This window comes from Paenibacillus glycinis (assembly GCF_009909185.1).
Lineage (GTDB): Bacteria > Bacillota > Bacilli > Paenibacillales > Paenibacillaceae > Paenibacillus_Z > Paenibacillus_Z glycinis.
The window spans coordinates 115,343-170,016 of record NZ_JAAAMV010000027.1; the positions used below are offsets into that span (position 1 = coordinate 115,343).

Genomic DNA, 54,674 nt, shown 5'->3' on the forward strand with positions numbered 1-54,674 from the left:
ACTCCGGCAGAGGGGGAGGAAAGCGCGACTCCCGCGGAGAACGAAAAACCGGTCGCGGACGACGGCCTGTATTCCATCGACGATTTTAGCAACGTGAAGAAAAACGAAGGCGAACCGATCAAAGGCGGCTCGATCACCTTCGGTCTCGTATCCGATACGCCGTTCGAAGGCACGCTGAACTGGAATTTCTATTCCGGCGACCCGGACGCGCAGGTACTCAGCTGGTTCGACGAGGGGCTGCTCACGTGGGATAAAAGCTACGTGTATACGAATGACGGCGCGGCTACGTACGAAGTGTCGGAGGACGGACGCACGTTCACGTTCACGATCAAAGACAACGTCAATTGGCAGGACGGCAAGCCGGTGACCGCCGAGGACTGGCTGTTCGCGCACGAGGTTATCGGCAATCCCAAATACGACGGACCGCGATACGACTCCAACTTCATCAATATCGTCGGGATGAAGGAATACCATGAAGGCAAAGCGAAAACGATCTCCGGCATCGAAGTGCTGGGCGAGAAGAAGCTGAAGATCACGTACGTGCAATCCACGCCTTCGTTATTGACCGGCGGCATCTGGACGTATCCGCTCGCGAAGCATATCTTCGGCAATATGCCGGTCGAGAAAATCTCCTCGTCGCCCGAAGTGCGCGAGAAGCCGATCGGCTTCGGACCGTACAAGGTCGAGAGCATCGTGCCGGGCGAGTCGGTCGTGTACGTCAAAAACCCGGATTACTGGCGCGGCGAGCCCAGCCTGGACAAAGTCGTCCTCAAGGTCATTAATCCGACCACGGTCATTCAGCAGCTGGAAAGCGGCGGCGTGGATCTCGTCGATTCTTTCCCGGTCAACCAGTATCCGGACAATGCGGATATGTCGAACGTCGAGTACTTGGGTACCATCGACCGGGCTTATACGTACATCGGCTTTAAGCTCGGGACATGGGATGCGAAGGCCGGAAAGGTCGTGCCGAACGCAAAAGCCAAAATGGCCGACGTGAACTTGCGGAAAGCGATGTGGCAGGCCGTGGACAACGACCAAGTCGGCAAGCAGTTCTATCACGGCTTGCGCTGGAACGCCACGACGCTGATTCCGCCATCTCATCCGGAATATCACGATTCCGCGAATCCGGGCGTCAAATTCGATCCGGAAGCGGCTAAAAAATTGTTGGACGACGCCGGGTACAAGCTAAACGGCGAATACCGCACCAAGCCGGACGGCAGCGAGCTGGTCATTAACTTCATCTCGATGACCGGCGACGATATCGCCGAACCGCTGGCGCAATATTACGTGCAGTCGTGGAAAGCGATCGGATTGAACGTTCAGCTGGAAATGGTCGAATTCAACACCTTCTACGACCGCGTAGGCGCGAACGGCGAAGACGATCCGAAGGTCGACGTGTACCAGGGCGCATGGGGCGTCGGCATCGATGTCGATCCCGCGGGCTTGTACGGACCCGAAGCCATCTACAACTTCCCGCGATATCAAAGCCCCGAACAGGATAAATTGCTTGCCGCGGGCATCTCGAAGGAAGCGTTCGACGTGAAGGTTCGGCAGGGGATTTACAAGGAGTGGCAGCAGTTGATGGTGGATGAGATTCCGGTGTTCCCGACGCTCTATCGCGCCGTGCTCGTGCCGGTGAACAAGCGGATTCTCAATTACGCGATCGGGGACGGCACCGGCATCTATCTCTACCAGCTGGCGGTCTCGCAGGATAAACCGGTCGTAGCGGATAAATAAAGGAGCGGAAAATCAAACAGCCTTAGGTCGGCACTTCGCCGAACTAAGGCTGTTTTCGTTTTTTCTTAATCCACGATATTGCGGGTATAATATTCGATGATGTCCTTGCGGCGAATGATGCCGAGGAAGACGCGGTCGGCGTCCACGACGGGAACGAAGTTCTGATCGGCCGCCAGCGCCAGCATATCGTCGAGATCGGCGCCGATCTCGACGCACTCGACCTTCAATCGTTTCTTAATGGAAGAGACCGGAATTTCATGTATCGTATCAAAGCCGAGCCCGGGGGTCGATTTCAGCTTCCACAGCAAATCTCCTTCGGATAGCGTCCCGAAGTACAAGCCGTTTTCGTCCAGGATCGGAATGGCGGTATAATGGCTCGCCTCCAACTTATCCATGGCTTCTTTCATATTGGAGGTCGTTACGAGGTAAGAGACCTGGTTCTTGGGATAGAGAAAAGATTGGATGTCCATTGAATCACGCTCCTTATGTATATTAAAACATATTTCGCCGCGGAGCGCATGCGAAAGCGGCAAGGACATGACTGGTAACGACGATATGATCAAGCATGCAACTTTTCTCGCGAGCCCGTCGTTTAATGGTCGTGCACGCAATCGAAACAGACGGGCTGACCGCCCCACACGAGAGAGGTTGTTGATCATCATGAAAAAAACGAATAAATCCGGGAAGCTGCTAGCGCTAAGCCTTGCGGCAGCCATCCTGTCGTCGCCCATGGCGTTGTCTCACGCCAATCCTGCTTCAGCCGCAGCCTCCGCTTCCAAATTCGCGATTATCGCGCAGCCGTTCAGCATAGAAGGCAAGCAGCAAAGCATCGGCACGATCAATAAAGACGGCTCGACCTACATTGCTTTGCGGAACTTGAACACGGCCTTGGGCCTGGTCACGAACTTCGATAAAGCTTCCCAAAAGATCGAGATTTCAGGGCATAATCGGCTGATGGAGATCAATCTGGCCAACGACGCCATGACCGTGAACGGCCAACCGGTCGCCGGTCCCCAACTGATCGTGCAAGAGAATACGACATATCTGCCGCTTCGCTTCCTGCTCGAGCGCATGGGGTATGACGTTGCCTACGAGAACGGCTCCAAATTGATCGGCCTTCACGCCATTCAAGAGAACGGGCTGCACGTGCAATCCGGCGTCATCGGCGCGGATGGGGACGGCAAGTCGTTGTCGGTATACTACCCCGTGATCTCGGGTTACGCGAATAAGGAGATCGAGCAGAAGATCAATGCGTTCTTGAAACAGGAGGCGGACAAGCATGCGGCGGCAGGATCGAAGGAAATGGACCCGGTCGTGCAAGGCAACAAACAGCTGCTGGCCGACAACCCCAAGGCGGAGGTTCGGCAGCCGAGCTTCGACGGCCGCTATACGGTAACGTATAACGAGAAGGGGAAATTGAGCCTTTACGCGGATTACGAGATATATACCGGGGGAGCGCACGGCATCACGGCGCGCGTTCCGTATACGTTCGATTTGACGACGGGCGATCTTCTCCCGCTCAAGGACGCCGTCGCAGGCAATCCGAACTATGTAGCGGTCATTAACGGCGAGATCCAGAAGCAGATCAAAAGCCGGCATCTGACGCTGAATGCGCCGTTCAAGACGATCGAGGCGGACCGCGATTATTTCCTTAACCGGAACGGGCTCGTGATTTACTTCTCGCAATACGAATACACCGCGTTCGCGGACGGCATGCCGGAGTTCGTCATTCCCTATGCCGCGTTTAAATGAATGGCACTGCATCCTAACTGATACAAAACGAGGCTGCCGGAATCCGAATCCGGCGGCCTTTTTCCTTTCATGGCGCCGGACGGCAGGCTTGCTGGAAAGCCGCCGGCGCGGAACGGAGCAGGCACGCGCGCGCATGACAACGCAAAAGGCCCATGGCGTGGGCCTTTTGCGGAAGGTCTATTGGAATGACATGCGCACGGCATGAGCTTCAAAAGATCGATTAATATCCTTTACCGTAGCCGCCGACGCCTACGCCGCCTACGCCAGGACCGTAGCCGCCAACGCCCACGCCGCCTACGCCAGGACCGTAGCCGCCGTATCCGCCGCCGTATCCGCCACCCCAGCTACCGCAGATGATGATCGCGAGCAGAATGAAGAGCACCAAGATGATTCCGATATGGTTGTGTCCTCCAACAAATCCAGACATTCTATCCAGCACCTCCTTCGTTGTGAGTACTCTGTAGGTTATGTAACGGGCGAATAAAGTGCTTGGGCCTCTGCCTGGGGGGACGATCATCATTGCCGCCCGTTTGCCGGGGTCGGGCATTCGCCTCGTTTTTCGCCGGCGGCCGCCGCTATTGTTCATGTTCCGTTCATAGAAGTGCTTTACCATCCTAGGTATCAGAGAACTAGGAGGCATCGCAATGGAACGGGAATACAAACAAGGAACTAAGCCGGGCAGCGGCGAATGGGCCGTCGAAGCGCGGGGACTCGTCAAAGCGTTCGGCGCCAACCGCGCCGTTGACGGCGTGGACCTGAACGTGCGCGCGGGCACGATCTACGGCGTGCTCGGTCCGAACGGGGCCGGCAAGACCACCACGATCCGCATGCTGGCGACGCTGCTTCGGCCGGATGCCGGCTCGGCGCGAATCTTCGGGCATGATGTCGCGAAGGAATCGCAGATCGTGCGCCAATTGATCGGCGTCACCGGTCAGTACGCATCGGTCGACGAGTCGCTGAGCGCGACCGAGAATTTGATCATCTTCTCGCGGCTGCTCGGGCTCGGACGGGCGGAAGCGCGGCGCAAGTCCGCGGAGCTGCTGGAGGAATTCGGGCTGACGGAAGCGGCCAAGCGTCCGCTCAAGAACTTCTCCGGCGGCATGCGGCGCCGGCTGGATCTGGCGGCGAGCCTGATCGCGCAGCCGCCGCTCATCTTCCTCGACGAGCCGACGACGGGGCTGGATCCGCGCACGCGCTCCCAGATGTGGGATACGATCCGCCGATTGGTGAATACGGGATCGACCGTCGTGCTCACGACGCAGTATCTCGAGGAGGCGGACCAGCTGGCCGATCGGATCGCGGTCATCGACCGCGGGCATGTCGTCGCCGAGGGCACGGTGGATGAACTGAAAGCATCAATCGGCACCTCCTCGCTGCATCTGACGGTGCAGCAGGAAGCGGATATCGAGCTTGCCCGGCAAACGATCGAAACGGTGCTGAAGGTCCAGTCCAACGTATCGCCCGAGATCGGGAAGATCACCGCGCCGATGGCGGATGCCGATCTGGTCACCGACCTGTTGATCGCATTGCGCGAAGGCGGCATTCGCCTGGCCGAGGTCAGCGTGCAGAAGCCGACCCTCGACGAGGTGTTCCTGACGATTACCGGCCATGGCGTGGACGAGGACGCGAAATCGGACGCCGTCGAAGCTGCAAGAGGAAAGGGGGAACGGGCATGAACGGCACTTCCATCAAACCCGCCGCCGATCGCGCGCTGCGCAATCGCACGAGCCTCGGCCTGACGGTGCGCAACTCGCTCACGATGGCTTACCGCGGCCTGCTGAAGATTCGGCGGACGCCCGAGCAATTGTTCGACGTGACGCTCCAGCCGATTATTTTTACCCTGATGTTCACGTACATCTTCGGCGGGGCGATCTCCGGCGACGTCCAGAGCTACCTGCCGGTCATCATCCCGGGCATACTCGTGCAGACCGTCATCACGACTTCGATCGTCACGGGCGTCCAACTGCGCGAGGACATGGACAAAGGCGTGTTCGACCGGTTCAAATCGCTGCCGATCGCGCGGATCGCGCCGCTCGCGGGAGCGCTGTTGGCTGACACCGTCCGGTATACCATCGCGACCGTGCTCACGTTCACGATGGGCTTTATCATGGGTTACCGCCCGGAGGGCGGACTCGGGCATGTCGCGCTTGCCGCGGTGCTCGTGATTGCCTGCTCGTGGGCGATCAGCTGGATCTTCGCGTTCTTCGGCGTCATCGCCCGCACGGCTTCGAGCGTGCAGGGGATCTCGATGCTCGTCTTGTTCCCGCTTACGTTCCTGTCCAACGCGTTCGTGCCGGTCGATACCATGCCCGATTGGCTGCAGTGGTTCGTGAAGATCAATCCGGTCTCGCATCTCGTCACGGCCGTCCGGGATATGACCAACGCGGGAACGGTGGGCTGGGATCTCGGCATCTCGCTCATCGGCGCCGCCGTCATCGTGGCGATCTTCGCGCCGATCACGGTTCGGGCCTACATGCGCCGGACCTAACCTCCTCGTCGCCCGAAGCCCGTTTAAGCGAAATTTGACATGCTGCAGTGATGGAACGGCTTTCCGATCATATAGTGGTAATAGCGCGCTATAGGAAGGGGAGGTCGTTTTTTCCTGAAACGGAATACTTTGAAGATCATCGTGCTTGCGCTTGTTATCGCGTTGCCGTGGGTGATGTTTTCCCCCGCGCCGACGCATGCGCAGGCCAGCAAGAACGAACTGATCATCGTCAATAAGCAAACGAACGAATTGGCGTTTTTCGCGGACGGGGAGCTGATCAAGACGTTCTCCGTCGCGACCGGCAGGACGAGCGATCTAACGCCGGAGGGCAGCTTCAAGATCGTCAATAAGATCAAGAACCGCCCGTATTACAAGGAACATATTCCCGGCGGCGATCCCAAAAACCCCCTGGGAGACCGGTGGCTGGGATTGGAAGTGAACGGCACGGAAGGCACGACGTACGCGATTCACGGCAACAACAACAGCCGCTCCATCGGCAAGTACGTGAGCGCGGGCTGCATTCGCATGAAGAACGACGAGATTCACTGGCTGTTCCCGCAGATCGAGCTCGGGACGACCGTCATCATTACGACGTCGTCGCTCGCGTTTGCCGACATCGCGGAACAGCATGCGTACCCGGTCTTGAAGACGTACGAAGGCAAGCTGCTGCTGAACGGCGAATCGATGAAGCTGGATCGCGAACTGATCGTCGCCGGCTCCAGCGTGTTTATTCCGATGCGCGACGTGTTCGAGATGTTGGGAGCAGAGGTGAAGTGGGATCAGGCCGCGCAGACGGTCACGGCGGTCATCGGGGACAGGACGATCAAGCATCGCCCGCTGACGGATACGGTGGAGGTCAACGGCGTGTCCGTGGACATCGCGGCCTCCAAAATCGTCGACAATACCGTCCTGCTGCCGCTGCGGAATATCTCGGAGCTGATCGGCTACCGCGTGGAATGGAACGGCAAGGCCCGGGAAATCCGAATCACGGCGTGAACGGAAAATGGCTCCAGTACAGGTTAGTTTTTTATACCTGCGGCGGGTGCTCTACCGCTGGCATCTTCACCGCGGCTGTGTTACAGTTTAGGTATCAGGAAAGGAGGTGCGTCAACATTAGTATTCACATGTTGAACGCGTCCCTTACCCGGTCTGCCGTCATCTAATCGATCGTTGCGGCAGAGGCGCGGGATGCGGATCAATGCAACAATTTAGCGCCACGGGTACCCACGTCTTCGGACGGCATAGAAGATCGCCTCGTTCGGCCTTAGGCCGGACGGTCGGCGATCTTCTTGTCGTTCGGGGGGAAGACTACCGAGGTTGACCGCCGAGATGCGACCGGCCACTGCGTGCCGCGATGGCACCGCACGCCGGGAAGCAACGCGGTGCGGAATACTCGCCATTCCGGCCGGTGTTACCAACCTGCCCCGACATACCCGCAGCGCAAAACGACGCCCCCGAGCTTTCCTGGCTCAGGGGCGTCGCGCTGGATGGGTTTCATTATAGGGTCAAGCGAACGCTATTCGCGCTCCGTTACGTGATGGAGGCTGCGTAGATGTCCTGAATGGACTTGCCCAGCATCGCGTTGAAGGCTTCGTCCGATTGCCCGGCCGTCAGTCCTTGCGATAAGGCGCGGGAGAAGCTGGCGATCAAGCCGCGGTTATGCGTCAGCTTGTCGTTGGCTTCGGCTTGCGAATAGCCGCCCGACAACGCGACGACCCGCACGACATGCGGATCTTCCAGCAGCTCGCGATAGAAATCGTTTTCCGTCGGGATGGACAGCTTCAGCATGATCTTGACGTCCTTGTCCAGAGCGGACAGATGGGCGAGAATTTCGTCTTTCAACAGCTTCTCGGAGGCTTCTTTATCGGCGCTATGGATATCGACTTCCGGTTCGATGATCGGCACCAGGCCTCTGGCGGCGATTTGCTTGCCGAGGGCGAACTGCTGCTCGACGACCTTCTTGATCCCGGCCGGATTGGCTTCTTTGATGACCGAGCGCATCTTCGTCCCGAAGATATGCCGGTCGACGGCCCGCGTCAGAAGCTCGTCCAACCCGGGAATGGGCTTCATGAGCTGAACGCCGTTCTCCGCGTCGGCAAGGCCTTGATCGACCTTCAGAAAAGGCACGATGCCTTTCTTGTCCCACAGATAGTCGGCGGTGTATTGGCCGTCAATGGAACGATCCATCGTATTCTCGAATAAGATCGCTCCCAGGATGTGCCGGGAATCGAACGCGGGACTCTTGATGATGCGCGTTCTCATCTCGTGCACCAAGGCGTACATTTCTTCTTCGTTCGAGTAGCTGTTTTCTTGAATGCCGTACTGCAGCAGCGCTTTCGGCGTGCTTCCGCCGCTTTGGTCCAAGGCTGCTATGAAGCCTTTTCCCGTTTGGACGCGTTCCAATTGCTTCGTATTCATGGGTGTTTCTCCTTCCGATCGGTGGGTTGAATGACATCATGAATCCTTTTCATTATAGCACTTTCGTTCCGCCCGGCGCCAAGCGAACGGATATGCTATACTGCACACGTGGGCACGGCAAGAAGAGTCAAGGATGAAATTTAAGAAGGGGTGGAGCCTGTGATAAGCGGCGCCGCGCACACGAGGGCGATCCGAGCTCCGCGGGAGCTCGCGGAATCCCCGAACCAAAGCGAGCTGAAGCTGAAGGGCTTGTCCGTGATCGAGACGTGCACGCATACCGAAGGAAAACAGGGCTCGATGTTTCTCGAGGACCATCTGATCCTGTGCGTGCTTCGCGGCAGCTACGCGGTCCGGCACGGCAATCGGTCGTATACGGTGCGACGCAACGAGATGGTGCTGCTCAAGAAAGCCATCGTGATCGAATACGAGAAGACGGGCGAACCGGACGACGGGCATATGCTCGAATATATGATGTTTTTCTTGAAGGACGAGCTGTTGAACGATTTCGTGAAAATGGCGAAGATCGCATCCGCGCAGCCGGCCGAACCCGAGCCGGTCTCGATTTTGCCGATGAACCGGCGCCTGCTGGCTTACGTGGAGTCGCTCCGGCCGTATTTTCACGATCGGGACGGCATCGAGGACGGTCTGGTCAGGCTGAAGCTGCTCGAATTGTTGTTCGATCTGGCGCACGCCGACGAAAGCGCGATGAAGCAGCTGCTGCAGATGAAACAGCAGGCGCGCTCCACGATCGCCGCCGTCGTCGAAGAGAACGTGATGAATCCCGTCTCGTTGAACGACCTGGCCTATCTGTCCGGCCGCAGCCTGTCGAGCTTCAAACGGGAATTCCAAACGATCTACAACCTCCCGCCTTCGCAGTGGATCCGCGGCAAACGGCTGGATAAGGCGAGAGAGCTGCTGCTGTTCTCCTCGTTATCGGTGACCGATGTCTGTTATGCCACGGGCTTCGAGAACGTGGCGCATTTCTCGCGCGTATTCAAGGAACGTTTCGGCGAATCCCCTTCGTCGTACAGGAAGCAATCAAGCTGATTCCATCCAAAGTCTTCGTTCGGCCGGCGGCCGGGCGAAGGCTTTTTTACTTTGAGCCAAATGATCAAATCCGGTGAACCGGGCAGCAAAGAACAGCTTCGCGGACGATGGTATTCTTAATCCCGTAAGCCGCGTCGCACCTCATACGGAGAAAGGGAGATCAGATAATGAGCAATCCGAAAACATGGTTCATCACCGGCGTATCCAGAGGGATCGGACTTGAAATCACGAAAGCCGCCTTGGCGGCAGGCGATAAAGTCGTCGGCACGGTCCGGAGCAACCCGGAACGGCTGGCGGCGCAATTAAACCATCCGCATGCCTCCATCGTCGTGCTCGACGTCACGGACGAGCGCCAAGCCCAAGAAGCCGCCCGGCAGGCGATCGAGCGCTTCGGGAGCATCGACGTGCTCGTCAACAATGCGGGCTACGGCTTGCTCGGCGCGGTGGAGGAAGCCACGAACGAAGAAGTGAAACGCAATTTCGACGCGAACGTGTTCGGATTGCTGAACGTTACCCGCGCGGTGCTGCCTTATATGCGGGAACGCCGTTCCGGCCGCGTCATCAACCTCTCGTCGGTCGGCGGATTGTCCGGGCTGGCGGGTTGGGGCGTGTACGGCGCCACCAAATTCGCGGTGGAGGGCTTGACCGAAGCGATGGCGACGGAGCTCGCGCCGCTCGGCGTCTTCGCGACGGCGGTCGAGCCGGGATTTTTCCGGACGGAATTTCTGGATACGTCGTCGCTCGTGCGGACCGGCAACGTCATCGCGGACTACGCGGAGACGGTCGGCGAGATGAGAGGCTACGCCACGCTGGTCAACAAGAAGCAGCCCGGCGATCCGGCGAAGCTCGCGCAGGCCGTCATCCGGTTGGCGCATGCCGAGAAGCCGCCGGTTCATCTGCCGCTGGGCAACGACACGCTGGCCATGTACGGAGACAAGACGACCAAGTTCCAGCAGGAGATCGCGCAATGGCATGACGTCATCACCGGCACCGACCATGACGACGTGAAGCATTGACCGCGGCGCGGCCTGACGAACCTGCCGCGGCAAGCCGCCGGACGAACCGCGATTCGCGGCAGGGAACGAGCGGCTTCGGCGCGGCAGGGCGATCTGCCGTCATCGGTATGGCGAAGCGCCGGTCCGTGCCGGGTTACTTTCGCCATACCGGGATACATGAAGGTGCCTTCTTCCCGACCGGCGAGCATGGGGACATAATGGACGTACGCTGCAGCGAAAGCAAAGCACGTCATTACTATTCTCGGGGGCTGGATGGCGCATTCCCGCTTCTCGGCACGAGACAACGTTTATCGGATAGCTGCCTGATGCAAAACAGGCTACATTATATAGAAGGAAGGCATAAATAATGGAAAATATTACACAAAACGAAAATCGCGCCGGGGTGCCGAATTTCGAATTTGGCCTCTATACGTTCGGGGATTTGATTCCGGATCCGGCGAACGGCGCGCGGATCGGCGCGCGGCAGCGTCTTCGCGAGATCGTGGACGCCGCCGTGCTGGCGGACGAGGCGGGGTTTGACCTGTTCGGCGTCGGCGAGCATCATACGCTGGATTTCGCGGCGATCTCGACGCCAGTCGTGCTCGCCGCGATCGCCCAGGCGACGAGGCGAATCCGCTTGACCAGCGCGACGACGATCATGAGCACCGTCGACCCCGTGCGCTTGTTCGAGGATTTCGCGACGGTGGACCTGCTGTCGGACGGACGCGCGGAAATCATCGCCGGCCGCGGCGCGTTCGTCGATTCGTATCCGCTGTTCGGGTACGATCTCGCCGATTACGGTCAACTGTTCGCGGAGAAGCTCGGGCTGTTCCTGAAACTCGGCGAACGGGAGCGAGTCAGCTGGAGCGGCCGCTTCCGCAGCGCGATTCACGATTTGGAGATTGCCCCGCGGCCGGTACAGGAGCGGCTGCCGGTATGGATCGGGGTAGGAGGAACGCCCGAGAGCGCCAAGAATGCCGGCCGGCTAGGGCTTGGCATGGCGCTGGCCTTGCTTGGCGGAATGCCCGAGCGGGCCAAGCCGCTCGTCGATCTGTACCGGCAAGCAGGCATCGAAGCAGGCCATGATCCGGCCGGGCTCAAGGTCGCCGTTTCCAGTCACGGGTACGTGGCGGAGACGAGCCGCCAGGCGATCGAGGAATTTTATCCGTATTACGGCAGCTACATGAACAAGTTTCTGGGTCAGCGGACGGGAAGAAGCGGCATATCGCGCCATGAATTCGAGCTTGCGGTCGGTCCCGAAACCGCGCTAGCGGTCGGCAGTCCCCAGCAGGTGATCGAGAAAATACTCCATCAGCATGAATTGTTCGGCAATACGAGGTATATCGCCCAGCTGGACGTCGGCGGCATGCCTTACGCCAAGGTCGCGAAAGCGATCGAGATGCTGGCCGTTCATGTTGCGCCGGTCGTGCGGCGCGAGCTGGCGCGTTCATAAGGTTTCAACCGCAATGCGATCGATCAAGCCAAGCAGGGAAGGCTGCTTGGTTTAATCGACAAATTAATTTGTGCAAGTCGGAGCTTTAGGTATTCGCAACCGTACAGATCAACAACATGGGTCCTGCCGTTCTATGGGCGCTTAACGGGCGCTGCCCGTGACAAACGCTGGGAATCCCCCGAGCTTCGGCTTGAATTCAGCACGGTAGGCTCCTTCGTGCTTGTTGCGGGAACCGACGAAGCGTTGGCGTCCGTAACGGATATTCACAGCATTCTGTTCGTGGATTCCCTCCGGGAATTCATGGATTTCTTCGCCGCGAGCGGCGTGCCGATCCTTCGCGGCCCGCTTACCAACCCGATCGGCACGCTGATCATCGTCAAGCATCCGGACGGGCAAGCGGTCGAATATTTGCAGCCGCATGACTGAGCGGAGGACCGGAAAAGATTGTCGAATGACGACAGAATCGAGAATAACCGACGAGCACTAATTGTCGGTCGACGGCGATCGCCGCAGCAAAAAACGGTTTTCTCCTCCAGGAGACAACCGTTTTTTGTGTTCTGCCGTGCGCTTACGCCAGCTGGAACTGTTTGGCGTACAGCCGGGCATACGAGCCGTCGCGCGCGAGCAGCTCCTCGTGCGCCCCTTGCTCGGCGATGCCGTCCTTCGTCAACACGATGATCCGTCCGGCGTTTCGGATCGTGGACAGGCGATGGGCCACCACGATGGTCGTGCGCCCTTGCGCCAACGCGTCCAGCGATGCCTTGACGATGCTTTCGCTTTCGTTGTCCAGGGCGCTCGTCGCTTCGTCGAAGATCAGCACGGGCGGGTTCTTCAGGAAGACGCGCGCGATGCTCAGCCGCTGCTTCTGGCCGCCCGACAGCTTAACGCCGCGCTGGCCGATTTCCGAGAGGTAGCCCTGCGGCAGGCTCGTGATGAATTCATGGGCATGGGCGCGCTTCGCCGCAGCGACGACCGCTTCGTCGCTGGCCGAAGGGTCTCCGTAACGGATATTATCCATCACCGTGCCCGCGAACAGATACACGTCCTGCTGCACCACCCCGACGCTGCCGCGGAGCGACTGCAGCTCGAGATGCCGGACGTTGACGCCATCGAGCAGCACTTCGCCCGAAGAGGCTTCATAGAAGCGGGGAATCAGCGAGCACAGCGTCGTTTTCCCGACGCCGGAGGGACCGACGAGCGCCACGTACTCGCCGGGCAGGACCCGCAGCGACAGATCGCGGAAGACGGGGCTTAGAGGCTCCTCGTACCGGAAAGTGACGCGCCGGAACTCGATCTCGCCGCGTATATCTGTCAGAATCCGGGCATCCGGCACGTTCGCGATAGCCGGCCGAATGGACATGAGCTCATGAAAACGCTGAAAACCGGTGATGCCTTCCTGCAGCTGCGTGCTCATGTGCGTCAGGCGTTGAACGGGCTCGATCATATAGCCGACGTACAGCAAGAACGTGATTAGATCCGCCAGATCCAACGTTTGGCGTACGATGCCGGCGCTGCCGAACACGATCACCGTGACGGAGATGAGCTGAATAATCGTTTCGAAGCTGTTGTAAAATAACGCTTCGGCCTTGTACGTGTTCCTGCGGCTGTCGAGAAACCGGTCGTTTTCCCGATTGAACTTCTCGATCTCGACGCGTTCGCCCGCGAACGATTGCACGGCCCGGATGCCCGCGAGGCTGTCCTCGACCTGCGCGTTCACGTCGGCGATCCGTTCTTTGTTCGTTCGCATCGCCCGATTCAACCGCTTATTGAAATACAACGATAACGCGCCCATCACGGGCAGGAAGCAGAACACCGCGATCGTCAGCGGCGCGTTGATCATGAACAAGACCGCGAACGCGCCGGCGAACCGGACGAAATACTTGACGTAATCCTCCGGTCCGTGATGGTACAGCTCGGAGACCAGCAGCAGATCGTTCGTGATGCGGGACATGAGCTGGCCGGTCTTCTCTTTGTCGTAGAAGCCGAAGCCCAGCTGCTGCATATGCGCGAACAGCTCGCCGCGCAGGTCGCGCTCCATGCGGGCGCCGACCAGATGCCCCTTGTAATCCACGAAGTAATTGCCGGCATTCTGAACCGCGATCAGGACGAGCATCAGCCCGCCGATCCAATAGACGCCGCGCAGCGCGACGGACAAGTCGCCGGTCAGGACGTCCTTCGTGATATGCCGCACGAGCAGCGGGAATACCAGCGCGGCGGCGGATACGACGAAGGCGCAGGCCAAGATCGCCAGGAACAGGGTCAGGTAAGGCTTGTAGTAAGACAGAAACTTTCTCATCGGAAAACGCATGCGCATGTGTAGCCCCTTTTCGTGTTTTTTGGACACCTGCAAGGGGGTGCGGCGTTGGATTGCTACGTTCGCGGTCCGCCCTCGTATGGCTGAATGGCTGGAATCGTCGCGTTTCTCATGTTATGGCCTCCTTGTTCGTAATGACTTGTATTATAAGGGAAATCAGGCGCGGATGCGCGAAAATGGCGTCGTTTTTTCGAGGGAATGTTAAAGTTTTTCTTAAATCTGAGAAAATGTTAATCCAACGCTTGCATTTTGCCGTGTTATAATTTTGCCCAGAACGATCGTTGGAAGCACCATCCAACCAACTTGCTCTGCTGGGAGGTACGCATGACTAGAGACGGTAAGCCAGTGAGAAGATTGATGATGGCCTTGATATTGGGAGTGGCGCTGCTGTGCCTTGCCCCGTTGTCCAGCGTCTCCGCGCAGGACGCTGCGGCGGCTAACGGCATCGCGATCAAAGTGAACGGGACGACGGCGAAGAAGATCGGACTCTTATTCGTATCCGAGGGCAGGCTGTACGCGCCCGTGGCCCGCATCGCCGAATTATTGGGCGCGGCGTCGAAATGGGATAACGTCAACGAGGAATTGACCATACATACGGCGGTAAACGATACGATCGTGCTCGGAAACGGCGTTCCGGTCGTCTATTTCAACGAAGGACGTTACCGGATGGACGCGTATCCGTTCCTGAAATCCGGACGGCTGTATATGCCGCTGCGCCAATTGGCGGAATTGCTGCATGCCGACATGAAGGCGAACGCCGGCCAAGACGCGATCGAGCTGACGACGGTGAAGCCGGCGGTCGTCACGGAAGACGCCGGCTTGGATGAGATAAGCAAGACCGCGGGCGGCAGCAAGACCGCTTTGCTGAAGCGCAACGATCTGGACGCCAAGTCCCAGGTCAAGCCGGGAACGAAGCTCAAGGTGATCATGCCGTCGTTTCTGGAGAAACCCGCGAAGCCGTTCACGGAATCGGACCTGATGCTGCTCGCGAAGATTACGATGGTGGAGGCCGGCTACGAACCGTTCGAGGGCCAGCTTGCGTTGGCGAACGTGATCTTGAACCGGGTCAAGGATCCGAAATTCCCGGATACGATACATGACGTGATCTATTCCGGCAGGCAGTTTCCGCCGGCACATAACGGGCTGCTCGACAAGAGCAAGCCGAACGCGTCCTCGCTGCGCGCCGCCAAGGATGCGCTGAACGGACGCAACAACATCAAAGACGCGGTCTATTTCTTTAATCCCGAGGTTTCCCGGGGTCCGTACTGGTCCAGCCTGGACGAGATCGCGACGATCGGGCATCATCGTTTCGCAAGATAAGGAAAGACAAGGCCGGCAGGCAATAAAGCAGGGTCAAGCGCCATAAGAGCGCTTGGCTTTTTTTTTATGTCTCATTAGAGAACGATCGGTATTATAAAAAACGGCATGTACAGGCGTCGATTCGATCGCTAAACGGGATACTTCAATAGTCGTGCGGAGAGATCCGCCAACTACCCAAATATTATAGTTGACTGGACGTTCTTAAATAGCGTATAGTGTGATACAGGATACGAAGCATGCGCGAATACATCGCCTGCTAGTTTAAGAACGGTTATTCTTAAACGAATAACATCGTTGCGGCATGAGAAACTAAATAAACGAATCGGGGGAGTTGAAATGACGGGCATTGCGGCAAAAGTCGCCTTGAACAGGATGGCCGAAGAGCGCTTTCTGTTATAGCGACCGAATTCTTCCTTGGTAAACGCAGGCTTCGAATACCTGATATCATTCTTCTATAAAGGTGGGGAAACCAATGATAAAAAGCAAGCAAGCATCGATCGATGCCGGTCAAGGAACCATGAAGGAAGGTCCGGTTACCCTTCTGCTGGGGTTCACGATCGTGCTCGTCATCATGAATACGATGATGTTCAATTTGGCCTTGCCGGACGTCGCCAAGGATTATCAGCTGTCCGGCGCGTCGACGTCCTGGATCGTCACGGGCTATTCGATCGTCTTCGCGATGGCCTCCATTACGTACAGCCGGTTATCCGACTTTATTCCGATCCGCAAGCTGTTCATCATCGGCATCCTGTCGCTGAGCCTGGCGGCGATCGCAGGCCTGTTCACCAACAGCTTCGTCATGCTGATTATCGTCCGCATTCTTCAAGCATCCGGAGCAGGCTCTATCGCGGCATTGTCGTTGAACCTGATTTCCCGTTACATTCCGATCGAGCGGCGCGGCAAAGCGATGGCCCTCACGATGTCTTCCATCTCGCTCGGCCTCGGTCTCGGACCGGTCGTCGGCGGCGCGATCGTCGAATATATGGGCTGGCATTATCTATTCGGGGTTACGGGATTGACCCTGCTGCTTATACCGCTGTACGTCGTGCTTATTCCGAAGGAAAAGCCGCGCAGCGGCAACTTCGACGCCTTGGGCGCGTTGTTCATCGGCGCGGGAACGACCGGATTGCTGCTCTTCCTGACGAATCATTCCTGGATCTCGTTGATTGGCGGTCTGCTGGGGCTCGTGCTGTTCAGCTTCCGCATCCGTTCGGCCAAGGATCCCTTCGTGCTTCCGGTGCTGTTCCGCAATCGTTCGTTTCTCATCCTGAGCGCGGTCGGCATCGCCGGTTATCTCAGCAGCTTTGCGACGCTGTTCCTGATGCCGCAGATTCTCGTCAAACAATACGGGCTCAGCGCGATCGAAGCGGGCTTCGTGATCTTTCCGGGCTCTTTCTTGGCCATATTCGTATCCAGACGCGCGGGTAAAATCATCGACTTGCGCGGAAACAGCACCATCATCCGTTTTGTCCCGATAGCGCTGCTCTTGTCGGTCTTGTTGTTCGCCTTATTCCAAGGAAGCTCGTACATCGCGATCTTGCTGATCTATATTCTGATGAGCATCAGCTTCACGATCATATCGAGCAGCGTGTCGAATGAAATCTCGCGGATCCTGATCCCCGCGCAGATCGGCTCCGGTCTCGGCCTGTTCCAGCTCCTGCAATTTTTCAGCGGGGCGTTCGCCGTGGCCATGTCCGCAAGCGCGTTGACCTGGCAGAAGAATCTGCCGATCAAGGAAGCCTACAGCAACATCTACTGGGGATTGGCGGTTATAGTTATTTTGGCCATCGGATGCGCGTTTATGTATCTCCGCTCCCATGTCAGAAGGCAAAAGGCGCTGGCATCCTCATAACGGAACGGAAAGATAAATAAAACCTTCCGTTTCGGATCGCATGAATAGGGAACATACTTGCAAGAACGCGAACGAACGCCCGGGTTTCCGGGCGTTCGTTCGCGTTCGCGGGGATGCTTCGGCGCGGTCGGCGTTTAGGTGCTTGACATGCAATCATACGGTTACCTATAATTCGACCATGGACAATGTATTCAAGGCGCTGGCCGATACCAGCCGCAGACTATTGCTCGATCAGCTCCATCTGAAGAACGGGCAAACGTTAAACGAGCTATGCGGGCATCTCAGCATGTCGCGGCAAGCGGTGACCAAGCATCTGACGATCTTGGAGGAAGCGGATCTGGTCGTCGTCTCCTGGCGCGGGCGCGAGAAGCTGCACTATCTGAATCCCGTGCCCATCGACGAGATCTCCCGCCGGTGGATCCGCAAGTACGAGCAGCATCGGCTGGATGCGATCCACGAGCTCCGAAGAAAGCTGGAGGATGAACCCGGCAGCTGATTCCGTACCTCGTCACCGGCCCAGCCGCAGCCTTCCAATCGCGAACCCGAACCGGCTCGCGCGCACCCGTGTTCGGTAGGAACCGAACGATCGCAACGACAAAACACGCCGAACCGGCGTGTTTTTTGCGTTTGCCCGCTTTAAGCGGCGACGTCGCGCTTCGTGAACAGCAGCCAAGCCACGAATTGAAAGACAACGTAATACGCGGCGAGCATCAGGATGGAGAACGACAGCGTCATGTCCGGCCGAAGCGGCGAAGCCCCCGCCAAGTACTGCGTCAGATCGATATTGGAGAAGAGCAGGTATTTCACCCAACCGTAGCCGCTCAGCAGGGCGGAGAGCGAATTGCCGATCAGCATGAACAGCAGCGAGAAGGCGATCGCCATCGAGGAGCTGCGGAACGCGGCCGAGATCATGAAGGCCATCGTGACGTACATCAGCAGCGAGATCACGGCGAAGCCGTATTTCTGCAGCGCGTCGGCGATCATCGAGCTCTCGCGGATGGCGCCGTTCGCGGCGATCGTCAGCTCGGGACGGGACAAGCCGCCGAAGCCCTCGAGAATGCCGCCCGCGCCGAAGGCGGCCGCGAAGGACAGCAGCAGCAGCAGGAGCGCGAAGCCCATCGTGGCGATATATTTGCTCAGCATGATTTTCGATCGCGAAGCGGGCCCGACGAGCAGCAGCTTGATCGTGCCCCAGGAGAATTCCGCGGCGATCATGTCCGCGGCGATGATGACCGTCAGGATGGTGACGAGAATGGTCAAGGACGCCGAGGTATTCACGTAATTCCACAGCGACAGCTCGTTCGGATCGATGTCATGGTCCAAGTAATACGCGTTGAGCTTGATGCGGTTGCCGATATCCGTTTTCTCGTCCGCGTCGAGCTTTTCGTTGTCTTGGAGTTCTTGCTGCAGCTGGGCGTTCTGCTGCGAGAGGCGTTGCTGCCAATCGGCATGGTCGTCGCTGCCCGCATCCCATTTCATCAAGCCGCTCATCAGGCCGATCGCCAGGACGAGGAAGGCGATCATGAGCCAGGTGCGGGGACGCCGGTAGATTTTCATGTTTTCGTTGCGGATCAATTTTCCGAGACTAGACAACCATCTCACCTCCCGTGATTTCGAGGAATTGCTCTTCCAGCGATTTCTGCACCGCGTGAATGCCGAGCACGTCGATCTCGGCGCTGACGAGCAGCCGCGCGATATGGGGAACGGCGGATTTGTCCGCCGCCAGCTCGAGCTGGCCGATGCCGGAGATGGTCAGCAAGGACGGATCGAACGCGGATGCGAGCAGGCGCTGGGCAGCTGGCAGGTCGCCGGTTTCGATCACGATTTTGGACTGCGCCGAGTCCCGCGTTTCCTGCAAGGAACGGATATCCACGAGCTTGCCGGCTTGGATGATGGCGACGCGGTCGCACATCAGCTCCATCTCGGACAGCAGATGCGAAGAGACGATGACGGAGATGCCCTCCTCCTTCGTCAGCTTGCGCAGATAGTCGCGCAGCTCGCGGATACCCGCGGGATCGAGGCCGTTGGTCGGTTCGTCGAGGATAAGCAGAGACGGGCGATGCAGGATCGCCTGGGCGACGCCGAGCCGTTGGCGCATGCCGAGCGAATAGCGTTTGACTTTCTCGTGGATCCGGTTCTGCAGCCCCAGCAGCGCGACGACCTCGTCGATCCGCGTTTTCGTGACGCCTTCGTGCCGGCGCGCGAAGTGGACCAGGTTCTGGTAGCCGGTGAGGAATTTGTACATTTCCGGATTCTCGACGATCGCCCCGACATGGGTCATCGCGAGCTCGAAGTGATGGCGGACGGAGACGCCCTTGATGAGCGCTTCGCCTCTCGACATCGAGATCAACCCGACGATCATTCGGATCGTCGTCGTTTTGCCCGCGCCGTTCGGTCCGAGGAAGCCGAACACTTCCCCTGCGGGAATATCGAAGGTCAGGTCATCGACGATGTTGCGCCTGCCGACGGTTTTGGTTAAGTTGCGTAGCTGAAGGACCGGGTCTGACATGACGGATAAAACCTCCTGATTTCGTTCTCTCGTTGAACTATACCGGAAGTGCTCCCATGGAAAAACCGTCCTGCGTTGTGGTTCCTTCCCCGGCTTTGGTCGGGGGTCGCGCCGCCGGCGAACCCCGGCGCACGCCAAAAAGTCCGCGAATCGGCTCGCGGACTTTTCGGTATGAATGTTTCTCCCGACGCGCGGCGCGTCATGGCGCTACGCGCCGCGCGTGGCTACTTGATCAGCTCGATGAACTTGGTCGCCGCGCTCGACAGCGGCATGTTGCGCATGATCATGAAGCCCACCTGGGACGGCGGCATGTTGACGTCCAGCTGGATTTCGAAGAGGGAGCCCTCCTCGAGCTCCTTGGAGACGAATTCCCGGGTGACGTACGAGATGCCGAGCCCTTTCCGCGCGAATTCGATCAGCAGGTCGACGCTGCCGACCTCGATTTCCGGCTTGATCTCGTAGCCGTAGCTTTGGAACAATTCCGTGATCGCCATCCGGACCCGGCTGTTGCGCGAGAACAGGATGATGGGGTATTCGAGCAGCAGCTCCATCGACATCACCACGCCCTTCAGCTCGGCATACCGGCTTCCGGCCACGAAGCAATCCTGCAGCTGAATGCCCTTCATCACTTCGAGCTGGTCGTCGACGATCGGCATGCGCACGACGCCGATGTCGATGCGGCCTTCCTTGAGGAACGAGATGGTTTCCGGCGTCGTGCCGTGGTTCAAATGCAGCTTGATGCCGGGATGCTTCGCGTGATAATCCTCCAGAAACGGCAGCAGGTAATGCTTGAACAGCGAGTCGCTGCCGCCGATGCGCAGCTCGCCGCTGGAGAGGTTTTTGAGCGCGGCCATTTTCTCTTCCGCGATCGAGATCAAGATTTGGGACTTTTCGATGTAGGAATAGAGGATCGCGCCTTCCTGGGTCAGCGACACGCCTTTGGAATTCCGGTAAAACAACGTCAGCCCGAAGCTGTCCTCCAGCTGCTTGATCGCATGGCTGACGCTCGGCTGGGTCAAGTACAGCGCCTTGGCGGCCTGCGTCAAGCTCCCGGTCTTCCCGGCCCAATAAAAAACCTTGTACAACTCGAAATTGTTGGTCATAGACGTGGTCTATAGCTCCTGTGAAATATATGTATTACTTGTATAGGTCATATTCGTATTATAGTTGAACCAAGAAAGAGAAGCCAGAGCTGAACAGCCCTGTCGGAAGGAGAAACGAAAATGGAAGCAACCACGTTTATCTTGTTCGGAGCCACGGGAGATTTGGCGAAACGCAAAATCTACCCTGCCTTGTATAATTTGTACCTCGACGGAAAGCTGCCGAAAGCCTTCTCCGTGTTCGGTCTCGGAAGAAGAGAACTGACGGGCGACGCGTTCCGCGCGAACGTAGAGCAATCTCTCCGTAACTTCTCCAGACGCGAAGCGAACGATACCGCGTCCGTTCGGCAATTCTTGGACGCGTTCCGCTACAGCGTGCTGGACATCGGCCGCACCGAAGATTACCTCAAGCTGCTGCGGCTGGTCGAACAACGGGAGCAGGAACTCGGCGCCGCGCCTAACCGGATGTTCTACTTGTCCGTCGGACCGGAATTCTTCGAGACGATCGCGGACAACATCAAGGCCAGCGGGCTCGGTTCCGCGGACGGCTGGAAACGCCTGATGATCGAGAAGCCGTTCGGCCACGATTTGCAATCCGCCCGGGACTTGAACCGGAACTTGAGCAGAGCGTTCGAGGAGGACGAAGTGTTCCGCATCGACCATTACCTCGGCAAGCCGATGGTGCAGAAGCTCGAGATCCTGCAATCGTCCAATCCGGTCCTTCAAACGCTGTGGACCAACCGTCATATCGCCAACGTGCAAATTACGGCGAACGAAACGGTCGGCGTCGAAGAACGGGCGGGTTACTACGATCACGTAGGCGCCGTCAGGGACATGTTCCAGAACCATATGCTGCAGCTGCTCATGATGCTGGCGATCCACCTGCCGAACAATCACAGCACGTCCGACGAGGTTCGCACGAAGAAGAAGAAGGTCATGGAAGCCCTCATGCCGGTGCTGAAAGAGGACGTTGCGCGCAGCATCATCCGCGGTCAGTACGCGGAAGGCGAGATCAACGGCAAACCGGTCGTCGGCTACACGTCGGAGCCGGGCATCGCCGAGAACTCGGCGAACGATACGTTCATCGCGGCCAAGCTGGAGATCGACGACTATTTCTGGCGCGGCGTGCCGTTCTACATTCGGACCGGCAAACGGATGAAGGAAAAATCGACGCGCATCGTCATCGAGTTCAAGGAACCGCTGAATCAGCACGCGTTGACGGAGGAAGAGAGCCGGGTGCCGAACCTGCTGGTGTTCGAGATCAGTCCGAACGAAGGCATCACGCTGCAGCTGAACACGCGGGACCCGCTGCATAAAGGCGAGTTCAAACCGATGCACATCGATTTCCACACGAGTCAGGAAGACGTGCCGGAAGCGTACGAGAATTTGATCCACGATGCCTTGAACGGCGATCCGACGTTCTTCGCGCATTGGGACGAAGTCGAGCTCGCCTGGAAATGGGTGCAGCCGGTCCTGGACGCGTTCCAGGAAAATCTCGTGCCGCTTCGCACGTATGCAGCCGGCTCTTACGGCCCCGTCGAATCCGACGAACTGCTGGAGAGAGACGGTTTCCGTTGGCGCTTCGATTCCAAGCACGAACAACAAGAAAAGAAAGAAGGAACCCATTATGCCTATCACGTCAACCATTGATCAACTCGCGATCGATACGATCCGCACCTTGTCCATCGATGCCATCAACAGCGCCAATTCGGGCCACCCGGGCCTGCCGATGGGAGCCGCGCCGATGGCGTACGCGCTCTGGTCCGGCCAGCTGAACCACAATCCCGGCCACGCCAAATGGTTCAACCGCGACCGCTTCGTCCTCTCCGCGGGCCACGGTTCGGCGCTCTTGTACAGCCTGCTTCACCTCTCGGGCTACCAAGTATCGCTTGACGATCTCAAGCAATTCCGCAAGCTGAACAGCAAGACGCCGGGCCATCCGGAATACGGGCACACGGACGGCGTCGACGCGACGACCGGACCGCTCGGCCAAGGCATCGCGATGGCGGTCGGCATGGCGATGGCGGAAGCGCATCTGGCTTCCAAGTACAATCAAGAAGGGTTCCCGGTCGTCGATCACTTTACTTACGCGCTCGTCGGCGACGGCTGCTTGATGGAAGGGATCTCGTACGAGGCGATGTCGATGGCGGGCCATATGAAGCTCGGCAAACTGGTCGTCCTGTACGATTCCAACGATATCTCCTTGGATGGCGAGCTGAACCTCAGCTTCGGGGAAAATATTCAGAAACGCGCGGAATCGGCGCACTGGCAGTATCTGCGGGTCGAGGACGGCAACGACATCGCCCAGATCGGCCAAGCGATCGCGGCAGCGAAGCAAAACGCCGACCAGCCGACGTTGATCGAGGTTCGGACGATCATCGGCTACGGCAGCAAAGTCGCCGGCTCGAACAAAGCGCACGGCGCTCCGCTCGGCAAAGAAGAAGCGAAGGCGACCAAAGCCGTATACGGCTGGCCGTATGAAGAAGAGTTCACCGTGCCGGCGGAAGTCAGAGCGCATTTCGAGCAATTGAAGCAACGCGGCGCAGCCAAAGAAGAAGAATGGAACGACCTCTTGGTGGCCTATTATGCGAAGCATCCCGCGCTCGGCAAGGAATTGGCGCAGGTCATCGACGGCAAGGTCACCATCGAAGCCAAGGACGTTCTGACCTTCGACCCGGCCAAGACCGTATCGACGCGCATCGCGAGCGGCAACGCCATCAACCATTACGTGAAGCTCGTGCCTTCGATCTTCGGGGGCAGCGCGGATCTGTCGCATTCGACGATGACGGAGATCAACGGCGAGCAGACGTTTGCCGTCGAATCCTACGCGGGCCGCAACGTCTACTTCGGCGTCCGCGAGCATGCGATGGGCGCGGCCGGCAACGGCATGGCCCTGCACGGCGGCGTGAAGCCGTTCGTCAGCACCTTCTTCGTATTCAGCGATTACCTGCGCCCGTCGATTCGTCTCGCCGCGCTGCAGAAGCTGCCGGTCACCTACGTGTTCACCCATGACTCCATCGCGGTCGGCGAAGATGGACCGACGCATGAGCCGGTCGAGCACCTGACGGCGCTGCGCACGATTCCGGGTCTGACGGTCATCCGTCCGACGGACGCCAACGAGACGGCAAGCGCATGGGCATACGCCCTGCAGCAAAACGACGGTCCGGTCGCCCTGGTGCTGAGCCGCCAGAACCTGCCGGTCTACGAAACGACCGCGGGCAACGTCGCCGACGTCGCGAAAGGCGCGTACGTGCTGGCGGAAACGAACGACAAGCCTGATGTCATCCTGATCGCGACGGGCTCCGAAGTGTCGCTCGCAACGGGCGCCAAAGCGGAACTGGAGAAGGAGAACCTGTCCGTGCGCGTGGTTGCCATGCCGAGCAGAGAGCTGTTCAACCGTCAATCCGCGGCTTATCGGGAATCGGTGCTTCCGGCTTCCGTGACGAAGCGTCTCGCGATCGAAGCCGGCATCTCGCTCGGTTGGGAGCGATTCACGGGACCGAGCGGCAACGTCTTGTCGATCGATACGTTCGGCGCTTCGGGACCCGGCGGCGAGGTGCTCGAGCACTTCGGCTTCTCGGTCGACAACGTGGTTCGTTTGGCGAAGGAATTGCTGAACTAAACCGCCTTTCAAGATCGTACAGGCACGGCGGCGCAGGCGGGATGTACCATCGAGGGATGATCGGACTTGCGTTTGCCGGCGGGGGGCCGGGAGCGCGGCGTTCCTCCTGCCTGCCGGGTCTCGTGCGAATCTGAAGCGCGTTTCATATAGCAAGTTGAAAAATAGCAAGTTAAAATTCTACCCAAAAAACGGAGGTAATAAACATGAAATTTTTCATCGATACGGCAAACCTGGCAGACATTAAAAAAGCGTATAAAGTCGGCATCCTGTCCGGCGTCACGACGAACCCGTCCCTGGTGGCCAAAGAAGGCGTGAAATTCGAAGACCGCATCGCCGAAATCCTTCGCGAAGTGCCTGAAGTGGAATCCGTGTCGGCCGAAGTCACGCCGGAAGCGGTAACGGCCGAAGAAATGATCGCGCAAGCGAACGAGCTGATCAAAATCAACGATAACGATAAAAATATCACGATCAAGCTCCCGATGACGCTTGCCGGTCTCGAGGCTTGCCGCTACCTGACCAAGAAAGGCGTCAAAACGAACGTGACCTTGATCTTCACCGTGAACCAAGCGCTCTTGGCCGCTCGTGCCGGCGCAACGTACGTGTCTCCGTTCCTCGGCCGCTTGGACGACATCTCGGAAGACGGCGTTCAATTAGTCACGAAAATCGCCGAATTGTTCCGCACGCATAACCTGGATGCCCAAATCATCGCGGCATCGGTTCGCCACCCCGACCACGTCACGCGCGTGGCGATGGCCGGCGCGCATATCGCCACGATTCCGTTCTCGGTCATCGAGCAAATCTCCAAGCATCCGCTCACGGATCAAGGCATGGAGAAATTCGCCGCCGACTGGAAGAAAACCGCGCTTTAATACCGAGTTAGGCTTTTAGACAGAGAGACAAACGGATAGAAGGAGAGATTCCATATGGCAATCAAATTCGATTATTCCAACGCGTTGTCGTTCCTCGGGCAGCATGAGGTGGATAACCTCGGCGAGTTCGTGGGCGTCGCCCACCGCATGCTTCACGAGAAGCAGGGCCCGGGATCCGATTATCTGGGCTGGGTGAACCTGCCCCTGGCGTACGATCGCGAAGAATTCGCGCGAATCAAGCAGGCGGCGGAGCGCATCCGCTCCAATTCCGAAGCGCTGGTCGTCATCGGCATCGGCGGATCGTACCTGGGCGCCAGATCGGCGATCGAAGCGTTGTCCCATACGTTCCATAACCAAATGAAGGGCAATACCCAAGTGTATTTTGCCGGACAGAACATCAGCTCGACCTATATCTCGCACCTGCTGGAGCTGCTCGAGGGCAAGGACATTTCACTGAACGTCATTTCCAAATCCGGCACGACGACGGAGCCGGCGATCGCCTTCCGCATCCTGCGCGACTACATGGAGAAGAAATACGGCAAGGAAGAAGCGCGCAAACGCATCTTCGCGACGACCGATGCGTCGAAGGGCGCCCTGAAGAAGCTCGCCGACGAAGAAGGCTACGAGACGTTCGTCATTCCGGACGACGTCGGCGGACGTTATTCCGTGCTGACGGCCGTGGGACTTCTGCCGATCGCCGCAGCCGGCCTCGACATCGATCGCATGATGGAAGGCGCGGCAGCCGCCGCGCGCAAATACGACAATCCCGATCTCGCGACCAACGAGAGCTATCAATACGCGGCCGTTCGGAACGCCTTGTACCGCAAAGGCAAATCGATCGAGCTGCTGGCGAACTTCGAGCCGGCGCTGCATTACGTGTCCGAGTGGTGGAAGCAGCTGTTCGGCGAAAGCGAAGGGAAGGACCAGAAGGGGCTGTACCCGGCATCGGTCGATTTCACGACGGACCTGCATTCCATGGGCCAATACGTCCAGGAAGGCCGGCGCGACCTGATCGAGACCGTGCTTGCGGTGAAGAAGGCGCGGGTCGAATGGACGATCGAAGCGGACGCGGGCAATCTCGACGGCTTGAATTTCCTCGCCGGCATGACGATGGACGAAGTGAACAAACAAGCGGCGATCGGCACGCGGCTGGCGCATGTCGACGGCAACGTACCGAACCTGATCGTCGAGCTCGACGAGCTGAACGAATACACGTACGGCGAGATGGTGTACTTCTTCGAGAAAGCCTGCGGCATCAGCGGCCTGCTGCTCGGCGTGAACCCGTTCGACCAACCGGGCGTGGAAGCGTACAAGGTCAACATGTTCGCCCTGCTGGGCAAACCCGGCTTCGAAGCGCAAAAAGCCGAGCTCGAAAAACGTTTATCCGCAACAGGACAGGAATGACAAGGGGGCACTTACGATGAAAAAACAACAAATCGGCGTGGTCGGGTTGGCCGTCATGGGCAAAAACCTGGCTCTGAATATTGAAAGCAAAGGCTTCTCGGTATCGGTGTACAACCGTTCGGCCGAGAAAACGAACGAGCTGCTCGAGGAAGCGAAAGGCAAGGATTTCGTAGGCACGTACAGCGTGGAGGAATTCGTGCATTCGCTCGAGACGCCGCGCAAGATCCTGATCATGGTCAAAGCCGGACAACCGACCGACGATACCATCAACCAGCTCGTGCCTTACTTAAGCCAAGGCGACATCCTGATCGACGGGGGCAACGCCTACTTCCCGGATACGCAGCGCCGCAACAAAGACCTGCAGGCGCAAGGCTTCCGCTTCATCGGAGCGGGCGTCTCCGGCGGCGAAGAGGGCGCGCTCAACGGCCCGTCCATCATGCCTGGCGGCCAGCGCAGCGCGTACGAGCTCGTGGAGCCGATCCTGACGGCCATCGCGGCCAAAGTCAACGGCGAACCGTGCACGACCTACATCGGCGAAGACGGCGCGGGCCACTACGTCAAAATGGTCCACAACGGCATCGAATACGGCGACATGCAGCTGATCGGCGAAGCGTACCATCTCCTGAAGGACGTGCTCGGCCTCAGCACGAGCGAGCTGCACGACATCTTCACGGAATGGAACAACGGCGAGCTGGACAGCTACCTGATCGAGATCACGGCCGATATCTTCGGCAAGACCGATCCGGAGACGGGTAAACCGATGGTCGACGTCATCCTCGACTCGGCCGGACAGAAGGGCACGGGCAAATGGACGAGCCAAAGCGCGCTCGACCTCGGCGTACCGCTGTCGATCATCACGGAATCCGTATTCGCGCGGTTCATCTCCGCGATGAAGGAAGAGCGCGTGGCCGCCAGCAAGCTGCTGCACGGACCGGCGGGATCGAGCTACACAGGCGACCGCGGCGCTTTCATCGAAGCCGTTCGCAAAGCGCTGTTCGCGAGCAAGATCGCGTCGTACGCCCAAGGCTTCGCCCAAATGCGGGCAGCCTCCGAGGCGTATAACTGGAACCTGAACTACGGCGCCATCGCGATGATCTTCCGCGGCGGCTGCATCATCCGCGCGGGCTTCCTGCAAAATATCAAGGACGCGTACGACCGCGATCCGTCGCTGAAGAACCTGTTCCTGGACGACTACTTCAAGAACGTCGTCGAGAGCTACCAAGGCGCATGGCGCGAAGTGATCTCCGTCGCCGTGACCAGCGGGATTCCGGTTCCGGCGTTCTCCTCCGCGCTGGCGTACTACGACAGCTACCGCTCGGAGCGCCTGCCGGCGAACCTGCTGCAAGCGCAGCGCGATTACTTCGGCGCGCACACGTTCCAACGCGTCGACCGCGAAGGCACGTTCCATCACCAATGGATGGAGCAATAATTCAAAAGCATGCTCGACCGTTACGCAGCCGTCTGCTATCGGTTGCATGACGTCATCGAAGCCCGCGGCCACCGGTCGCGGGCTTTTTGATTCCTTCGCCCGTCTACAAGATCGTCGGCGAACATCCGCAGGAACAACGGATGAATTCAGGACGAGGCAGCCGCGCTTTCGGCTTGCCCCGCGGCTTTCTTAAGGCGACGGGGGCGAGAGCGGATTGCCAACGGGCCTTCCGCTGTGGTATGGTGAAGGTATCGAACGAAAGGAGGTGAGGTAGGTGAATCACGATTTGGTCAATTCCCGCATTAGCCAGCTGCCGATTGCCATGGCTGGCATTGTGCATGCATTTTCCGCGAACGGGATCCGTCTGTCCATTTACGACGATACGATTGACCATTCGCGAGAAGACGCCTGCCTCCACCACAACGGATGGCAGATGAACGGGTGATTGCTTTCGCTTCCGGCCGACGCCGGGAGCCGATCATCCGGCATCTGTCCAGAGGGCCGCGGCTTGTTGCCGCGGCTCTTTTTGTGCTTTCGAGCGCGGGTCTTCCGACATTAGAGGAGGATCTTGACCATGATAATCGTGAACATGCAGGATTTGAAAAAATACCACGCGGCCCAGCTCGTGCTGGACGGCGCGACGCTGCAGCTGCTGGAGGGCGAGAAGGTCGGCTTGATCGGCCGCAACGGCAGCGGAAAATCGACGCTGCTTCGGTTGATCGCCGGATATGAACAGCCCGACGAAGGGCTGCTCGCGATCCGAAAGGAGCTGAAGATCGGTTATTTGCCGCAGATACCGGCGGAGTTCGAGGCGCTCGCCGTCTACGACGTGCTGGCTTACGGGTTCCGGGAGTTAATGGCGGTCCGGGCGGAGATGTCGGCGCTCGAGGAACGGATGTCCGGCGCGGAAGCGGTCGGCGACGCCGCCGTTATGGAGCGGCTGCTGGGGAGCTATGCGCTGGCGCAGGAACGGTTCGAGCAGGGCGGCGGCTACGAGCTGGACACGGCCATCGATCAGGTGGCGAGCGGGCTGCAGATCGACCGTTCCTGGGACCGGCGAGCCTTCGCCAGCCTGTCCGGCGGCGAAAAGACGCGCGTCGTGCTGGCATCGCAGCTGGTCGTTCGCCCGGAGCTGCTGCTGCTGGACGAACCGACGAACCATCTCGACCTGCGCGGCATCGAGTGGCTCGAGACGTTCCTGAGGCGGTACGAGGGCGCTTGCGTGATCGTGTCGCATGACCGGTATTTCCTCGATGCCGTCGCCACGAAGATGGTCGAGCTCGAGGACGGCGAAGCGTCCGTCTATCTAGCCGATTACAGTGGCTATACGAAGGAGAAGGAAGAGCGGCTGCTGCAGCAGTTCGCGCAATACCAGGAGCAGCAGAAGGCGATCAAGAAAATGAAGGAAACGATCCGGCAGCTCGAGGAATGGGGACGCATCGGCGGGAACGAGAAGTTCTTCAAGCGGGCGGCCTCGATTCGCAAGGCGCTGGAGCGGATGGAGATCGTCAAGCGTCCGGTCATGGAGCAGCGAACCGCGGAGTTCGCATTATCCCAGCAGGAGCGATCCGGCCGCAGGGTCGTCGCCTTCGAAGGCGTGACGAAGCGGTTCGGGGAACGCGCGATTCTTAACGGAGCCGAGGGCAGCTTGCTATATGGCGAGAAGGTCGTGCTGCTCGGAGACAACGGCTCGGGGAAAACGACGCTGTTCAAGCTGCTGCTCGGCGCGAGCGGGCCGGATGCCGGGACCATCGAGCAAGGCGCGCGCGTGGAGGTCGGTTACTTGGCGCAGCAGGAACCGGCAAGCGATAACAAGCGGACGGTGCTGGACTATTTCCGCACTGAAGGCGGTTTGGAAGAGGGCGAGGCGCGCGGCATTTTGGCGCGATATTTGTTCTACGGCAACGAGGTCTTCAAGCCGCTGTCGACGCTCTCCGGCGGGGAATGGTCGCGGCTGCGGCTGGCGGTGCTCGTCAGGCGCAAGCCCAACCTGCTGCTGCTGGACGAACCGACGAACCATCTCGATATCGCTTCCCGCGAAGCGCTGGAAGAGGCGCTGGAGGAATTCCCGGGAACGGTGCTGGCGATTTCCCACGACCGCTACTTCATCAATCGCCTGGCGAAGCGCGTATGGGAGCTGAGTCACGGACGAATCGCGGCGTACCTGGGCAACTACGACGATTACAAGGAGCAGCGGGACGAACGCTCGGCAAAGCAAGAGGCGTCGCCGAGCGGCGATTCGCCGCGTATCGTCAAGCCGAAGCCGCTCGAGCGGCCGCAGACGGTTCGCGGATCGGCCGCGAGCAGCGGCCATGCGCGTACGAACGAGAAGCGCGCGGAGCGGCTTGAACGCGAGATCGCTGGCCTGGAAGCGGAGCTGGCCCGGACGGACGAACAGCTGCTCCGGCTCGATCCGTCAGCCGATGCGGAGCGGCTTGCGACGGGCTGGAATGAGCGGGAAGCGCAGCAGGCGAAGCTCGACCTGCTGCTGGAGGAATGGATGAGTATCGGGGAATGAGGAGCCTTCCTGGATGAATGTTAAGGTATTTTTAGGAAAAATTAGGATCTATTAGCCAATCCCTTATGCTATAATAGGTTGAATTTGGAAGAAATACCTATTTAGAATGGGAGTGGGGAAGTTGAAAGGGTTGCGTTACAACCATCTGGCGCAGATCGCCGTCTTCGGTACGGCACTGATCATGTCCGGATGCAGCTTGACCGGCGGAGGCGCCGATGCAAGCGACGAGAAGTCGGCGCTGAAGATCTTGTACTATGACGAACGGTCCTTTTATGACCAGTACGGTACGTTGTATTCCGCGCTTCATCCCAATGTCGAGCTTACCGTCGTCTCCAACCAGAACTATACGAACGAACCGGTGAAGGATCCCGACGCGGAGCTGCAGAAATTCATCGACAAGGAAAATCCCGACGTGCTCATCCTGGGCAACGATCAGTTGACGAAGTTCGCCAAGGACGGCAAGCTTCTGGAGCTGGATGCGCTGATCGCGGAGAAGGACTACCATCAGGAGACGCTCATTCCGGGACTCATCGATTACATGAAGCAGCTCGGCGACGGCAAGGTATACGGGTTGTCCCCGAGCTTCTATAGCCAGGCGATATTCTACAACAAGGATTTATTCGCGAAATACGGCATTCCGCTGCCGCAGGACAAGATGAGCTGGGAGCAGCTGCTCCAGCTGGCGAAGCGTTTTCCGACGGACGGCGCCAAGGACAAGCGCGTCTACGGGCTGAACTTGGGCTATAACACCGACGCGTATCAGCTGGGCTCCACGATCGGGGCTTCCCAGAACCTGGCAATGTTCAACGCGGCCAGCGGGCAGGTCACGGTCAATACCCCGTCGTGGAAGAAGGTTTTCCAGACGGCGGTAGACGCGTTGAAATCCGGTTCCTTATACGTCGAGGATCCCAATGGCAACAGCGGATCCTCCACTTACGAAGATTACATGCTTCGCGATCCGTTCCTCGCGGGCAGGCTGGCCATGAAGTTCGAAAGCACGTACATGCTGGAACAGATCAAGGAAGCGCAGAGCAGGCTCAAGGATAAGGTCGTGCAAAACTGGGACCTTGTCACCGTTCCCGTCGACCCGCAGAACCCGGACGGCAGCACGAACATGAACTTCGGGCAAATCTTCGCCATCAATGCGAAGTCGGCGAACGCCGACGCCGCCAAGGAATTCATCCGTTACATCACGGGCGAGGAATTCGCGAGGGTGACGTCCAAGGTCAACTCGGGCGGCTTCTCCGTGCGGACGACGTACTTGAAGGACGACGCCAACCACAACATGCAGGCATTCTATATGCTGAAGCCGGTACAGTCCAACCTGTACAAGGACTACGACAAACTGCCGCCGAACTTCTATATGACATTCACGAACCTGATCCAGCAAGAAATGAAGAGCGCCGCCGACGGGAAAAAGTCGGTCGACGCCGCGCTCGACAAGGCGCAAGCCGAAGGGCAGCTGGCGATGACGCAAGAGTTGGCGAAGGCGAAGAACCAGCCGGACGCGGGAGCATCGCCCTCGGCCGGAGGCGATGCGTCTGCCGACGGCGATGCATCGGCCGCGGGAACCGCGGCAACGAACGCTTCGAAATAGCGACGCCAAATAAGCCAAGTCATTCGTCACGGCGGGCTGCTTTCCGAATCGGAAAGCAGCCGTTTTTTTATCCAGCCAGGATGGGCTATGCGGCTAAGGCCTACCAGGCTAAAACTTGACCGAAGCCGACGGAAAATTTGCCCGCTGTGCGATTGAACTATTTACAAACCGTTAGTCGGTATGTAAAATAAGGTCATACAATAATTTACAGTGAGAAGGAGAGATGATTCATTCATGAATACGCTGCTGCTTCTGCATCTGATAGGCGTCGTGGTTTTCGTCGGCAATATCGTTACGGCGGCTTTCTGGAAGGTCCGCGCGGACATCGGGAAGAATCCGGTCGCGATTCACGCCGCGGTAAAGTCCGTCATGCTTGCCGATTACGCGTTCACGCTTCCCGGCCTCATCCTCATCGTCGTATCCGGAATGTTGATGGCAAAGCAGGCGCAATGGCCGATGCACGGGATGAACTGGCTGACGGTGTCGCTCCTGTTGTTCGCCGTCACGGGACTGATCTGGCTTGCGGTGCTCGTCCCCCTCCAGCGCGCGATGATCCGGCACAGCGCGGCCTCCGTGGAGAGCGGGCGCGTCACCGAGGCCTACAAACGGGCTTCGCTGCAATGGGCGGTATTCGGCATCGCCGCGACGCTGCTGCCGATCGTCATCATGTACCTGATGGTGTCGAAAAGCTTCTGATCCTTTTGCGGATTGCCTCCGGATCGACTATGATAGGCTTGAGATAAAGAGCCCATATCGCAAAGGAGACTATCATGATGAGATCGATCGTCCTGCAAGCGCCCGGCGAGCCCCAGAGCTTATCCCTCGTGGAGCTCCCGTTACCCGAACCCGGGCCGGGAGAAATCAGGGTCCGCATCAAGGCGGCCAGCCTGAATCCGGCGGATTACAAAATGGCCAAGAACGGGCATCCGGATTGGAGCTACCCGTTCATCCCCGGCTTGGACGGAGCCGGCGTCGTGGACAAGGTCGGCGAAGGGGTCGCGCAGTGGAACGAAGGCGACCGCGTCGTCTACCACGGCAGCTTCATTAAGCCGGGCAGCTTCGCGGAGTACGGCGTAGCGAAAGCGAACGCGGCAGCCCGCATCGCGGACGGCCTCTCGTTCGAGGAGGCGGCAGCGTTCCCATGCGCCGGGCTGACGGCATACCAAGCGCTGAACCGAAAGATGAAGCTTGGAGCGGGCAGCTCCATCCTGATCCATGCGGGCGCCGGCGGCGTGGGCGGATATGCCATCCAGCTGGCGAAAGCGTTCGGAGCCGCGCAGGTCATCACCACGGCTTCGCCGGCTAATTTCGAGTATGTGCGGTCGCTCGGCGCCGATGCCGTCATCGATTACGGCACGGAGAACGTCCATGATCGCGTGATGGCCCTGACGGAGGGACGCGGCGTCGATTACGCGCTGAATTCCATCAACCGCCAGTCGGCGCAGGCCGATCTGGCGATGCTGGCTTTCGGCGGGCAGCTGGCTTGCATCGCGGGCGCGCCGGAGACGGTGGCGGATTTCCAGCCTTCGCACAAATCGTTCACCGTGCACAAGCTCATGCTCTCCGGAGCGTATTTGGCTGGCGACGAACGCGCGGAGCGCGATTTGAGCGCGATGGCGGAGGCATTCATGACGCTCATGACGGCGGGGAAGATCCTCCCGACGATCGGCAAACGCATCGCGCTCGAGGACGTGCCGCAGGAGCTGACGCGGCTTTCGCAGCGACATGTTCAAGGGAAAATCGTCGTCGTGTTGTAGAGGCGCCGTCGAACGGAACGGATAAATCGGCCGGAACGGTAATTATCGTCGGGACTTTATCCGATACATAAGGAGAAGGGCCGAATACCGCAACCGGAAGGAGGTAACCAAGCATGGATATTGCCGCGATGTCGATATCGATGGCTCAGGGAAGCTTGGCGCAGGCCGTCGGAATCCGCGTGCTCAAGATGGCAACCGATCAATCCACGGCGCAATCCCAACAATTGATTCAAATGATGCAGCAAAGCGTGCAGCCGAATTTGGGCGGCAATCTCGATCTTCGCGTTTAACCCGGACTGTGCTAGAATGGGAGCAAGGTACGGGAATCAAGGAGGAATCGAACATACTCGCCGCCATATTCGTAGGATTAGTCGCTTTGGAGCATGTTTATATTTTGGTGCTGGAAATGTTTATGTGGACGACCCCGCGCGCCAGGAAAGCCTTCGGCACGACGAGGGAAGAGGCGGAGGCGACCAAGTCGCTCGCCGCGAACCAGGGATTGTACAACGGCTTTCTCGCGGCCGGACTCGTTTGGGGACTGTTTCATCCCAATGACCAGACCGGACAGTCGATCGAATTGTTCTTCCTGATCTGCGTGCTCGTCGCGGCGTTGTTCGGCGGAGCGACGGCGAAGCGTTCGATCTGGCTCGTGCAGGGCCTGCCGGCATTGATCGCGCTCATTTTCGTACTGGTTCAGTAGCGGGCAGCGGATAAAGGCCCGCAGCGAGACCGACGAAGCGCATAAGAAACCCACGATGAAGATCGTGGGTTTTTCGCTTGCGGAGGATCCGCCGGATAATCGCGTACGACTTCCATTCCGGAAGATGCTATCATAGGAAAGCAGGGAATTGTCGAACCCGCTCGAATGGCGGTTCGCGCATGCATGCACACGGGAGGGCAGCAGCCAATGGACGCAAGGCAATGGATGTCGATCCTGCTTTTTCTCGCGGCGGCGCTGATGGCGTTCATCGCGTATCTCGCATACCTGAAGCGCCACTTGCCGGCGGCCAAGACGCTGATTCTGATCATGCTGGCCGCTTCGTTCTATGCGACGGGCTATGCATTCGAGGTCTTGAGCAACAGCCTGGGCGAAGTGAAGCTGTCGCTTCAAATCGAATATGCGGGCATTCCGTTCGTATCGGCGCTTTGGCTGTACCAAATCATTCAATTCACGGGGACGGCGGCCGCTTACCGCAAGCGTCTCGCGCTGGCGCTGTTCGTCGTTCCCGCGTCGGTCTTCCTCGTCCAATTGACCAACGATTGGCATCATCTCATGTACGAACGGTTTATGCCGACGACGGACGATTCGATCGTGAAGTACGTGACGGTCAAGGGACTCTGGTACAAGGTGCATACGGTATACAGCTATATCGTCATGACCGCCGGTCTGTCGCTGTGCGTCCGGATGTATTGGCGGGCGCTGCCGATCGTGCGGAAACAAATCGCCGTTCTGTTGCTCGGCGCGATCGCGCCGATGCTGTTCAATCTATGCCTGTGGTTCGGAATCGACGTCGACTTGACGCCCTTCGGCTTCGCCGTGTCGGGCATCGCGTACATATGGGGAATATTCAAATTCAATCTGCTGCGCCTGATGCCGCTGGCGCAAGCGCAGGTGTTCGACACGATCGGCGACGGCGTCGTCCTGCTCGATTACGAGGATCAGATCGTCAGCTACAACCGCGCGGCGGAGGAGGTGCTGCCCGCGCTGTCGCTGACGAAGCGCTATCCCGCATCCGTCGGCCTGGTGCTGTCCGGCAGTCCGGAGCTGCTCGAGCGGATCGGAAGCGCGGCCGCCGAGGACGAACGCTTTCCGTATCAGGCGCTCCTGGGCGGCCGGAACAGGCATTATGCCTGCCGGCTCTCGTATATTTACGACGCCAGCAAGCTTCCGATCGGCAAAATGCTGATGTTCAACGATATTACGGAATTGAAGGAGAACGAGGACCGCCTTCGCGAGAACGCGCGGCAATTGTCGGAACTGAACGCGTTCAAGGACAAGCTGTTCACCGTCATGGCGCATGACATTCGCGATCCGATCGCGCTGCTGGTCAGCTTGACGGAGCTGCTCGGCGACGAGCTGGCGGACGGGGACGCCGAACATGCCAAATTGTTCCGGGAGCTCAGGGGCCAGGTGCAGAGCACGTTCCTGCTCGTCGATAATTTGCTGGATTGGTACCGGAGTCAGAAAGGCAAGATCGCCTTCCGCCCGGCGGGCTGGAATGTGCAGCAGGTCGTCCGGCAGGCGCTGACGCTGGCGGGATCGAAGGCGGACATGAAGCAGATCCGGATGACGGAACGGGTCGACAGGGAGCTGACGATCAGTGCCGATAAGGAAATGCTGGACCTGATCCTGCGCAACCTGCTCTCGAACGCGATCAAGTATACCGGGGTCGGCGGATCGATCGAGGTCAGTGCCGCGCTGGACGGCGATTGGGTCGTCGTGCGCGTCACCGACGACGGCGCGGGCATCGACGAAGCGACGGCGGAGCTGCTGCGGCGCGAGGAGCCGTTCTTCAAACTGCCGGCTCTGGGCGGCGACGACGCTGGCGATGCCCGCTTCGGTCTGGTGCTGACCCGCGAATTCGTCCGCATCCATGGGGGCAAGCTTTGGTTCGAGAGCGCGACGGGCGAAGGGACGAGCTTTTTCTTCACGCTGCCCGGCTCGGCCAGCGGACGGCGCGCATGCGAGGACGAAGGGGAGGCGGCCGGCGCGCCGCAGCGGCAACGAACGTCGGAGTCGGCATGAAGCGCCGGACGTGGAAACCAACGCCAGGACGGATACGATAACCAAATCGAAAACGAAAAAGGAACTTCCGTGGCCGACGAACGCCGCGCGGCGATGAGGCTGCGCGGCGTCTTGCTGCCTGCTCCGTCACCAACTCGCGGATCAGCCGGCCTAGTCCTTAGCGGAGACAAAAAGGCCGCCGAGATGATCTCGGCGGCCTTTGGTTCGCGGTTAACGCTTATTTTTGCGTGAATTTATCAAGCGCCGTGACGGCGTTGCTCACTTGATCCGATGCCGCGGCTTGGGTCAGCTCGGTTTTCGGATCGAATTTGCCGTCGGCGTTCAGCTTGACGATGCCGAGGTTCAGCGCGGTCTGAACGGAACCGGAGTACAGCACGTTCAGCTGGTCCTCGTCCTTGATCTCGACCGGAGCGACCTTGATCATCGGCAGCTTGCCGCTCGATTGCAGGCTTTTCACGAGCACATGCGTGAATTCTTCGCGGGTAACCTTGTGGTCCGGCGCGATATCGAAGCTTTTCAGGTCGACCGTGATGCCGAATTGCTTGGCGATCAGCGCGGCGGCTTGTTCGCCGGTGACGATCGCGTTCTCGTCGACCGGTGCGGCGTGATCCTTCAGGTAAGCCGCAGCTTTATCGATGGCGGCTGAGGCTTCCGCGCGGGTGATGTCCGCGGTCGGATTGAAGCTGCCGTCTTCGTTCAATTGCGCGATGCCGTATTTCAGGGCGCGCTGGATCGAACCGGAGTAGACGACGTTGATTTGGTCTTGGTCCTTGATCTCGACGACCACCGGGTTGATCAGCGGCAGCTTGCCGGCCGTCTCGGTCGCGTGAACGAGCAGGTCGGTGAACGCTTCGCGCGTCAGCGGCGCGTCCGGAGCGATCGCGGCATCCAGTTCGGGCGTGACGCCGAGCGCGGCAGCGATCAGATCGACGCCTTGCTTGGCCGGCAAGACGCCGGTTGCTGCCTCGGACGGATGAGCTTTCAAGTATTCCAAGGCATTATAGATTTCTTCCGCCGCGCTCGAACGGGTGATGGCGGTTTTCGGGCTCAAGGTGCCGTCGGCGTTCAGCTTGATGACGCCGTAGTTGATCGCGCGTTGGATGGCGCCGGAATAGTCCACGGTGATTTGGTCTTCGTCCTTGATGTCGACGACGACCGGTTTGATCATCGGCAGCTTGCCGGTGACTTCGATCGCGTGAATGAGCTGGTACGTGAATTCCTCGCGGGTCAATTGCTTGTTCGGATCCAGGTCGGCCGGCAGGTCGAGCCCGTTGACGGACGCGATGATGAGCGCCTCGGAATACCAAGCGTCGTCTTTCGCGTTTTTGAAATAATCGCTGGCTTTCGGTTCCTTGAAGAAGCGGACCAGATCCAGGTTCAGGTCAAGCGCCTTTACGATCAATTGCACGCCTTGGGCGGCCGTCATCGTGGCGTTGGGGGCGAACAGCTCGGACGTCATGCCTTTTACCAGGCCTCTTTCCTGCAGGGAGATGATTTTATCTTTTGCCGTATCGTTACCGAGATCCGAGAAGCCGGATGCCGCGAAGGCTTGGCCGACAAACGTTAGCGACAGAGCGGCAGTGGCGGTAAGAGTAAGCATTTTGAATGATTTTTTCAATTTCGTTCACCTCGAGGATGTATTTTGGTCTTTTCAAATATGGAAGACGAGCCTATCCGTGGAAAGGTTGCAGCCCATTTCGAAAAATGTCGAATAAGTTTTCAGAGCGGTACTGGCTGGCAGGTTCGGCGCCTGCATGACGAACATGCGGCAAGGCTGCCGTATTCATGGCATACTGGATGTATCGCAAACCAGCAGCGTCGTCGCAAGAAAGGAGACTGCCGCCATGATCGTTTCCGTTTTGCTTCGGTATTTGGCTGGCGTATCGGGCGCCAATGCCATCCCTCATTCCGTGCAGGGCATCACGAGGAAGCCGATGGGACAGGTTCATGCTTCGCTCGGCGCGTTCGGGAGGAGCACATAGATGAAGCTTCAGTACCATCCTTTGCAGCCGCCCGTCCTGCTGACGAATCGTTCGGACGCCGATTACCGCTACCGGGAATTCGAGCCGGGAGAGCCGCTGCGGCCGTACGTGGCTTGCTATTGGACCGTCGAGACGCGCACGTCCTCTCCGCCGGGTAAGCATCGCGTGATTCCGGACGGCTGCGTCGACATTATTATCGACCTGAACGCATCGTCCGCAAACGCGTTCGCGGTAGGAATCATGACCGGCTGCGAAACCCCTTCGCTTGCGGAGGACCGTTCCTTGCTCGGCATCCGGTTCTTTGCGGAGGGCGCGCGGCGCTTTATCCGTTGCCCGGTATCCGAACTGGGCGGGCGGCATGTCCCGCTTGAAGCGCTGTGGGGAAGCGAGGCCGCCTCTTTCCTGGACGAGGCGAGAGAACCAGGAGCGACGGCATGCATGCGAGTCAAGGCAGGCTGTCCGTCCGGGAGCTGGCGGAGGAGCTCGGCTACAGCGAGCGCAACGTCAGAAGGCTCTTCATGAAGGAGCTTGGCGTCGGACCGAAGAAGCTGCTGGACATCGTGCGGTTCCAGTACGTGCTGCAGCGGCTGCATCAAGGGCCGGCCATCCCCTTAACGGATCTTGCCCTGGCGTACGGCTATAGCGACCAGCCGCATTTCTCGGCGGATTTCAAACGCTTCTATGGACTGTCGCCGAAGCAGGCGTTTCAACCCGATTGATTGGCCGTTAATTACAAGCCGAAAGGATCGCGATCTGCGATGATGGTCTTGTACGGACATAACGAAGCTAGGGAGGCTGGTATTATGATGAAACCTCGCATAACCGTGCTTACGCTCGGGGTGGACGATTTGGACAAGTCGCTGGCGTTCTATCGCGACGGGCTTGGACTGCCGACGGAAGGGATTATCGGCACCGAATTCGAGCACGGGGCCGTCGCGTTCTTCGACCTGCAGGCGGGAATGAAGCTGGCGATCTGGAAACGCGCCGATCTCTCCCACGAGGCGAAGGTCCCTCTGTCGCCGCGAAGCTCGACCGAGATGACGATCGGCCATAACGTGGGCAGCAAAGCGGAGGTGGACCGGATCATGGCGCTGGCCGAGAAAGCCGGGGCGGTGATCGCGGATCGCGCGCACGACGCGTTCTGGGGCGGGTATTCCGGCCACTTCATGGACCCAGACGGCCATCTGTGGGAGATCGTCTGGAACCCGGCGTGGGAGCTGGACGAAGAACAGGAGTAGCGGAGTCGAAGTTAACCCGCAGCGAATGCGAGAAGGCCGCCCGGCGTTGGACAACGCTCGGGCGGCCTTCTTTACGGTCCTTTTGGCGATCATTCTTGGCATCCTTCTTGCGATCAGCCATCCGGCGATCCCCCGTTTGGAGGACGGCGGTTCGTTCTCGCGATAGGGGCGTAAGACGGCGCAATGCCTCGTTTACGCGGTGATTTCCGCGAAGCGAACGCAAACCGGCTTCGACGCGGAGAACTCGCTTCCCGTCGGCAGCAGCTTCCCGGTAACGGCATCGCGGCTGAAGGTGACGACATTGTTGCCGTCGCGGTTGGCCACGAGCACGAACCGGCCGTCCGGCGACACCGCGAAGTTGCGCGGATGGCCGCCGAGCGTAGGCGCGTATTCCACCGGCTCGACCAGGCCGCTTTCCGGGTCGACGGCATAGACCGCGAGGCTGTCATGCCCGCGGTTGGAGCCGTACAGGAATTTGCCGTCCGGCGACAGGTGAATGTCCGCGGTGGCATTGTCGCCTTCGAACGAGTCCGGCAGCGTGGAGATCGTCTGCGCGACGCTCAGGCGCCCTTGTTCCGCGTCGTACGCGTATACGGTAATCGTGCTGTTCAACTCGTTGATGCCGTAGCCCACGGACAGCTTCGGATGGAACGCGAAGTGGCGCGGTCCCGAGCCCGGGGCGATGCTCGTCTCGCTTTGAAGCGTCAATTTGGCGTTCGCCGGATCCAGCTTGTACACGAACACCTTGTCGAGGCCGAGGTCGGACACGACGGCATAGCGGTTGTCGCGGTCGACGATCGCCGAATGGGCGCGCGCTTGCGTTTGGGCCGGATGCACGCTCGATCCCTCGTGCCGGTGAATGTCGGCGGCCGGTCCGATGCGTCCGTCTTCCAGGATCGGGGAGAGGCCGACCATGCCGCCATGGTAGCTCGCGGTCAGCGCGAACCTGCGGGTATGGTCGAGCGAGATGTGGCAGGTCGTCGCCGGCAGCGTGATTTCCTCGTTCAGCCGCTCCAGTTTCCCGGAAGCGGGGGCGAACCGGTACGCGGCAGCGCCGCCGCAGCGCCGGCCTTCGGCATCCTTGCTTTCCATGATGGCATAGAGCGTGCGCGCCGTCTCGTCCGGGACGAGAAACGTCGGGTTCTGCAAGCCGTCCGCTTGGTCCAGCAGCTTCAAGACGCCCGTCCGTTCGTCGAACGCGCAGGCATATAATCCAGGTCCGTCCGCATCCGCGTAAGAACCGATAAAAGCAAAGGTTTGCGTTGTCGCCATTGTCATCGTACCTCCAATTCGCATTGTCTTCCTAAGGTTGCATTTTACCATTAATCGGCCGAAAAGGCATCTTGGACGCAAAAAAGTCCGCGCCATTCGCAAGGAATGAAAGAGGCGCCGCGTCATCGCCGTATGCGGTTATTCGGACCTCGGTTTACATCGCCAAGGGCCAGGAGTTCGCGCAGATCGCTCAGATCGCTCAGGTACGGGCTGTTCGTTCGTCATCGGCGAACCGGCCCGTTGGCAACGAGTTGTCAAGGCGCGGCGTTCGTATTATGATGAATCCTGCCCGGTCTCTCCGGAGGCCGGAAGGCGGAGCGGCGGCGAAACGGAGGGGGATGGCGGATGAAAGTCATTTTGGTGGACGACGAGCCCGCCATGCATTTGATCTTGCGGAAGATGCTCGGCAAGATTCCCGAAGTGGAAGTCGCCGGCGTGTTCACGGAGCCGGCGGCCGCGGCCGCTTACCTGCGCGAGCATGCCGATATCGGACTCGCGTTCGTGGACATCTCGATGCCGGGCGAGGACGGCGTGGCCTTCGCGGCGCGGGCGGAGGAAGAGAACTTTGCGGCCCGGATCGTCTTCGTCACGTCGCATAAGGATTTCGCGCTGCGGGCGTACGAGCTGTCCGTGCTGGATTACCTGGTCAAGCCGGTGTCCCAGGAGCGGCTGGAACGAACCGTTAACCGCGTGCTTGCGGAGCGAAAAGCACCTGCGGCCGCGCCGCGGGCGGACCGGAATCCGGCGGAAACCGTCGTTACGGCGCTGGGGGACGTCTTCGTGCGCAATGAAGCGGGCCGCGTGAAATGGATCTCGCGCAAAAGCGCGGAGCTGTTCGCCTACCTGCTGCTGCACCGGGGCAAGCGAATTCCGCGCTCTCGCCTGCTGACGGAAATCTTCGGCGGCATGTCCCAGGGCAACGCGGAAAATTATTTGAACACGACCGTCTATCAGCTGCGCAAATCGCTCCAGCCGCTGGGCCTGCGCGAAGCCGTCCGCTCGGAGAACGACGGCTATGCGCTGGAGCTGGAGCACGCGGTCATCGATTACGAGGCGTTCGTGGAGCGAGCGCAGCAGCTGGAGCGGATCGATGCCGGGAACGCGGAGGAAGCGCTGCGCGCCGAGCAGCTGTATACGGGCGATCTATTCGGGGATAAGGCATACGTATGGGCGATTCACGAGACGGAGCGCGTCGCCGGGCTGTACGCTTCGCTCGTTCTCCGGCTCTCCGCCGCGCTCTTGGAAGCGGCGGATTCCGCCGGAGCGGCAAAGCTGCTGCACAAGCTGCTCGAGCGCAATCCGCTCGACGAATCGGCCGTCCGTCTGCTGATGCGGGCCCACGCGTCGGCTGGAGACAAAAAGGCGCTGACGGCCAGATACACCGACTATGTCCGCCTGCTCGGCAGGGAGCTCGGCATTCGTCCGCCCCGGGAGCTCGTATTCGAGTACGACGCGCTCGTGAGCGGCATGGGGGACAAGAAACGAACATCCGGCGACCGTACATAAACGACGACGAATCCGGGCATGCTTGATCAATTCATGACGATGGAGGTGAAGGCCGTTGCGTTCTACGTAACGGCCTCAGAATAATGAGCATACATATCAACGCCAAACCGGGCGATATCGCCGAAACGATCCTGCTGCCCGGCGATCCGCTGCGCGCGCAGCATATCGCCGAAACCTTTCTGCAGGATGCGAAATGCTACAACCAAGTCAGGGGAATGCTGGGCTTTACCGGGACGTATAAAGGAAAACGGATATCCGTGCAGGGAACCGGCATGGGCGTTCCCTCGATTTCCATCTACGTCAACGAGCTGCTGCGCGAGTATGGCGCGAAGCAGCTGATCCGCGTCGGCACCTGCGGCGGCATGCGGGAGGACGTCAAGGTCCGCGACGTGATCATCGCGATGACGGCGACCACGGATTCGAGCGCCAACCAGCTGCTTTTTCCCGGGTTCAGCTTCGCGCCGGCAGCGGAATTCGATCTGCTCCGCAGGGCGCATCAGGCTTGCCTCGACCGGGGGATGTCCGTCAAGGTCGGCAATATTCTGACGGCGGATACGTTTTACCGGGAGAGCATGGAGCCGGTCAAGAAGCTGGCCGACTACGGCGTGCTCGCCGTGGAGATGGAGTCGTCGGCGTTGTATACGCTGGCAGCCCGCCATCACGCGAAGGCCCTGTCCGTCCTGACGGTCAGCGACCATCTGTTCAGCGGCGAAACGGATACGACGGCGGAAGAGCGTCAGACGACCTTCAACGACATGATCGTCGTGGCGCTCGAGGCGGCGATTCTCGGCGAATAAGGCTCTTCATGACAAACAACCCTCAAGCGGACAGCTTGAGGGCTGTTTGTCGTCGGGGGCTGTTCGCCGATTTCGTCGTGCCTGCGTTCGTTGAACGAGTAATTGTCGTCCGCATTTGCATCGCTGCTGTTGTTGACGGCGGTCTTGATCGTCGGGGTCCTGCTCTCGTACTGGTTCATGGGCATCGACAATCGCGCCGGGTAACGGCCTGCTTGCCGCGTCAACGCGGGGCGCGCGATCGCTTGCAAGGCTGCTTCGTTTGCTAAACAGCTTTGCTTGACCAGGGCATGCAATGCTCATGTTTATGAAAAATAATAATCAATTTGATTATCATTATAAATTGGATCTTATAAGGCGCACGCCGTACACTGAAATTGCGCATGCTGCAGAGATAACGCGGGTCAAGGAGCGTCATTTCGAAAGGAATACGGGATGGGAACATGAAGGAGTGGATAGCGAAGCATGGCAGCCTACGTCATTTTCATCCGCGAGCGGACGGTCGATCCGGAAGCGCTGCGTTTATATTCGGAGCAGGCTCCGGCGGGCTTGGCCGGTCATCCGGTCACGCCGCTGGCATTGTACGGAAAACACGAAGCCATCGAAGGACCGGAAGCTGAAGGAGCCGCGATTTTACGTTTCCCCTCGTTCGAGGAAGCGAAGCGTTGGTACTATGGGCCGGCCTATCAAGAAGCGGTGCGTCACCGGTTGAAAGGCGGCATTTATCGCGGCATTATCGTCGAAGGAATCGCGAGCGAAGGCAGTGGCGAATGAATAGGCGTTGCGGGAGTTCGCCGCGTCGCGAATGTTAACGGGAGCCAGGAGGCGCGTCAGCTCGGTTCATGGACGGCGTGGGCCTTATCCTGTCGATATCCGGACAGGCGTCGCGATGGTTCCCAGTTGGAGTTTGCGCAATCGAAAGACTAAAAACACGCCGAATCGCGGCGTGTTTTTTGTTGGCGCGCACGGCAATCCGTTTGCGACCCGGATTGCCCCGGGGACGGTCAGTCGGCCGCGGCCAGCATCGTTCTCGCCAAGGCGATCCATTCCCGGGCCGCGTGCGACAGGTAGCCGTTCTTGCGCCAGATCATCGCCAGCTCCCACGGAATCGGCGGATCCGTGCGGATGATCCGCAGCCTTTCGCGATCCAGCTCCTTGCAGATCTTGTCCGGCAGCAGCGCGATGCCCAGATTAACGGCGGCCAGTTCGCTGATGAAATCCCATTGCGTGCTCGAGTACACGACATGCGGCCGGAACCCTTGCCGCTCGCAGGCGGCGATGATTCGGTCGCGCAGGGCGAAATCCTCGTGAAACAGCAGGAACGGCTCCTCGCTCAGCTCGGCGAGCCGCACCTCTTCGCGCCCGGCCAACCGATGGGACGGCGGCACGACCAGCATCAGCTGCTGCTTGACGAAGCAGAACGAATCGAACCGTTCCTCGTCCGCGGGCAGCAGGATAACCCCGATATCGAGCTCGCCGGATTCGACCTCGGCCGCCACCCGCTTGGTCCCGTATTCGAACAGCTCGAGCGCGATGCCGGGGTAGCTCGCGCGGAATCGGCCGATCACCTGCGGGAAGAAGCTGACGCCGACCATCGGCGGCAGCCCGACCCGGATGCGGCCGGCCCTGACCTCGGTCAATTCCTCGAGACGGAAGGTCATATCCTTGAAGGCTTGCATCATCTGCTGCGCCTGCTCGAGCAGGATCTCGCCCGCGTCCGTCAGCAGGATGCGTTTGCCCGCGCGTTCGAACAAGACGACGCCTAGCTCGTCCTCGAAGTTTTTGATCGTTTTGCTGATCGTCGGCTGCGTGATATAGAGCGCCTGCGCGGCCTTCGTGAAGCTTTGCCGGCGCGCGACCTCCAGGAAGTAATTCAAATGCCGAATATCCAAGGGGCGGTCACCTCTTATCCATAGAGAAACGGAATGAAAACGATGCGGGATATGTATTTTACCTATGCGAGCAGCTGCTGTACACTTGCAATCGGAAGAACGAGCATAGCGCGCTCGCAGAAAATTCATTTTACGGTACTCATCCATCATACGCTGCACATTCATCTTGCGAGAAGGGGACGAACAACTTGCATCGATCTTCGGGCATAAGAACGGCTTTGCTGATCCTGTTTCTCGTCATCGTCTGGGGCATCAACTGGCCCTTGTCCAAATACGCGCTGAACGACATGCCGCCGGTGCTGTTCTCCGGCGTCCGCACCTTGCTGGGCGGGCTGTTGCTGCTTGCCGTCGCGATTCCCAGGTTCCGGAAACTGCATTTCAAGCGGACATGGCGCGTCTATGCGGTCTCGGCCATCGTCAACGTCGTCCTGTATTACGGCCTGCAAACGATCGGGCTCGGCTACCTGCCTTCGGGTTTGTTCTCGGCGATCGTGTTTCTGCAGCCGGTATTGGTCGGGTTCTTTTCATGGCTGTGGCTGGGCGAGTCGATGAACGGCCTCAAGGTCGTCGGCCTCGTCTTAGGATTCGCCGGCGTCGCCGTCATATGCAGCGGGGCGGGCGGCATATCCGGCCATATTTCCGTCGCCGGGATCCTGTTGGCGCTCGGGTCCGCGCTCAGCTGGGCGCTCGGCACGATATTCGTCAAGAAATCCAGCTCCGCCGTCGATCCGATATGGCTCGTGACGCTGCAATTGATCATCGGCGGCCTGTTCATGACGACGCTCGGCACGAGCGTCGAAAGCTGGTCCGACGTCGAATGGACGGGCGGATTCATAGCGAGCCTGCTGTTTATTTCGATCTTCGTCATCGCATTGGGCTGGCTGGTGTTCTATAAATTGATGGATGCCGGCGACGCCAGCAAGGTAGCTTCATTCACGTTCCTGATCCCGCTCGTGGCGATTCTGACGGGATGCCTGTTCTTCGGCGAGCCGTTCACGCTGTCGTTGCTGGCGGGGCTGGCCCTGATCCTGTTCAGCATCTATTTCGTGAACCGGCAGAACGCGCGCCGCGCGGGCGCCGAGCCTGCGTGATCCGGCGGTTGCGGCCTAATGCTGCAGCCGATCGGCGCCGGCCATCGGCTTCAAAAGCAAAGATCCCCGAGATGTCCCGGGGATCTTTTTTTGCATGTCGCATAACCTGCCGGTCCATTACGTTTCCGTCATGACCCCGCCGTTCACGTGAAGCACCTGGCCCGTCACGAAGGAGGAATCGTCGGAGGCCAGATAGACGTAGGCCGGCGCGAGCTCGAACGGCTGCCCGGCCCGCTTCATCGGCGTTTCCAGCCCGAAGGTCTTGACGTACTCGGCCGAATAGCTCGATACGATGAGCGGCGTCCAGATCGGACCCGGCGCCACGGCGTTGACGCGGATCCCGCACTTGACGAGCTGCAGCGACAAGGAGCGGGTAAAGGAGACGATCGCGCCTTTCGTCGAGGAGTAGTCGACGAGCAGCGGCGCTCCCGCGTAGGCGGTAACGGAGGCCGTGCTGATGATCGCGCTGCCGGGATGCAGATGGGGAAGCGCGGCTTTCGTCAGATAGAAATGCGGAAAAATATTCGTCCGGTAGGTGTCTTCCAGCTGTTCGTTGGAGATGTTCAATATGCTTTCCTGCGGGAATTGAACGCCTTGGTTCAGCACGAGAACGTCCAGCTTTCCGTAGCGCTCCAGCGTAAGACGGACGATCTCGGCCGAAAACGCGGGCTGCCGCAAGTCCCCTTCGATCAGCAGGCACCTCTTGCCGTACTGCTCCACCATCTTCTGCGTCGCGACGGCATCTTCCCGTTCATAAAGGTAGACGATGGCGACATCCGCGCCTTCCTTGGCGAACGCGATGGCGACGGCCCGGCCGATGCCGCTGTCGCCGCCCGTGATGATCGCGATTTTGCCGGCGAGCTTCCCGCTGCCCTTGTAGTGCGGATTATCCGAGATCGGCAGCGGCACCATCTTGTATTCGAGGCCGGGCTGACGGTCCTGGTGCTGCGGCGGGAACGTCACCGGCACCTGCTTGCATTGCGTTTCCTGACTGTAATAGGGGTATCCCGGAATCATGGTCGAACCTCCGTTTGACGTGGGTTGATTCAGGATATTCGCCTATGGGCGGGAAGGTGTGATTCCGCCGGAAACTCGGCGGAACAGGTGCCCTCGGTTCAACCGTCCTTGCCGTTGGCTCAAACGGCCCAACCACGCACGAGCCCGCGCAGCCGCAGGCCCGATTCCTTGGCTCAAACGGCCAAGTAACGCACGAGCCCCAGCAGCGCGAAGGCGAACAGCGCCGTTCCGGCCCCGATGCCGGTAATCGCGCTGGCGGCGACGTTCAGTCTCGGAGCGATATAAAGCGCCGCGACCGAGACGCCGACAAGCAGCGCCGCGAGCACGTACAAGCCGGGATCGTCGAACACGCTCTTCAATCCGATAAAATGAATGCCGACGATGAATGCGATCCAAGGGGCGACATGGCGGCTCCGCTTCTTGCGAATAAGCAAGTAGGCGCCGATGCCGCCGACGAAGAATTCGCCATAGAAGAAGATCAAATAATTCCGGAACGAGCGGCTCTCCGACAGCGCGGAGGGCGCATCCCAATTCGCGATGCTCAAGTACACGCCGCAGAGGCAGAGCAGCAGCGCGGCGCCGGAAGCCGCGCCGAGGTATTTGCGCCAGTTCGCCCGGGGATTTTCCTGCGCCCAGCCGAACCAGACAAAACTGAACAGCCCGAAGATCGAAACGTACATGGCATGATCGCGAATATATTCCATGCTCATCCTCCTCTGACGATTGGAAAATACATGCAGCTTCGGCTCCATCATAGCATGAACGGGGAAAGTGTTGGACCGACTCGGGACCGATATGGTACTATTATCGTGAATGATAATCATTATCATAGCAGGAGTGATGATATGACGACGGCTTACGATTTTTCGTTGGTGAAAACCTACTTACATATTTCTCCCGAAGGCGCCTCGCATGTGTTGGACGAGATGCCCGCGGTCGATTTCTTTCGGGCAGCGCGCCTGGAGGAGATGATGAGCAAGACGGGGGAGACCGTGCAGGCGATCGGCTATAAGCTGCCGGGATCGTACTTCGGCACTTCGCTCTGCCATCTCTGCATCACGAAGCTGATCTTTCTCGCGATGTACGGCAAATTACTGGATCTGCGACTCGAGCATCTCACGTTTCAGATCGATTACGAGGAAGGTCACGGCCATCCTCATCTCGGCTATAAAATCAATGAAGTGATCGCGCGGAACCTTCCTGCCGAGAACCAGGACGAGTTCGTGACGGAGGATTGGCGGACGTTCATGGCCGTCGCCGTTACGCCGGCCGTGCAAGCGATCGCGAAGGCGGCGCGCATGAACGCGGAGATGATTTGGCAGCAATTCGGCGGGATCGCGGGCATGGTGAAGGATTTCGTGGGACAAATGCAGCTGCCGGCGGAGGTTGCGGAGCGGTTCGACCATCACTTCCGGCTGTTGTCCGAAGCCATTGCGCCGGAAGCGTTCGGGCGCAAACGGAATCCGTTCCAGTGGGAACCAAGCTACGTCGACAATCCGTATCGGCCGAACGAGCGCTGGATCATGCGATCGGCCTGCTGCCAATACGACCGCCGCGAAGGAGGCACCAAATGCTTTACTTGTCCGCGCATGACGCCGGACGAACGGGCATGCGAGGTGCAGCGGATCAAGGAAGCGTCCGCCGTATCCTGATCGCGCGCGAATCGAATGCAAAAGCCGTTCCGGCAGCCAGGTCCTTGGCGCGGGAACGGCTTTTTGCGCGGCGTTTTGCCTGGTCGCAGCCAGCTCCCGGTACACCGCCAACACACCGCCAGGCCGCCGCCAGCTTAATCGCCAGCTCCCGGCACACCGCTAGCTCTGCCAGCAAACTGCCGCCTTACGGCCGTTGTCCCGCACGAGCATGCGCGTCAGGATTCGTCGCGGATCAACTGGACGAGATTGGCAGCCGCGGCCGACAACGGCTCGTTTCTTCGCGTCCAGATGGCGATCGTATTTTGCAGCGAGATGCCTTCCACGAAGACGCGGCATAGTTCACCCCGCTGCACGTATTCTCGCACGACCAGGGAGGAGACGAAGTTGGCGCCGTATCCCGCGACGACGGCCGTGATCGCCTCGTGCAGGCCGTTGAACTGCAGGGCGATCCGCGGCATGGACGCGTTGTACGTCCGGCACAGCGCCAGCAGCCGCTCGCGCGTCGAGCTGCCTTCCTCGCGCATGACGAAAGGCTCCTTCATCATGTCATGCAGGGATACGCGCGCGTTCGCGTAGCGGTGACCCGGCGCGACGACGAACCATAGCTCGTCTTGAAACAGCTGCTCGGATCGGATCGCATCCGAATGCTCCTCCGAGCGTCCGCCGTAGACGGCGACTTCGACCTCCATGTTGAGCAGCAGCTTGAGCGCATCGCCGGAATTGGTCGTCGTGATCGTCATCTCGACCTGCTCGTAGCGCTGCTTGAATTTGGCGATCCAAGCGGGAATCAGGAATTGGGCCGGAAGGTATGTCGCGGCGATGCGGATATGCCCGTTCGCGCCGCTGCGGCATTCCTCGCAGAACTGTTCGATTTGCTGCTCCATCGCGAACAGCCGTTTGGCGAGCATGGCCATTTGCCGGCCGGCATTCGTCAGCTCGATGCCCCTTCCGCTCGGCTGCAGGAGCGCGATGGACTGCTCCTTCTCGAACTTCTTGATCTGCGCGGTGATCGCGGGCTGGCTGATGTTGAGCAGCTCCGAGGCGCGGGTAACGCTGCCTGCGGTAGCGACGACGTGAAACAAGCGAAGGGCATGCAGGTTCATCGGTTGGCTCCTCGCGTTCGACTCCTATATTTATTATATGAGTCGAACATAAAGATATATTATATTTATGAGTATACATCCCCTACAATGAAATTGTAACCGAAACGATTTTAAATCGAGGAGATGGGTAACGATGAACGAGAACCGTGCTTGGAGCCTGGTCGACGATTATATTGCGGAACGTCTCATTCCGCACGATGCCGTGCTGGCGCAGGTCTTGGCCGCGAATTGGCTTGCCGGGCTGCCGGCGATCGACGTATCCGCAAGCCAAGGCAAGCTGCTGCAGCTGCTCGTGCGCATGAACAGGGCCGCGCGGATTTTGGAAATCGGAACGTTGGGCGGATACAGCACGATATGGATGGCCAGGGCGCTGCCTTACGACGGGCGGCTGATCAGCCTCGAGCTCGACCCGCATCACGCGAAGACCGCGCGATCTAACCTCGCGCTGGCCGGCGTGGACGGCATCGTCGAGATTCGGGTCGGAACCGCGCTCGAGCAGCTGGCTAAGCTCGAGGAAGAGGGCACGGAGCCGTTCGACCTGATCTTCATCGACGCGGATAAGCCGAACAACCCCGCTTACCTGCAGTGGGCGCTGCGTTTCTCGCGTCCCGGAACGGTCATCGTCGGCGACAACGTCGTCCGGGAAGGCGAGATCATCGATTATCACAGCACGGATCCCCGCGTTCAGGGCGTCCGCGCGTTCTACGATCTGATCGCGAGCGAGCCGAGGCTGTCGGCAACCGCCATCCAGACCGTGGGCAGCAAAGGCTACGACGGATTCTTGATCGGCATCGTGAACGGTTGACCCCATGACGATAGCAAGAAAAGGCTTCGCGCGCGCGCCCGAGCGCGCCGGGGCGTTTTTGGCCGTTCCGCCGGCTCCGCGCGAAAAAAATTCGGACAACTTGCGATTTAGCGCTTGCTCCTTACGTAACGTCATGTTTTATAGTAAAGGTACCGGTAATCAAAGGGCGCGAACAAAGGGGATGATTATGAAACGCACATGGAAGGTAGGCGAGCTTGCGAAGCTGACCGGTCTGACGGTCCGGACCTTGCGGTTCTATGACGGCATCGGGTTGTTCTCGCCGTCGGCCTTTTCCGATGCCGGGCACCGGCAGTACGACGAAGCGGACATTACGCGGCTGCATCAGATATTGGCGCTGAAGGAGCTGAACCTGTCGCTGGACGAAGTTAGAGCGGTATTGGCCGGGGGCATGTATACTCCCGCCGAAATCGTCTCCCAGCAGATGGCGCGCGTCAAGGAAACGATCCGCATCCAACAAAAGCTGCTTGGCGAATTAGAGCATGTAACGAGCCTGATGCAGGCGAAGGAATCGCTGTCCGTAGACGATTTTTTGGGATTGCTGCAAACGATGAAGAAGAGTCACGAGAAATATTTCTTCGAACGGAAGAAGAGCTGGGAGAACAGCCTGGATCGTTTGGGCGGTTTTCTGGACGGCGAGCTTCCGGACGAGCCCACTTAAAGGAGGAGAAACAAGATGACGAACCGTTCAGCCGAACATGCCGTCTTTGTCATTGAGCGCGTCTATGGCGCGAAGCCGGAGCGGGTATTCGCCGCATGGTCGGATCCCGATCAGAAAGCCAAATGGTTCACGAAGTCGGATGTCTTCGATTTCCGCGTCGGTGGACGGGAGAGCAGCGCCAACCGGATTCCGGACGGACCGATGGCCCATTTCGAAGCCTATTATCAGGAAATCGTTCCGAACGAGCGGATCGTCTATTCGTATACGCTCGACATGGACGGGGTCCGGGTGTCGGTTTCCGTTACCACGGTGGAGATCAGGGCGGAGGACGAAGGGACGCGGCTGGTCTTTACCGAGCAGGGCACGTTCCTTGACGGGCACGATACGCCGGCCATGCGCGAGCACGGCTCGGGCATCATGTTGGATATGCTCGGGAAGCTGCTCTCGGAGTAAGCTTCGCTCTATCGGACAGGCATAGAATTGCGTGGCGACAACTGCGAGGCGTTAAAGCCGAACTCGAATTTTACGGAAAGAAGGGGATAGGCATGGCCGATCAGGCAAGCAGCGCGGCAGCAACGGCTGGCGAGAACGAATTGGTGGCGACGCGCGTCATCCGTGCGCCGAAGGAAACGGTGTTCGACGCATGGACGGATCCGGAGCTGCTGGCGCGATGGTGGGGACCGAAGGGCTTCACGAATACGTTCAGCGAATTCGACCCGAGACCGGGAGGCACGTGGACATTCGTCATGCACGGTCCGAACGGCGCCGATTATGCGAATACGAACGTATTCGTGGAAGTCGTACGTCCCGAACGGATCGTCCTGAAGCATGTCTTGGCGCCGGTATTCGAGCTCACGGCGACCTTCGAGGAAACCGGCGGCGGTACGCTTATCGTGTTCCGCCAGCGCTTCGAGGAAGCCGCGGTGTACGAGCAAGTGAAGGGGTATGCGGCGAACGGCAACGAAGAGAATTTGGACAAGCTGTCGGCGCTCGTCACGGGCTTGACTTCCTAGCGCTTACGAGGTCATCGCTTCTCCCCGGAGATCGGAAGACGAATCGCAAGCAGTCCCGAACGATGCAGCGATAACTTACCGGCCAGCCGTCCCGCATGCAGGGCTTCACGCATGCGGGACGGCTTTTTTCAGTTGGACGGATCCGGCATGCGGGCGCGCGACCTTCTCCCACTTGCGAACGCGTTTCGTTTGCGCTATAACTTGGAGAATAGCTCGTCCAATGCCGGAGGTGATAAAATGCCATTTTCCATCAAAGAAGCTTCGCAACGGCTGGGATGCCCGGCGCATACGATCCGTTATTACGAGAAGGAAGGCCTGCTGCCCTTCATCGAGCGGGACGAGCAGGGCAATCGCGTCTTCGAGGAGCGGGATCTGGATTGGATGCGGCTGATGACCTGCTTCCGCGCGACGGGCATGAAGGTGGCGGACCTGAAGCAGATCGTCGATTTGGCGCTGCTCGGCGAATCCACGATTCCGCAGCGTCAGGCGATCCTGGAGGCGCACAAGGAGGAGCTCCGGCGCAGGCAGGCCGATCTGGACGTGGCTTTCGAAGCCGTCAACCGCAAACTGACGGTCTATGACGAGATCGCCAGGGGAAAGGTCAAGCCGGGCCGCGAGATGCGAATGGACGGAGAGGAAGGATAAGATGACGCGACCGATGATGCAAGCCATGCGTTACCATGAATTCGGCGCTGCCGATGTCATGCGGCTGGAAGAGGTGCCGCGGCCCGAGCCGCAAGCAGGCGAGGTGCTCGTCCGCGTCGTCGCGGCCGGCGTGCTGCCGGCGGATTGGAAGCTTCGCAAAGGGCTGTTCCCGATGCCGGTGCGGTTCCCGGTCATACCGGGCACCGCCTTCGCGGGAATCGTGGAGGAGACGGCGCCGGGCGTGACGGATTTCCGCCCGGGGCAGGCGGTCTTCGGACGGAGCCCGAACGGAACGTACGCGGAGTTTGCGGCGGTTCCCGCGGAAGCGATCGCCGCCAAACCGCCAGGGATCGGCTTCGAAGAGGCGGCGGCCGTGTCCGGCGGCGCGACGACCGCCTGGCGGGCGATCATGGACGGGGAGGTCAAGCCCGGCGACCGGGTACTGATCCACGGCGCGGCGGGCGGCGTCGGCCTATTCGCCGTGCAGTTCGCCAAATGGAAGGGCGCGCATGTCGTCGGCACGGCCGGTCCGGCCAATCTCGACTTCATCCGGTCGCTCGGCGCGGACGCGGCCGTCGACTATACGGCCGAGCCGTTCGAGAACGCGGCGCAGGACGTTGATTTCGTGCTGGATACGATCGGCGGGAAGACGCTGGAGCGGTCCTGGACCGTCGTGAAGCGAGGCGGCGCCTTGATCACGATTACCGGTCGGCCGCCGATCGAGAAGGGGCTGGAGACGGGCGTCCGCATCATTAAGCCGTCGCTCGCTTCCGGCGATGACTTGGCGGCGATTGCAGGCCTGCTCGAGCAAGGCATCGTGAGGGCGATCGTGCAACGAAGCTACCCGCTCGGCGAGGCGCGCCTGGCGCAGGAGCAGAGCGAAAGCGGCCACGGCCGCGGACGGATCGTGCTGCGGATAAGCGAAGCCTGAGGCGCCGATTGGTTTGAATCCTGCAAAAGCTGTCCCCTCGCCGGTCGCAGTGGTATTATCCCCTTCAAGTAGACACTCAAAAAAACCTCGTGTTAACATGAAGTTTTGAGTGCCACTTGGAGGGGAT

53 protein-coding genes (1 of these 53 cut by a window edge) are annotated in these 54,674 nt (G+C 59.4%); 40 read left to right on the forward strand and 13 right to left on the reverse strand.

Features of this window, described 5'->3' with window-relative positions:
• Positions 1 to 1,737, forward strand: the 3' portion of a protein-coding gene (locus tag GT019_RS26475; RefSeq protein WP_407945106.1) for an oligopeptide ABC transporter substrate-binding protein. The gene continues 138 nt to the left of window position 1, outside the view; only the last 1,737 of its 1,875 coding nucleotides appear in the window; its start codon lies beyond the left edge, outside the window; it ends in the stop codon at positions 1,735 to 1,737.
• 65 nt (positions 1,738 to 1,802) lie between these two features.
• Here GT019_RS26475 and GT019_RS26480 read toward each other — a convergent pair whose 3' ends face one another.
• On the reverse strand, positions 1,803 to 2,207 hold the full coding sequence (locus tag GT019_RS26480; RefSeq protein WP_161746454.1) for a CBS domain-containing protein: 405 nt from the start codon (positions 2,205 to 2,207) through the stop codon (positions 1,803 to 1,805).
• 190 nt (positions 2,208 to 2,397) lie between these two features.
• Between GT019_RS26480 and GT019_RS26485 the strand changes: the two genes are divergently transcribed.
• Positions 2,398 to 3,489: a PdaC/SigV domain-containing protein gene (locus GT019_RS26485; RefSeq protein ID WP_161746455.1), complete on the forward strand. Its 1,092-nt coding sequence runs from the start codon at positions 2,398 to 2,400 to the stop codon at positions 3,487 to 3,489.
• 220 nt (positions 3,490 to 3,709) lie between these two features.
• On the opposite strand, the gene GT019_RS26490 is transcribed toward GT019_RS26485, so the two are convergent.
• The gene (locus GT019_RS26490; RefSeq protein ID WP_161746456.1) at positions 3,710 to 3,916 is read right to left on the reverse strand and encodes a hypothetical protein; all 207 of its coding nucleotides are present in this window, start codon (positions 3,914 to 3,916) and stop codon (positions 3,710 to 3,712) included.
• A 217-nt stretch (positions 3,917 to 4,133) separates the two neighbouring features.
• On the opposite strand from GT019_RS26490, the gene GT019_RS26495 reads away from it, so the two are divergent.
• The 3 genes from GT019_RS26495 (at position 4,134) to GT019_RS26505 (ending at position 6,973) form a co-directional block, all read left to right on the forward strand.
• Positions 4,134 to 5,165: an ATP-binding cassette domain-containing protein gene (locus tag GT019_RS26495; RefSeq protein ID WP_161746457.1), complete on the forward strand. Its 1,032-nt coding sequence runs from the start codon at positions 4,134 to 4,136 to the stop codon at positions 5,163 to 5,165.
• On the forward strand, positions 5,162 to 5,977 hold the full coding sequence (locus tag GT019_RS26500) for an ABC transporter permease (RefSeq protein WP_161746458.1): 816 nt from the start codon (positions 5,162 to 5,164) through the stop codon (positions 5,975 to 5,977). Before GT019_RS26495 ends, GT019_RS26500 begins: the two co-directional genes overlap by 4 nt.
• Before the next feature lie 129 nt (positions 5,978 to 6,106).
• Positions 6,107 to 6,973, forward strand: a complete 867-nt coding sequence (locus tag GT019_RS26505; protein ID WP_161746459.1) for a L,D-transpeptidase family protein — start codon at positions 6,107 to 6,109, stop codon at positions 6,971 to 6,973.
• A 534-nt stretch (positions 6,974 to 7,507) separates the two neighbouring features.
• Here GT019_RS26505 and GT019_RS26510 read toward each other — a convergent pair.
• Complete coding sequence (locus GT019_RS26510) at positions 7,508 to 8,395, reverse strand: fructose bisphosphate aldolase (protein WP_161746460.1); 888 nt, start codon at positions 8,393 to 8,395, stop codon at positions 7,508 to 7,510.
• A 150-nt stretch (positions 8,396 to 8,545) separates the two neighbouring features.
• Here GT019_RS26510 and GT019_RS26515 point away from each other — a divergent pair, with 150 nt between their 5' ends.
• From GT019_RS26515 to GT019_RS26530, 4 genes are all read left to right on the forward strand, one after another.
• Complete coding sequence (locus tag GT019_RS26515; protein WP_161746461.1) at positions 8,546 to 9,442, forward strand: helix-turn-helix transcriptional regulator; 897 nt, start codon at positions 8,546 to 8,548, stop codon at positions 9,440 to 9,442.
• Between the two features lie 167 nt (positions 9,443 to 9,609).
• Positions 9,610 to 10,458, forward strand: a complete 849-nt coding sequence (locus GT019_RS26520; RefSeq protein WP_161746462.1) for an oxidoreductase — start codon at positions 9,610 to 9,612, stop codon at positions 10,456 to 10,458.
• A gap of 346 nt (positions 10,459 to 10,804) precedes the next feature.
• On the forward strand, positions 10,805 to 11,890 hold the full coding sequence (locus tag GT019_RS26525) for an LLM class flavin-dependent oxidoreductase (RefSeq protein ID WP_161746463.1): 1,086 nt from the start codon (positions 10,805 to 10,807) through the stop codon (positions 11,888 to 11,890).
• 216 nt (positions 11,891 to 12,106) lie between these two features.
• A complete protein-coding gene (locus tag GT019_RS26530; protein WP_161746464.1) occupies positions 12,107 to 12,316 on the forward strand; it encodes a VOC family protein in 210 nt (69 codons plus the stop codon).
• Positions 12,317 to 12,458: 142 nt separating this feature from the next.
• On the opposite strand, the gene GT019_RS26535 is transcribed toward GT019_RS26530, so the two are convergent.
• Positions 12,459 to 14,198 carry an ABC transporter ATP-binding protein gene (locus tag GT019_RS26535; protein WP_161746465.1) on the reverse strand — a complete coding sequence of 580 codons (1,740 nt, stop codon included), beginning with the start codon at positions 14,196 to 14,198 and terminating at the stop codon, positions 12,459 to 12,461.
• Positions 14,199 to 14,528: 330 nt separating this feature from the next.
• Here GT019_RS26535 and GT019_RS26540 point away from each other — a divergent pair, with 330 nt between their 5' ends.
• From GT019_RS26540 to GT019_RS26550, 3 genes are all read left to right on the forward strand, one after another.
• A complete protein-coding gene (locus GT019_RS26540; protein WP_161746466.1) occupies positions 14,529 to 15,524 on the forward strand; it encodes a cell wall hydrolase in 996 nt (331 codons plus the stop codon).
• Between the two features lie 472 nt (positions 15,525 to 15,996).
• Positions 15,997 to 17,376, forward strand: coding sequence for an MFS transporter (locus tag GT019_RS26545; RefSeq protein WP_161746467.1), 1,380 nt, complete (start codon positions 15,997 to 15,999; stop codon positions 17,374 to 17,376).
• A gap of 142 nt (positions 17,377 to 17,518) precedes the next feature.
• Positions 17,519 to 17,872, forward strand: coding sequence for an ArsR/SmtB family transcription factor (locus GT019_RS26550; protein WP_235949426.1), 354 nt, complete (start codon positions 17,519 to 17,521; stop codon positions 17,870 to 17,872).
• Positions 17,873 to 18,012: 140 nt separating this feature from the next.
• Here the strand turns inward: GT019_RS26550 and GT019_RS26555 are convergent, their stop codons facing one another.
• The 3 genes from GT019_RS26555 to GT019_RS26565 form a co-directional block, all read right to left on the reverse strand.
• A complete protein-coding gene (locus GT019_RS26555) occupies positions 18,013 to 18,969 on the reverse strand; it encodes an ABC transporter permease (RefSeq protein ID WP_161746468.1) in 957 nt (318 codons plus the stop codon).
• Complete coding sequence (locus tag GT019_RS26560; RefSeq protein WP_161746469.1) at positions 18,962 to 19,885, reverse strand: ABC transporter ATP-binding protein; 924 nt, start codon at positions 19,883 to 19,885, stop codon at positions 18,962 to 18,964. Before GT019_RS26560 ends, GT019_RS26555 begins: the two co-directional genes overlap by 8 nt.
• A gap of 224 nt (positions 19,886 to 20,109) precedes the next feature.
• On the reverse strand, positions 20,110 to 20,988 hold the full coding sequence (locus tag GT019_RS26565) for a LysR family transcriptional regulator (RefSeq protein WP_161746470.1): 879 nt from the start codon (positions 20,986 to 20,988) through the stop codon (positions 20,110 to 20,112).
• Between the two features lie 120 nt (positions 20,989 to 21,108).
• Between GT019_RS26565 and zwf the strand changes: the two genes are divergently transcribed.
• The 13 genes from zwf to GT019_RS26625 all read left to right on the forward strand — a co-directional run bounded on the left by zwf (position 21,109) and on the right by GT019_RS26625 (position 36,927).
• Complete coding sequence (zwf, locus tag GT019_RS26570; protein ID WP_161746471.1) at positions 21,109 to 22,635, forward strand: glucose-6-phosphate dehydrogenase; 1,527 nt, start codon at positions 21,109 to 21,111, stop codon at positions 22,633 to 22,635.
• Positions 22,619 to 24,607, forward strand: coding sequence for a transketolase (tkt, locus tag GT019_RS26575; protein WP_161746507.1), 1,989 nt, complete (start codon positions 22,619 to 22,621; stop codon positions 24,605 to 24,607). Before zwf ends, tkt begins: the two co-directional genes overlap by 17 nt.
• A gap of 203 nt (positions 24,608 to 24,810) precedes the next feature.
• Entirely contained in the window at positions 24,811 to 25,476 is a 666-nt protein-coding gene (gene fsa, locus GT019_RS26580) for a fructose-6-phosphate aldolase (protein ID WP_161746472.1), read from the forward strand.
• Positions 25,477 to 25,530: 54 nt separating this feature from the next.
• A complete protein-coding gene (locus GT019_RS26585; protein WP_161746473.1) occupies positions 25,531 to 26,880 on the forward strand; it encodes a glucose-6-phosphate isomerase in 1,350 nt (449 codons plus the stop codon).
• Between the two features lie 16 nt (positions 26,881 to 26,896).
• Entirely contained in the window at positions 26,897 to 28,309 is a 1,413-nt protein-coding gene (gene gndA, locus GT019_RS26590; protein ID WP_161746474.1) for an NADP-dependent phosphogluconate dehydrogenase, read from the forward strand.
• 274 nt (positions 28,310 to 28,583) lie between these two features.
• A complete protein-coding gene (locus tag GT019_RS31650; RefSeq protein WP_201755614.1) occupies positions 28,584 to 28,754 on the forward strand; it encodes an RAxF-45 family protein in 171 nt (56 codons plus the stop codon).
• A gap of 129 nt (positions 28,755 to 28,883) precedes the next feature.
• A complete protein-coding gene (gene abc-f / locus GT019_RS26595) occupies positions 28,884 to 30,827 on the forward strand; it encodes a ribosomal protection-like ABC-F family protein (protein ID WP_161746475.1) in 1,944 nt (647 codons plus the stop codon).
• A 121-nt stretch (positions 30,828 to 30,948) separates the two neighbouring features.
• Entirely contained in the window at positions 30,949 to 32,424 is a 1,476-nt protein-coding gene (locus GT019_RS26600; protein WP_161746476.1) for an ABC transporter substrate-binding protein, read from the forward strand.
• A gap of 234 nt (positions 32,425 to 32,658) precedes the next feature.
• The gene (locus tag GT019_RS26605) at positions 32,659 to 33,120 is read left to right on the forward strand and encodes a DUF2269 family protein (RefSeq protein WP_161746477.1); all 462 of its coding nucleotides are present in this window, start codon (positions 32,659 to 32,661) and stop codon (positions 33,118 to 33,120) included.
• Positions 33,121 to 33,194: 74 nt separating this feature from the next.
• On the forward strand, positions 33,195 to 34,181 hold the full coding sequence (locus tag GT019_RS26610; protein ID WP_161746478.1) for a zinc-binding dehydrogenase: 987 nt from the start codon (positions 33,195 to 33,197) through the stop codon (positions 34,179 to 34,181).
• A 113-nt stretch (positions 34,182 to 34,294) separates the two neighbouring features.
• Positions 34,295 to 34,471 carry a YjfB family protein gene (locus GT019_RS26615; RefSeq protein WP_161746479.1) on the forward strand — a complete coding sequence of 59 codons (177 nt, stop codon included), beginning with the start codon at positions 34,295 to 34,297 and terminating at the stop codon, positions 34,469 to 34,471.
• Positions 34,472 to 34,524: 53 nt separating this feature from the next.
• Positions 34,525 to 34,881 (forward strand): DUF1304 domain-containing protein, encoded by a 357-nt coding sequence (locus GT019_RS26620; protein ID WP_161746508.1) that lies wholly within the window; start codon positions 34,525 to 34,527, stop codon positions 34,879 to 34,881.
• Positions 34,882 to 35,088: 207 nt separating this feature from the next.
• A complete protein-coding gene (locus tag GT019_RS26625; RefSeq protein WP_161746480.1) occupies positions 35,089 to 36,927 on the forward strand; it encodes a sensor histidine kinase in 1,839 nt (612 codons plus the stop codon).
• A 217-nt stretch (positions 36,928 to 37,144) separates the two neighbouring features.
• On the opposite strand, the gene GT019_RS26630 is transcribed toward GT019_RS26625, so the two are convergent.
• Positions 37,145 to 38,545, reverse strand: a complete 1,401-nt coding sequence (locus GT019_RS26630; protein ID WP_161746481.1) for an S-layer homology domain-containing protein — start codon at positions 38,543 to 38,545, stop codon at positions 37,145 to 37,147.
• Positions 38,546 to 38,771: 226 nt separating this feature from the next.
• Here GT019_RS26630 and GT019_RS26635 point away from each other — a divergent pair, with 226 nt between their 5' ends.
• The 4 genes from GT019_RS26635 (at position 38,772) to GT019_RS26650 (ending at position 40,147) form a co-directional block, all read left to right on the forward strand.
• Complete coding sequence (locus GT019_RS26635; protein WP_161746482.1) at positions 38,772 to 38,909, forward strand: hypothetical protein; 138 nt, start codon at positions 38,772 to 38,774, stop codon at positions 38,907 to 38,909.
• The gene (locus GT019_RS26640) at positions 38,910 to 39,431 is read left to right on the forward strand and encodes a DUF6597 domain-containing transcriptional factor (RefSeq protein WP_161746483.1); all 522 of its coding nucleotides are present in this window, start codon (positions 38,910 to 38,912) and stop codon (positions 39,429 to 39,431) included. It begins immediately after the preceding gene.
• Positions 39,344 to 39,628 (forward strand): helix-turn-helix transcriptional regulator, encoded by a 285-nt coding sequence (locus GT019_RS26645; protein WP_161746484.1) that lies wholly within the window; start codon positions 39,344 to 39,346, stop codon positions 39,626 to 39,628. Before GT019_RS26640 ends, GT019_RS26645 begins: the two co-directional genes overlap by 88 nt.
• An 87-nt stretch (positions 39,629 to 39,715) precedes the next feature.
• Positions 39,716 to 40,147, forward strand: a complete 432-nt coding sequence (locus GT019_RS26650; protein ID WP_161746509.1) for a VOC family protein — start codon at positions 39,716 to 39,718, stop codon at positions 40,145 to 40,147.
• 192 nt (positions 40,148 to 40,339) lie between these two features.
• Here the strand turns inward: GT019_RS26650 and GT019_RS26655 are convergent, their stop codons facing one another.
• Positions 40,340 to 41,419 (reverse strand): lactonase family protein, encoded by a 1,080-nt coding sequence (locus GT019_RS26655; RefSeq protein ID WP_235949436.1) that lies wholly within the window; start codon positions 41,417 to 41,419, stop codon positions 40,340 to 40,342.
• A 345-nt stretch (positions 41,420 to 41,764) separates the two neighbouring features.
• On the opposite strand from GT019_RS26655, the gene GT019_RS26660 reads away from it, so the two are divergent.
• The 3 genes from GT019_RS26660 to GT019_RS26670 all read left to right on the forward strand — a co-directional run bounded on the left by GT019_RS26660 (position 41,765) and on the right by GT019_RS26670 (position 44,493).
• A complete protein-coding gene (locus GT019_RS26660; RefSeq protein WP_161746486.1) occupies positions 41,765 to 42,925 on the forward strand; it encodes a response regulator in 1,161 nt (386 codons plus the stop codon).
• 83 nt (positions 42,926 to 43,008) lie between these two features.
• Positions 43,009 to 43,722 (forward strand): purine-nucleoside phosphorylase, encoded by a 714-nt coding sequence (deoD, locus tag GT019_RS26665; protein WP_161746487.1) that lies wholly within the window; start codon positions 43,009 to 43,011, stop codon positions 43,720 to 43,722.
• A gap of 462 nt (positions 43,723 to 44,184) precedes the next feature.
• On the forward strand, positions 44,185 to 44,493 hold the full coding sequence (locus GT019_RS26670; RefSeq protein ID WP_161746488.1) for a DUF1330 domain-containing protein: 309 nt from the start codon (positions 44,185 to 44,187) through the stop codon (positions 44,491 to 44,493).
• 230 nt (positions 44,494 to 44,723) lie between these two features.
• Here GT019_RS26670 and GT019_RS26675 read toward each other — a convergent pair whose 3' ends face one another.
• Positions 44,724 to 45,611 carry a LysR family transcriptional regulator gene (locus GT019_RS26675; protein ID WP_161746489.1) on the reverse strand — a complete coding sequence of 296 codons (888 nt, stop codon included), beginning with the start codon at positions 45,609 to 45,611 and terminating at the stop codon, positions 44,724 to 44,726.
• Positions 45,612 to 45,799: 188 nt separating this feature from the next.
• Between GT019_RS26675 and GT019_RS26680 the strand changes: the two genes are divergently transcribed.
• On the forward strand, positions 45,800 to 46,702 hold the full coding sequence (locus GT019_RS26680; protein WP_161746490.1) for a DMT family transporter: 903 nt from the start codon (positions 45,800 to 45,802) through the stop codon (positions 46,700 to 46,702).
• Between the two features lie 117 nt (positions 46,703 to 46,819).
• On the opposite strand, the gene GT019_RS26685 is transcribed toward GT019_RS26680, so the two are convergent.
• Both GT019_RS26685 and GT019_RS26690 read right to left on the reverse strand, forming a co-directional pair.
• On the reverse strand, positions 46,820 to 47,719 hold the full coding sequence (locus GT019_RS26685; protein WP_161746491.1) for an SDR family oxidoreductase: 900 nt from the start codon (positions 47,717 to 47,719) through the stop codon (positions 46,820 to 46,822).
• A gap of 173 nt (positions 47,720 to 47,892) precedes the next feature.
• Positions 47,893 to 48,423, reverse strand: a complete 531-nt coding sequence (locus tag GT019_RS26690) for a hypothetical protein (protein ID WP_161746492.1) — start codon at positions 48,421 to 48,423, stop codon at positions 47,893 to 47,895.
• A 141-nt stretch (positions 48,424 to 48,564) separates the two neighbouring features.
• Here GT019_RS26690 and GT019_RS26695 point away from each other — a divergent pair, with 141 nt between their 5' ends.
• Positions 48,565 to 49,371 carry a (2Fe-2S)-binding protein gene (locus GT019_RS26695; RefSeq protein WP_161746493.1) on the forward strand — a complete coding sequence of 269 codons (807 nt, stop codon included), beginning with the start codon at positions 48,565 to 48,567 and terminating at the stop codon, positions 49,369 to 49,371.
• Positions 49,372 to 49,586: 215 nt separating this feature from the next.
• Here the strand turns inward: GT019_RS26695 and GT019_RS26700 are convergent, their stop codons facing one another.
• Entirely contained in the window at positions 49,587 to 50,474 is an 888-nt protein-coding gene (locus tag GT019_RS26700; protein ID WP_161746494.1) for a LysR family transcriptional regulator, read from the reverse strand.
• Between the two features lie 133 nt (positions 50,475 to 50,607).
• Between GT019_RS26700 and GT019_RS26705 the strand changes: the two genes are divergently transcribed.
• The 6 genes from GT019_RS26705 (at position 50,608) to GT019_RS26730 (ending at position 54,547) form a co-directional block, all read left to right on the forward strand.
• Positions 50,608 to 51,279, forward strand: a complete 672-nt coding sequence (locus tag GT019_RS26705) for an O-methyltransferase (RefSeq protein WP_161746495.1) — start codon at positions 50,608 to 50,610, stop codon at positions 51,277 to 51,279.
• A gap of 187 nt (positions 51,280 to 51,466) precedes the next feature.
• Positions 51,467 to 51,958, forward strand: coding sequence for a MerR family transcriptional regulator (locus GT019_RS26710; protein ID WP_161746496.1), 492 nt, complete (start codon positions 51,467 to 51,469; stop codon positions 51,956 to 51,958).
• 15 nt (positions 51,959 to 51,973) lie between these two features.
• Entirely contained in the window at positions 51,974 to 52,411 is a 438-nt protein-coding gene (locus GT019_RS26715; RefSeq protein WP_161746497.1) for an SRPBCC family protein, read from the forward strand.
• Between the two features lie 92 nt (positions 52,412 to 52,503).
• Complete coding sequence (locus tag GT019_RS26720) at positions 52,504 to 52,971, forward strand: SRPBCC family protein (RefSeq protein ID WP_161746498.1); 468 nt, start codon at positions 52,504 to 52,506, stop codon at positions 52,969 to 52,971.
• Positions 52,972 to 53,208: 237 nt separating this feature from the next.
• Positions 53,209 to 53,616 carry a MerR family transcriptional regulator gene (locus GT019_RS26725; RefSeq protein ID WP_161746499.1) on the forward strand — a complete coding sequence of 136 codons (408 nt, stop codon included), beginning with the start codon at positions 53,209 to 53,211 and terminating at the stop codon, positions 53,614 to 53,616.
• Position 53,617: 1 nt separating this feature from the next.
• Entirely contained in the window at positions 53,618 to 54,547 is a 930-nt protein-coding gene (locus GT019_RS26730) for an NADP-dependent oxidoreductase (protein WP_235949450.1), read from the forward strand.
• The last annotated feature ends 127 nt before the right edge of the window (positions 54,548 to 54,674 follow it).

Excerpts from the sequence above, each read along its gene's own strand:
- GT019_RS26480 (WP_161746454.1), bottom strand. The coding sequence starts at position 2,207 with ATGGACATCCAATCTTTTCTCTATCCCAAGAACCAGGTCTCTTACCTC.
- GT019_RS26485 (WP_161746455.1), top strand. The coding sequence starts at position 2,398 with ATGAAAAAAACGAATAAATCCGGGAAGCTGCTAGCGCTAAGCCTTGCG.
- GT019_RS26490 (WP_161746456.1), bottom strand. The coding sequence starts at position 3,916 with ATGTCTGGATTTGTTGGAGGACACAACCATATCGGAATCATCTTGGTG.
- GT019_RS26495 (WP_161746457.1), top strand. The coding sequence starts at position 4,134 with ATGGAACGGGAATACAAACAAGGAACTAAGCCGGGCAGCGGCGAATGG.
- GT019_RS26500 (WP_161746458.1), top strand. The coding sequence starts at position 5,162 with ATGAACGGCACTTCCATCAAACCCGCCGCCGATCGCGCGCTGCGCAAT.
- GT019_RS26510 (WP_161746460.1), bottom strand. The coding sequence starts at position 8,395 with ATGAATACGAAGCAATTGGAACGCGTCCAAACGGGAAAAGGCTTCATA.
- GT019_RS26520 (WP_161746462.1), top strand. The coding sequence starts at position 9,610 with ATGAGCAATCCGAAAACATGGTTCATCACCGGCGTATCCAGAGGGATC.
- GT019_RS26525 (WP_161746463.1), top strand. The coding sequence starts at position 10,805 with ATGGAAAATATTACACAAAACGAAAATCGCGCCGGGGTGCCGAATTTC.
- GT019_RS26535 (WP_161746465.1), bottom strand. The coding sequence starts at position 14,198 with ATGCGTTTTCCGATGAGAAAGTTTCTGTCTTACTACAAGCCTTACCTG.
- GT019_RS26540 (WP_161746466.1), top strand. The coding sequence starts at position 14,529 with ATGACTAGAGACGGTAAGCCAGTGAGAAGATTGATGATGGCCTTGATA.
- GT019_RS26545 (WP_161746467.1), top strand. The coding sequence starts at position 15,997 with ATGATAAAAAGCAAGCAAGCATCGATCGATGCCGGTCAAGGAACCATG.
- GT019_RS26560 (WP_161746469.1), bottom strand. The coding sequence starts at position 19,885 with ATGTCAGACCCGGTCCTTCAGCTACGCAACTTAACCAAAACCGTCGGC.
- GT019_RS26565 (WP_161746470.1), bottom strand. The coding sequence starts at position 20,988 with ATGACCAACAATTTCGAGTTGTACAAGGTTTTTTATTGGGCCGGGAAG.
- zwf (WP_161746471.1), top strand. The coding sequence starts at position 21,109 with ATGGAAGCAACCACGTTTATCTTGTTCGGAGCCACGGGAGATTTGGCG.
- fsa (WP_161746472.1), top strand. The coding sequence starts at position 24,811 with ATGAAATTTTTCATCGATACGGCAAACCTGGCAGACATTAAAAAAGCG.
- GT019_RS26585 (WP_161746473.1), top strand. The coding sequence starts at position 25,531 with ATGGCAATCAAATTCGATTATTCCAACGCGTTGTCGTTCCTCGGGCAG.
- gndA (WP_161746474.1), top strand. The coding sequence starts at position 26,897 with ATGAAAAAACAACAAATCGGCGTGGTCGGGTTGGCCGTCATGGGCAAA.
- abc-f (WP_161746475.1), top strand. The coding sequence starts at position 28,884 with ATGATAATCGTGAACATGCAGGATTTGAAAAAATACCACGCGGCCCAG.
- GT019_RS26605 (WP_161746477.1), top strand. The coding sequence starts at position 32,659 with ATGAATACGCTGCTGCTTCTGCATCTGATAGGCGTCGTGGTTTTCGTC.
- GT019_RS26610 (WP_161746478.1), top strand. The coding sequence starts at position 33,195 with ATGATGAGATCGATCGTCCTGCAAGCGCCCGGCGAGCCCCAGAGCTTA.
- GT019_RS26615 (WP_161746479.1), top strand. The coding sequence starts at position 34,295 with ATGGATATTGCCGCGATGTCGATATCGATGGCTCAGGGAAGCTTGGCG.
- GT019_RS26625 (WP_161746480.1), top strand. The coding sequence starts at position 35,089 with ATGGACGCAAGGCAATGGATGTCGATCCTGCTTTTTCTCGCGGCGGCG.
- GT019_RS26635 (WP_161746482.1), top strand. The coding sequence starts at position 38,772 with ATGATCGTTTCCGTTTTGCTTCGGTATTTGGCTGGCGTATCGGGCGCC.
- GT019_RS26640 (WP_161746483.1), top strand. The coding sequence starts at position 38,910 with ATGAAGCTTCAGTACCATCCTTTGCAGCCGCCCGTCCTGCTGACGAAT.
- GT019_RS26645 (WP_161746484.1), top strand. The coding sequence starts at position 39,344 with ATGCATGCGAGTCAAGGCAGGCTGTCCGTCCGGGAGCTGGCGGAGGAG.
- GT019_RS26650 (WP_161746509.1), top strand. The coding sequence starts at position 39,716 with ATGAAACCTCGCATAACCGTGCTTACGCTCGGGGTGGACGATTTGGAC.
- GT019_RS26655 (WP_235949436.1), bottom strand. The coding sequence starts at position 41,419 with ATGGCGACAACGCAAACCTTTGCTTTTATCGGTTCTTACGCGGATGCG.
- GT019_RS26660 (WP_161746486.1), top strand. The coding sequence starts at position 41,765 with ATGAAAGTCATTTTGGTGGACGACGAGCCCGCCATGCATTTGATCTTG.
- deoD (WP_161746487.1), top strand. The coding sequence starts at position 43,009 with ATGAGCATACATATCAACGCCAAACCGGGCGATATCGCCGAAACGATC.
- GT019_RS26670 (WP_161746488.1), top strand. The coding sequence starts at position 44,185 with ATGGCAGCCTACGTCATTTTCATCCGCGAGCGGACGGTCGATCCGGAA.
- GT019_RS26685 (WP_161746491.1), bottom strand. The coding sequence starts at position 47,719 with ATGATTCCGGGATACCCCTATTACAGTCAGGAAACGCAATGCAAGCAG.
- GT019_RS26690 (WP_161746492.1), bottom strand. The coding sequence starts at position 48,423 with ATGGAATATATTCGCGATCATGCCATGTACGTTTCGATCTTCGGGCTG.
- GT019_RS26695 (WP_161746493.1), top strand. The coding sequence starts at position 48,565 with ATGACGACGGCTTACGATTTTTCGTTGGTGAAAACCTACTTACATATT.
- GT019_RS26700 (WP_161746494.1), bottom strand. The coding sequence starts at position 50,474 with ATGAACCTGCATGCCCTTCGCTTGTTTCACGTCGTCGCTACCGCAGGC.
- GT019_RS26705 (WP_161746495.1), top strand. The coding sequence starts at position 50,608 with ATGAACGAGAACCGTGCTTGGAGCCTGGTCGACGATTATATTGCGGAA.
- GT019_RS26710 (WP_161746496.1), top strand. The coding sequence starts at position 51,467 with ATGAAACGCACATGGAAGGTAGGCGAGCTTGCGAAGCTGACCGGTCTG.
- GT019_RS26715 (WP_161746497.1), top strand. The coding sequence starts at position 51,974 with ATGACGAACCGTTCAGCCGAACATGCCGTCTTTGTCATTGAGCGCGTC.
- GT019_RS26720 (WP_161746498.1), top strand. The coding sequence starts at position 52,504 with ATGGCCGATCAGGCAAGCAGCGCGGCAGCAACGGCTGGCGAGAACGAA.
- GT019_RS26725 (WP_161746499.1), top strand. The coding sequence starts at position 53,209 with ATGCCATTTTCCATCAAAGAAGCTTCGCAACGGCTGGGATGCCCGGCG.
- GT019_RS26730 (WP_235949450.1), top strand. The coding sequence starts at position 53,618 with ATGACGCGACCGATGATGCAAGCCATGCGTTACCATGAATTCGGCGCT.